This window comes from Paraburkholderia unamae (assembly GCF_003268775.1).
Classification (GTDB): Bacteria; Pseudomonadota; Gammaproteobacteria; order Burkholderiales; family Burkholderiaceae; genus Paraburkholderia; species Paraburkholderia unamae.
This window is the reverse complement of record NZ_QLSU01000033.1, coordinates 56,557-107,890: the sequence shown is the minus strand read 5'-3', so window position 1 is coordinate 107,890 and position 51,334 is coordinate 56,557. Positions and strand designations below refer to the sequence as shown.

Genomic DNA, 51,334 nt, shown 5'->3' with positions numbered 1-51,334 from the left:
CTCAAGTCGCATTTCGGACGGCTCGAAGCCGTCATGAACACCGGCAACTACCAGCACCAGAGCACGCCGGACATTCTCGCAGCCATCCTGCGCCGCCACGGGCTGAGAGACCATCAGTTCCGCTTCCGGTTGCGCCGCCAGTACCCCAAGCATCTGTTCCGCATGCAGCACCACATGACGGATATGGCCTACGTCCAGATGCTGATGCAGAAGGCGGGCATCTACAGCTATATCGTGGAGACGGAGTACGGCGATCAGGTGGTTTTCGGTGATGACATCGACCATTACCTTTACGACGAACCGCAACGCATTGTGCCGTACCGTGAAGTCGCAGGACTCGAAGCGGGCGGCGTGGAAGCCGTCACGGCGATCAGGACGCATACCGTCACGGTGCCGCAGTCGTTCATGGTGGCCGAGTACAACCCGGACGCAGCGTGGGAACGTTATCGCGCCTCGGCGACCGTCGCGCCCGAGGACCCGACCACCTACGGCCAGCCGTATATCTACGGCACGAACCACCTCGACGCGGACGGGGCGCAGTGGGAAGCGCAACTGAGGCACGAAGCGGCCATCGCCGGCCAGGTTGTATACGAAGGCGCGGGCAACGTGCTTGCCTTGCAGTGCGCCACCGTGCTCGAAACCGATATCGTGCTGCCCGATGCGCCCAAAGGCATGGTCATCATCGAGGCCACGCACAGCGGCGCGCGTGACGCGGCGTATTCGAACACGTTCCGGGCCATTCCTGCTGACCGCCGTTTCCGTCTGGAACTGAAGCCGGAAACCTGGGCAAAGATCGGCGGCACACTGAGCGCCCGGATTTGCAGTCCGGACAAGTACACCTATGCCTACCTGAATGCCTCCGGCTATTACGTTGTCCGCTTCGATGTGGATTTCGCAACGTGGCCCAAAGGTGGTGAGAGCGTACCGCTGCGACTCGCCAAACCCTTCGCGGGCATCCTGTGCTGGCTCGACAAACTGCATCTTGCGCAGATCGGCGAGCCATCGATGCCGCTGTACGATGCCACCAGACCACTGTCGCAAAATGAGGACCACGACCAGCGGGCCTACGACTGGAGTTGGTATCACCGTGCGCGCATGGCAGCCAGCGGCCCTGCGGAACGGGCCCGTAGGGCTTCCGTGCAACAGATTGGTGCCCAGCTCGGAGTCAATGGCGCGAGCAGTCCGCGTCCGTCGCTTGTCGCGGAGCCGCTTCGGGATATTGGCATCGAACTTGTCACCCGCGACTTTTCCCTGGATGACCGGGAAGAGATCCGGTATCGCGAAAACCTGCTGAGGAAGAGCGGCAATGGACCAAGCTGGTCCGCAGCCAACATTGCCTACACGACCGAACCATCCCACCACCAGAAAACGGTGCTCATCGACTACGAAAAACCTGAGGACGCCATTGGTTTCGTGATGGGGCATAACACGTTGGACGCCTACTGGGATGACGATGCGCACAGTTACGTAAAAAAAGCGCCGAACCTGGGGCGCAACGGGGCGACACCTCGCCAGGACATGTCGGCCATGGTTGCGGGTCCGATTCTCGAATCTCTGAACGACAACTTCTGCCGTGCATGGGAGCGTGACGCAAAGGAAGATCTGCTTACCCATCGCGACGCGCTGAAGGAGAGGCTGCAACCACGAGATGAAATTGGCATGCGTGTGATGGCGCAGATCAACCGCACGCAGTCTCAGGAGGGGGTGCGTAACATCGAGCGAATGTACATCCAGGTTGTCAATAATGCGACGCAATTCATTTATATCGAGAACCAGTACTTCCGCTGGCCAGCGCTAGCTGCGCAGATCAAGCAGGCTGTTGCCGCCCAGGTCTGCGGCGGGCGCGATCCGGCGAAGCACGGGCCAGTCTATCTGTTTGTGGTCACGAATTCCGACAATGACGCGCTCGACAAGGGGCAGGGCACGACCTACGACATGATGAACAGCCTCGGGCAGGCGCGCACCATGCCAAACGTCTACAAGCTTGAACAGGGGGATGAGTTGAACGCGCAGGTGAATGCCGCGCGGGGGAAGCTCTTCCTGGCCGCTCATTCCGGGACACAGGTGAATGATGCTGCACTCGCTGACATTGCCTCAGTGAACCAGCAACGCGCAAAGTTGCATGACATGAAGGATGACGATATTCCGATGCCGGAGATTCCCGGCCTGAAAACGCTTGTCTGCACGCTCGTTGCGCCGGATTCTCCCCCCGGTGCCTGGATGCCGGTCTACGTCCACAGCAAGATCATGGTTATTGACGACGTGTTTCTTACGCACGGTTCGGCCAACGTCAACCGGCGCAGTATGGAGGTAGACAGCGAACTGAACATCTGTCATGAACGAATGGACGTGACGCAGCCGCTTCGCAGGCAGTTGTGGAATATCCACACTAACGGGCAGGGGGCGCAGGATGATCCAGCAATCGCGTTTGCTTCATGGTCGTATATCTTGAGAACGAATGAAAGTCGGCAAGGAGCCAAGACGACATCGCCCTACGCATCGCTTATAGGCTTCAAGAGTATGACGAAGAAGCGGATGCGCATGGACTAACACATGAAAAGTCTAACTTATACGCTCGTGCTGGCAGCGTTGCTCGGCGCTTGCTCTAACAAGGAGAATCCGATGCCATCCCAGGCCGATATGAATGCCGCACGATCGCGACTGGCTTTTACCTGCGTCCATGAGGCGGACCATCTGCCGCCGCTCGATGCGCAGGCCGACGCGTTGTTCAAATACGGACTGTTCCTCGAAAAGAAACCCGGCCCGAAGGATTTCGATGCGGCCGCCCGGTACTACCGGATCGCTGCTGCGCATGGTCACTACAAGGCCAATAACAACCTGCAACTGCTGGTGTCATCGGAGCTGGCTTCTTCTCCAGACGCACCAAGGGAAACGGTTGATCTGGCCGAGCAGTTGATCGCCGCAGGTGTTCCAGGCGGCTACTATGACATGGGTCATTACCTTGAGCTTGGTTATGGCGTGGTCAAGGACGAAAAGAAAGCGCTGGTCTTTATACGTAAAGCAGCAGATATGGGAAGTCCGGAAGCTCAGGCTTATGTCGCGAAAATGCTTGCGCCATCAGATAGGGCGCCGGATATCGCGTTTCAGATGCGTCAATGCGCCGTTAGTCAAGGAAATGGGGAAGCTGCGATAGATCTTGGCGTCGATTTGAAAGAGAAAAGATCGTACACCGAATCTGTTGGCGCGCTTCAGGCTGGTGTAAAGGCCGGAAATGCCGAATCCGCGTTCGGTCTATGGAATGGATTTAAGGCCTCGCCCTCGAACGAATTGTATTACCTTGGCTTATCTTCAGATTTGGAGCGCTCACGTCGATATGAAATGATCTGGAGGTTCATCACTGACCACGAAGGCCTCAATCCCAAGGTACCGGACATCGACCAGATCGCGCCGCTGCCGCCCGCGAAGCTGCCAGAGTGGGACGGCACGTTCCTGTGGCAGAAGGAGCAGGACGCCGGGAAGCCACCGCAGAAACCTGATGACGGGCTGGTCGCGCGTCTCGCAAAGGAAAAGAATCTCGACCCGGCCACCGGCCTCCCACTTGCTCACGAAAAGAAGGCTGAGCGTGTGCCACCTGGGACTGTGGTACGAACGGGCGAAGTCTGCCCCGTCGATGGCATGTGGTGCGACCGGCGCTGGGCTTCGGTCAGCCATGAGGCGACACGACATTTCCGGAAAGGCGAGACGATGCCGCAGTTCACCATGGACAATCGTCGCCCCATTGCATTGCTCGACACGATGCTCGGCATGCGTAAGTACAGCACCGATGCAACGTGGACACTGGTGTCCTACGACGAACAGGCGTAGGGCGCGTGATATCCGGAATCGGGGAAAGTGCAATGCGGGGTAAATGGGTTGTAGTAGCAGGTCTGGTTGTCGTCGCAGCTGGCTATATGCGGTTGCCGTGGGCAGTGGGTGTTGCATTGTCCCTGGTGTTTGCAGTGATGTTCTGCCTGTGGCGATTCTCGTGCGAGACGGAATCACGCCGTATGACCAAGACTGAATCCATTGTGCTGGATGGGCTGACGCGCGACTTGATGCTTCGCGAGTACGATGATCTCACGGAGGCACAGCGTAGAGCGGTCGATGCCGACATACAGGCTGGCCGCGAAATCATTAGTGCATTTTCATCGACTGGCGCGTTGGCCGAACCTCCTGTGCCGGCCAGCACACCTGTCGCGACCTCCTGTCCCATGTGCCGCATCCATCGGGAAGCTGGATGGTCTAACTGTCCTGTCTGTGATGCTGTGTTTGAGCCTGCTGCGACTCTCCTAAGTACGAAACCGGAACAGGGGTGCCCAGGTTGCCGAATTTACCGGTTGCTGGGATCGGCAGAATGCCCCGACTGTGGAACTGCACTGCGGCGCAAGACATGGCAGCAATGAAAAATCACACCCTGTGATTTCCCTATCATCGCGCCGTGGGGAAAATTCATTCCCCACGCAGGCCCACGTGCAATGCAGCATGAACAAGTGACTTGTCTGTGTTTTTCTTCGACAAGTGACTTGTAGAAAGTGCCTCAAGTCTTCACTTGATTGCAATTATTACAAGGCAGATGTTTAATATGTAAACCGTCTCCCCTGTGGGGAAACGGCGGTTTCCTCGCAGCGCAATGCGTGGGGAAACGTAGGGGAATGATGTTTGTGGTTGTGTGGGGAACGAAATATTCCCCTCACGCGGCCAGCAAAGCCTTGCCAGCCAAGGCCCTGTCCTGTGACGCGCGATTGTCTGCGCAGTTCTCCATGAAGATGCCGGTAAAAACGGGTGCCACGGCCGCAGGTTCGGTGAGCAGAACCGCCGCGAGCGCCGCGACCGGCGCGCAGAGAATCACACTGTAGCCGCGATACGCGGCGAACATCAGAAACGCCAACGCCATCATGGCGATGATCAAGGTCATATAAATTATCTCTAGTCCTAATTAATTGTTATTGATGTGCTGCCTGTAAAACCTCCACCTTGCCGACTCAATTCTCAAGGGCTATCGCACGCCTCCTTGCCGCATCCATCGGTCCATCGCCTCGCCGCCGTGCGTGTCGACATAACGCGAGATGTCGTTCAGCAGGCCGAGATCGAGATTTGCCGAAGCCGCCATGTCCTTCGCCAGATGCAGGTCCTTGCCCACGACCTTCAGCAGCGCGCCGAACGCCGCTTCGCTGCGCGCCCACGCGCCGTATTGGCGGCGTCCTTCCGTGGCATCGGCGGTGAGGAAGTTGCGCCCTGTGCTGACGTTGATGATCGGCGCGATCTGCTCGAACGTGACGCCATGACGCTCGGCCAGCTCGATCGCCTCGGCGCCCAGGAACTTGATGGCGATGCACAGCATGTTATTCACAATCTTGACGACTTCGGCCGAACCCAACGCACCGCAGCGAGAGAGGTTTTGCGCCATCGCGTTCATCACGGGCATGATGGCATCGAAGTCGGCGCAAGCGCCGCCGAGCATGATCGTGAGCGTACCGTCTTCCGCCTTGACGATGCCGCCGCCGATTGGCGCGTCCACTAGGCGCGCACCGGCGGCTTCCAATGGCGGCGCAATGAGTTGCAACGTGCCAGGCAAGGTCGTGCTCATCACGCAGACGATCGGTGCGTGGTTTTCCGCGATGCCGTGAATCAGGCCACCGGCGCCGATTGCGACGTCGCTGATCTGCGCGTCGTTTCCGACCAGCACGATCACGACGTCGGCCGTGCCGCAGTCACGCGCCGACATCGTGACGCGCGCGCCTTGTGCCTCGAATGAAGCGAGCACGGCGGGATTGCGGTCGCACACGATGAGTTCGAAATCCGCCTGCCTGACGCGCCGTGCCATCGGCGCGCCCATGCGGCAGCAATTAACGCGATACCTTGAACCGGATGTCCGGATAATCCAGCCTCGGCAGCCTACCTGCGAGGAACGCGTGAAGTTCTTGCACCTGCGCCGCCTTTTCCGAGTCATCCGGCCGGATGAGGTAATACGCGTCGCCACTGCCGACGGCGGTTTTGAACGGCAAGACGAGTTGCCGCGCGTCGATGGCGCTGGCGCAGAGTGCGAGATCCCCTATCGAAATTCCGTGCCCGGCTGCGGCCGCAGCGATACCCTGTTCGAGCATGTCGAAGACCTGGCCGCCGGTGATGTCCACATTGGCTTCGTGCCCGCTGGCCTTGAGCCAGCGGCGCCAGTCGCGGCGGTCGGGTGACGGATGGATGAGATCGCATGCCGCAAGATTGGCGCGGGCTGCGGGCGCCAGCGCGCGCGAGCAGATCGGGATCAACCACTCATCGAAAAGCTTGATGCAGTGCGTGTCTTCGCCGAACCTGCCGGCGCCGAGCAGGATCGCGCAATCGTAGGGTTCGCTGAGAAAATCGACGGTATCGACGTCCATCCAGACGCTCGTGATCTGCACCTCGAATCCGGGCTGGGTCTTGCGAAAGGCGGCGAGCGCATCGAGCAGCCAGCGCATCGTCAGCGTCGAGGGCGCCTTGAGCCGCAGGACGTCGTGTCGAGCATGAAAGAGTCTGCATGATTCCTCGATTTGCCGGAAGCCGCGTCTGAGCCCCGACGCGAACACGAGGCCTTGCGTCGTGACGCTCAATCTTGGCCCGTGCCGGACAAACAGCTTTCGGCCGAAATATTCCTCCAGTGTCTTGACGTGTTTGCTGACGGCGCTCTGCGTGAGGCTCAGTTCCTCGGCTGCCAGCGTAAACGAGCCGGTGCGCGCGGCACTCTCGAACGCGCGCAATGCATATACAGGGGGAAGCGATTTCGCCTTCATCGTGGGCATTCACATGAGTAAAAGTCATGATTGCGCGCAGTATTTTCCGTTTTTCGTCTGCCGCGCAGTGAGGCAATACTATACCCATGATCCATTCTTTATCGATACTGGGCCGCAATCTGTTCTGACTGGCAGTGAGTGGGGCCCGTATCGATTTCAACTTTTACTCATGTCTGTTCACTACACGCTCTTGCTTGCCTATCTGGTCGCGATCGTTCTGCTCGTCGCGACACCGGGCCCGGTTGTCATGCTCGTGGTCGGGACGACAGCGCGACGCGGCGCCCGTCAAGGCGTTTTGACCGCGGTGGGGGCGAATGCCGCAAGCCTTTTGTTGATCGCGCTGGCGACGCTCATGGTGTTCGGCGTGGTGCTCGTCAGCGATCGTCTGCTCGTTTGGCTGCAAATACCGGGTTGCCTGTTCGTTGCCGTTCTGGCGATCAGGACGCTGTATGGCGAATGGCGTGGCGCCAGCCCTGCCGATCGTCAGCACGTGCAGGAGGCCGCGTCCATGCCACAGCGTTTGCCCTCGGCCTTGCGCGGCTTTTTCGTCGGCGTGGCCAATCCCAAGGACATTTTGTTCTTCGTCGCTTTCTTTCCCCAGTTCACCGGGATCACATCGGACGTCCGCGCGAGCCTGGTGATCCTGGCCGCACTCTGGATCGTTGTCGATTTCGCGATCCTGAGCTGCTACATTACTGCGCTCAGGCATCCACTGATTCACCGGCAGCAGCGGTGGATTTCCACATCGTCGGCAGGCTTGCTGCTGTTGATCGCCATTGCCGGGCTTGCAGGCGCGGTGCAGGGTAGCCGCTAGCGCCCGGACGCCCGGTTGGCTTGGCGCCCGCCCGCGACTGCCATCTCCGTCACTTTCACACGCTCCGCGACACGCCTCATGCTCACCGTTGACTCCACATCCTTCGAGTACCTGTTTTCCTATGGCACGCTTCAACTGGAACAGGTGCAACTGGCAACCTTCGGTCGCAAGCTCGATGGCCAGGCCGACGAAATGCCGGGCTACTCGCTCACGATGCTAAAGATCGACGACCCGGCGGTCGTTGCGACGAGCGGCAAGACGCACCACCCCGTTGTCGCCTATACCGGGAACGCATCGCAACGGGTGGCGGGGACGGTGTTCGCGATCACCGCGGAAGAACTCGCACACGCCGACGAATACGAGGTCGACGATTATCGGCGCGATCGTGTCACGCTCGCTTCCGGTATTTCGGCGTGGGTGTACGTGGACGCGACATCGCCGCGCCAGGCGTAGCGGGCCCGGTGCGATCCCGATCGTTTCCGGCGCTTTGAAGTTGTGTTGCGCCGGCCGGCGTAGTCGGCAGCGCTCAGAGCGCCAGCACGCGGGCTTCGATGCGCGCGAGGCGTTTGACGTGTCGCGGAGCGGGGACGCGATCCGCGCCGCAAAACAGAACTGGGCCGCCGTCGTGCGCGTCGAGCGCCGCGCCGCCGCACTCGTACGCGACGATCGCCTGCTCGCCAACCGGCGTGTTGAACAACTCGTGCCACGAGAACGTCACGAAGTAACCGTCGTGACCGATGGCGAGAAAGACCATGCGTTTGAAGTCGCCGTGCACGTCGTTGCGCAGACCCGCCTGCTCGAGCAATGCGGTCAGGCGCACGCCGCGATAGGGCGCGACCGTCCGGATGAACCGCCCGGTGGTGTAGCAGCGCAGATCGAACGCCTCGCATACCGCGGCCGGGTATTGCCTGAGCGCGTCGAGCGAAAGTGACATCGGGCGCATGAGGCTGCCCGAGAGGTGCAACCAGCCGGGCTGCATGGCGGCATTGTCGACGACAGGCGAAGCCGAAGGGGCTGGGGCGGTTGCGATGTCCATGGATGGGGCTCCGGGCCGAAACGGGTGAGCAAGGCGGTCGATGTCGTGCCGCGCGATGTAGTGACCCGTATACTACGCTTGCCGTCGCCGGAGTCAGTCCGGTTTGGAGCATGCCCTTTATCCCGTTGCCGTTATGTTCCGCGCGACGTGGCCCGCATGCCGCGCCGAAGCCGGGCGCTCAGGCGCCTTTGAGTTGATCCAGCAAAGACCGAAGCCGCCGAGCCTGGGCGGGCATGATCTGCGGCGTGGACGCCATTCGCTGCACGCGATCGAGCCAATAGCGTCGGCCGAACACGGCGACGTTGTCGTCGACGGCAACGGCGATCTCAAGATGCGTGATGGCGCCATCGAGATTTTTCGCCGTATAGGGACTTTCTCCCTGCGGCCCGGTTTTCGCCTCCTGGCGTGCTGTCACCCGCTTCGTATCTGGATTGCCGTGCTTTGGATGCTGAAGTGTTGCTTCTTCAATTGCGATTATCATTATTTTTGCCTTACGGTCGAATCGATACGCCATGCACGCGAATTGCGTATTGCAGGGCGTCCCCCGTTGTGAGTTCGGTGCGGGCGGGTCGGCCTTTTCCCGGTGCCGAATATCACAGGGTAAGCAACGATTGCGCCAGCGTTCCACGGCCCCGTGGTGGCGGGAGGTGGCGACGCGTGAGGGGGGGGAGCAGGACGATTCCGTCCGCGTAAACGGCGGGGAGTGGACGATTTCGACCACTCCGGCCGATCTGGCGGGGTAACTGAGTTGGGGGTGGCTTAGCTACCCGCGGCGGGTCCCTGGGCGCCCGGTTCGAGCGAAGCGTCGTGGCGCAGTTCGGCCAGCAACGCGATGGCGTCTGCAATGCGGCGGGTGGAATCGGCCGACTGTTCCCGCAACCCGCGAGCAAGCGTGTCGATCGCTTCGGCGCGTCGATCTGTGGCGCGCAGGAACTCGGCGAGATAGCGCGCGGCATCCACGCGCGCGGGTACCGCACCGAACGCGAGCGCCGTTGAAAGAGCGGTGCGGAGTCCCTGTTCGGCGGACGTCAAGTCTCCGAGCGCCCACTGCGCCCGCGCGCGGGTGACCAGCAGTTCGCCGAGATGGGCGCGCTCCTGGCGCGCGAGGGTCTCGTCGACCGCCGCGGCCAGCATCGTTTCGCATTGCTGCGCGCGGCCGGATCGCAGCAGCAGTTCGCCGTGCTGCCACATCTTGAAGGAATGGAACAGCGCGCCGCCGTTGCAGATCATGTGATTGTCGTAACCGTCGAGCATGACGGCTTCGGCTTGCGCGTTCAACCCTTGCGCGCTGAGATGGGCGCCGCGAAATATCTGGCCCATGCCGCGATAGAAAGCGAAGCCGTTGGCGATCGACACCGATTCGAGCTCGCTCGCGAGCGGCCCGCGCCGCGTCCGATCGTCGAACAGGCAAGCCAGCCACGCGGCGCCTTGCAGATTGACGGCGTGCGCCAGCGCGTGCGTACCCGGCTCGCTGGCGCGCAGGATCAGCATTTCCATCGCGCGCCGGGCCTGTCCGAACTCGCCGATCTGGTAGGCGGCCAGGCCCTCGAATGTCAACGCGAGGCTCGCCAGATCGATGCCCTGCGAACCCGTGCGCACATCGTCTCGCGTCACGCCGAGCAGATTGCCGCGCGCGAGGCAGGCGAGCGCTTCTTCGCTGTCGCCGAGCCAGTAGAGCGTATTGGCCATGGCGACGTGCGCTTCGTCGAGCGACACGCGCTCCCCGCTGTTCTGGGCGCGCTGCAACATCTCCTGCGCGCTTGCGCGCGCCTGCTTGAGCTGGAGCGTGGTCAACTGGGTGGTCCAGATCCCGAACTGGATCGCCGCGATTTCGCCGGGCTCGCAAACCCCGGCGCCGATTTCGAGCGCCGCCGCGTAGCAGGCCGTCGCTTCCGCGTACAGCCAGCCGTGCACGCTGCGCAGGCTCATGCCGAGCAGCCGGTAGGCGTCGAACTGGGTGCGGCGCGCGCCGGCCTCGTCGCGGTTTGTCTGGACCGCTTCGAGGCAACGCCGCAAATGAGGAATGGCCTCGGCGAAGCGCGCGGCATCGACAAGCGCGCTCGCCAGTTCAAGGCTCTTGTGGGCTTCGCGATGGTGCGCCTCGCGCGACTTCAGGCGGCGTTCGACGGTCTTGCGCCCGACGCCGAGCAGGCTGGCGGCGGCGCTCTTGTTGCCTGCGCTGCGCTCCAGCGCGCGATCGATGAGGAGGTCTTCGGCGGCGGCGAGTTTGTCCCGTCCTTCGAGTTGCAGCAGCATGTCCGCGAGCGCGGCGCGCGAAACCGACCCGGCCGTTTCGCTGCGCAGAAACGGCTCGAGCGTGTCTTCATCGATCAGCGGGTGTTCGGCGAGCACGCTCAACTGGCTGATCAGATTGCGCAATTGCCGGATATGACCGGGCCAGGCATGCCGGCCGAGCCGCCTGATGGCGGCCGGCGAAAACTCGATGCGGCGCGCCTGCTGCGAGGCGAAATGGGCGGCGAGCGCCGCGATGTCTTCGACGCGCTGGTCGAGCCCGGGCACGGCCAGCACGAACACCGCGAGCCGGTAAAACAGGTCCTCGCGAAACAGCCCCTGGTGGGCCAGTTCGCGCAGATCCCGGTGAGTCGAGGCGACCACGCGCCCCTCGAAGCGCAGGCTCGACGACGCGCCGACCGGGCGGAACGTCCGCGTTTCGAGTGCGCGCAGCAGTTTGGGTTGGAGCGCGAGGGGCAACTCGCCGATCTCGTCGAGCAGCAGCGTGCCTTTGCCGACCTGCTGCAAGAGCCCCGGACGACTCTCGCCCGCGCCGGTGAACGCGCCCTTGACGTGCCCGAACAATTCCGCTTCGACCAGATGCTCGGGAATCGCACCGCAATTCACGTCGACGAACGGTTGATCGTGGCGCAGGCTGCGCGTGTGCACGCGGCGCGCGACGAGTTCCTTGCCCGACCCGGTGGGTCCGATGATGAGCAACGCGTGATCGGTGGGCGCGACGCGATCGATCATCCTGACCAGTTGGCGAAACGCCGGCGCTTCGCCAATGAACGCGTCGTCGTCCGCGCTGGCTCCGGCAGGCGCCGCGAAGGGGAGGGTATTCATTGCCTTGTGGGCTCCAGATGAACGCGTGGCATTGTCATGGCAAATGTCCCGCGGACTGCGATCGATGACGGCGCATCGATCCCGTGCGTCGCGGCGTATCCGGAATGTCGATTCGACGGCGGCAAGCGAGGCCCGGGCATGTCGAGCGTCGCCATCCACTTGCGGTCGGGCCCAGCTAACCGCGGGTTCCGGGTGACTTTAGCATCCTTGTTTCAAACCTCAAATGGCCTGCTGTGGCCAAATACCGGATCGCCGTGAATCGATATCCGGGGGGCATGAGTCTGCGTGATGAAACCGTCAATGACCGGTAAGCCGATCGCAGAATGGCGCCGCCAGATGCGGGGCGAACTATACTGACTCGTTTTCGCTTCCCGCCCGATCATGTCGCCTGATGCCGCGCCACGATGCTCGTCCGCACTGCCCGCGACCCGCAGTACGAATCCCGCCGACTATGACCGCGCGGCCGGTCCCGCCTCCGTGATGGCCAAGGAATATGCGGACGGCTTGACGGTGGGCGAGCACCGGCATGTCCGCGCTCAACTGATCTACGCGACGCACGGCGCCATCGAAGTGACGGTCGGGCAGTCGCTGTGGCTGCTTGCGCCACAGCGTGCGCTCTGGATGCCCGCCGGTATGCCTCACGCGATGCGCGCGCGCGGCGCCGTGTCGCTGCGCAGCCCGTACATTCGCGCCGAAAGCTGCCCGCACGGTTTCCCCGAGACACCGCATGCCGTCAACGTGACGCCGCTGCTGCGCGAGTTGATTCTTCGCGCCGTTTCGATACCGCTCGACAATGAGCCTGCCGGGCGCGACGCGCTCGTGATTGCGCATCTGCTCGCCGAAATCGAATGGGTGCCGGGGTACCCGCTGCGTATGCCGGGTGGCGGCGACCGGCGCCTCAAACGCGTTTGCGATGCGATGCTTCGTGCCCCGGCCGATGCGCGCACGCTCGACGCATGGGCCGACGAAGCCGGCGCATCGACGCGCACGCTCGCGCGCCTCTTTCTCGCCGAAACCGGCGTCTCGTTCGTGCACTGGCGTCAACTCATGCGTGTCCAGCATGCGCTGCCGTTGCTGGCCGGCGGGACGCCCGTCGCCGAAGTGAGCCTCGCGCTTGGCTACGAAACGCCGGGGGCCTTTGCGGCGATGTTCCGTCGCGTGACGGGCACAACGCCAAGCGCGTATTTCAGGTTGTCCGAAACGGCGTAGCGCATGTCCTGACTTGCGGCGCGCCACGCGCGGTATTTGCGTATCGTGAGACACGTGCGCCGCCACTTGCGCGCACATGACTGAAGAGGGATACGCAATGGAACGCAAAAACGTGGAGTTTCTGTCCGAGGGCGCGCGGCTGCGCGGCTGGCTCTATCTGCCGGTGCCGTCGCCGCGTGCGGGGGGACACCCGGCCATCGTGATGGCGCACGGCTTTTCGGCGGTCAAGGAACAGTATCTCGATCGTTACGCCGAGGTGTTCGCCGGGGCGGGTTTCGTCGTGCTCGTCTACGATCACCGCAATTTCGGCGAGAGCGAAGGGATGCCGCGCCAGGAAGTCGATCCGGCTTTGCAGAAGCGCGGCTATCGCGATGCGATCAGCTTCGTGGCGGCCCGGACCGAGGTGGACGCGACGCGCATCGGGATCTGGGGTTCGAGTTTCAGCGGCGGCCACGTGCTTGAAATTGCCGCGATCGATCGGCGCGTAAGGTGTGTGGTGTCGCAGGTGCCCCAGATCAGCGGCTATCAATCGGCATTGCGCCGCACGCGCGCCGACCATGTTCCGGCGCTGCTGGGTCGCTTCGAGGCGGACCGGGCACGCCGCTTTGCAGGCGGCGTACCGGCCATGCTGCTCGCGACGAGCGCCGATCCGGCCGAGCCCTGCGCGATGGCGGGAGCCGACAGTCACGCGTTTTTCGCGGCCACGGCCACGTTCGCGCCGAACTGGCGCAACGAAGTGACCTTGCGTAGCGCCGAGCTTTCTCGTGAAAACGAACCCGGCATCTACATCGCGCGCATTAGCCCGACGCCGCTGCTGATGATTGTCGCGGAAGCGGACACGTTGACGGCGACAGATTTGTGCCTGCGTGCGTATGAGGAAGCGCTGCAACCGAAGGAGCTCGTGATGATTTCAGGCGGACACTTTACGCCCTATGTGGAGCACTTCGAGAGGACCAGCCAGTGCGCCGCGCAGTGGTTCAAGCGCCATTTGATTGCCGATTGTTGAGGCGCGTGCGCTGGCTGGCGGATAGCTTTAGGTATGCGAAGTTTCCTGATCTCGAAAATCCGATCATCGGACATGTCGATTCAATCGAGCTTTCGGGCAAGCTAGGAGCCTTTTGCGGCTTTTGCAAACGCTTCTGCGAGTTTGTCGAAATGCTTGAGCGCGGCGGGCGTCAGCTCGATCTGCTTGCGACGTGCGTCTTCCGTGTCGGTCAGCGTGAGCCAGCCTTTTTCCCGCATCGATGTGACGCGCGCATGGAGCGTTGCCGGCGAACCCAGCTCGCTGTGCGCCATCATGTCGCGAACGGAAAGTCGATCGTTTTTTTGCGTCGCGCGAGCCACGAACTCCAGAATTTTTTCTTCGAGCGGATCGAGCACCGGCAGCGCTGGCAGGCCACGCAGCGCTTCGGCCAATTGCAGAAATCGAAGATAAATGTCAGCGGGACGTTTCATCGTTTGCGCAACGTTCAAGGTGGCGGAGCGCGAGACGATGCTCCAGTGAGCTATGATGCGGCCAATCAAAACGAATGACGAGATTATACCGCCGTGGGTAGCTTACGTTTGCATGTCTGGTCGATCACTGGCACGGCCGTCGCGTTTCTGCTGTCTCTGTGGATCAATCAGGAGGTGTTCACGCACACGTCGTTTGTACGGGGCGTAAACTGGATCTATCTCCCATCGGGAGTGCGTCTGCTGGGCACGCTGCTGGTGGGTGTCGATGGCTTCTTTGGCTTGCTGATTGCGGGCCTGCTGGTGGACTTCCTCTACTGGTTTCCTCACGATCCGGTTCGAGCAATCGCGGGAGCGGTCCTTGGCTCACTCGCCCCGTATGTGGTTTACCGGCTCGCGCTTGAATACTACGACCTGCGTGCGTCGCTGACAAACCTTACGCCGAAGCGGCTCCTTATCATGGCGATTGCGTATTCGGTTGCGAATCCGCTGTTCCATCACGTGTGGTTTGCGCTGACCGGCACGACGAAAGACTGGTTCGAGAGCTTCTTCAGCATGTTCGTCGGCGACCTGGCGGGCGCGCTGATCATGCTGTACGCGATGAAGGGCATCCTGGCCTTGCTGCCGAAACAGGCGAGCGGCTCGCGGACGACCGGCGGCATGTTCCTGGTGCGGGCGGCGCTGGACAGCGCTTATAACAATCAGGTACGGTAGCGCGCAAGTGCTGTCGCCAAATAAAAAATGGTGGCCGCCTCAGGGCGTCATCCTCACCATGCATCCATACAGGATGGGCCAATCGACCGCTAGCAGCGGGATTGTCCTGTCGTGACGGGACCAGTACGCGAAGAAGCGTTGCCAGCTATCGAGGAAGATGCCGTCGCCGGGGCTGAGCAAGCACGGCGGTCTCGCGACGAATGGAACCATTTCCGCAGGAAATGTGAGCGAGAGCGTTTCGAGTGCATCCGACGGTTCGCAGGCAGTCGCGAGATGGGTCGACAACTGGCCGCGTACGGCGTCCACGACACAGGTCGTGCTGACTTCGATGTATGACGCGCGCACTCTGCTGAGATCCGTCCATCGAGCCGATTGCGGATCTCCATCCTGCGCGATTCTCCTCAGTGCCGGAAGCTTGACGTAAGCCGCCAGCGCTTCGAAACTCGTCTCTTCCCTTCGTAACGCGTCTTGAAACATGGGATAGGCCAGGAGCCAGGAGATCTCATGGGAAGCGTCCACCCGGCGCGCTACGGAAGTCAGGGCGGCCAGGCGTGGTTCGACGAGAGGCATGTCTCCTCCATTTGTTATAAAAATAATAACGAATGGTTGTGGTACGCGCAAGTTTCGTTCAAGCAGCGCTGCCGGTTATATTCGTCGATGACAGCGGTCAGCCCAGCGACAGCTTGCGAAATTCCGCGCAAACCCGTGAAGGCTTGCGCAGAACCGGGCGCCATGCCTTAGTCAGTCATGCTACCCATTTGCTTGGGCGTATCCGAGGCAGAGGTCGGCAGCTTGCTGATCTTGCCGGACTGGGCCAGTTTGACCAGGCCATCGGCGATCTTCGCCGAATTGTTCGCCTGCGAGGAGACCGACGAGACAACGTCCTTGAGCGAAGAAAGGCGGGGGAGCAGCGTCGGATTCGCGGTCACGCCGGATACCAGCGAGGAGCTTTCGCCTGCCAGTTGCTTGTCCTTCAGCACGCCGACCATGAAGGAAAACGCCGCATTGCTGAACTGGCTGAGCTGGTGCTTGTTCATGGCCGAGATTTTCGCCTGCACCTTGTCGCTGTCGAGGGCCTTCTGCACGATGGTCGCGTCGTCAGCATTGAGCTTCGCCAGCGCGGCGTCGCGTTCCTTCGGATCGGCAATGTTGTTCGCTGCGTCGCGCTTTGCCTTCTGGTCTTCGATCACGTCCTGGTCCGCGACGCCGTTGAGCATGTATTGCGTCGACGTCGTGATCAACTGATCGGCATCGTGCGCGGTCTTGATGAACGTGTCGATATTGCCGCCGTTGACGGCGCTTCCAGAGGTGCTCTGGCCACCCATGCCCGGCACGGCGGCCGTCAGGTTGCTCAGGCCAAATGCCGAAGCCTGCGAGGTGAGGCCTGCGCAGGCCGCGCCGATTGCGAGGGTGCAGATAACGTTGCGCGTGGTTTTCATGAGGATTCCTTTTTTTATGGGTTCTTGCTCAAAAGCTGTTTAAGTACGACATCGAGATTGGTTCGCGTATCGCCCGCAAGATCGACGGCCTGAAGCGACGTGCTGTCCGTGGCGGTGGTCGACGCCGGATAGCCGCTCGACGTGAAGCCGTGCTGCATGATCATCTGGCTCGTGACCTGCGCGTCGGTTTTCAATTGATAGCCGAGACGAATCTTGTAGGTGCTGGTGCATGCGCCGGCGTTGCATTGCGGGTCGGCGGGGTCGATGCGATACAGACCGACGAGGCAGCGGTCATGCGCGGCGGGTTGCAGGCTCAGGTCCGAGGCGAAGCCTGACTGGCCGCCGATCTTGCCCTGCGCGAGCGCGGCGATACCGGGGTCCACCAGGAAGAGGTGTGAGCGCGCGGCGGCGGCATAGGCGAGCGCATCGAAATGATCGAGTGCGGTCGCGCCCATCTGACTCTTCTCCGCAGGGCAATAAGCGGTCCGCTGGCCGCCGGCGGCGGTATTGGCGATGCCGTCCATGAGAACGACGTCGCCGCGTTCTGGCCTGGGCGGCTTGCCCGCAATGGGGAGGACCGTTGCCGCGACGAGGGTGCCGCCGTCGCCGTGGCCCGTCACGCTCGCCTCCCACGTCGGTACGTACACGTCGTCCGCCACGCCTGCGACATGGCCGATGTCGTGATAGACGCGAAAGCTTGCGCCGGCCGGCAGGCTCACGCCGGGATCGTCGACCTTGAATGTGTCGCCGTCCGCGTCGCTGAGTTTCAGCGAGATGGGGCGGAACTGGATGTCCTTCGCGAAGCGTGCGGCCAGGTCGGTCAGGGCGTTCTTGAGCACGATTTCGCGGCGGTCCGCGAGATCGAAGCCGGAGCCATTGGTCACCGTATCGTCGATGCGGTCGTTGACGTCGGTTGCATACAGCACACGCCCGTCGCGCGCGACAAGCTCGGCGAAGGCCCATGCCTGCGACACCTGCTGCGTCTTGTACGCGAGATTGGTCGGTAGCGTGTATTGCTTCGCCGGCGGCAGCACCATGCGAATGAAATAGTCGGGCAGCGTGCGCTGCCCGCTCACCTGGTGGCCGATCTGGGTATGACGGTCGATCGACGCCTGCACCTGGCTGTAGTTGGTGTTCAGCGGGAGCGTAGCGAACGACGCGCTCGTGCCGAGCTGGTCCGCAAACAGCTGCGTGCTGACCGCCGCCGAGAGATCGGGGTTGTGCTCGCTCACGAGCGTGATCACGCGAGGCTTGCGCACGTCGGACAGCGCCATGGTCGTCGGGCGGCTGAAGAGCGTGCCGCTTTGGGGCGTGCCCAGCACCGGCACCGCCACGGCGTAGTGTGCGCCGGAATACTCGACGCGGACTTCCGCGTTGTCGCTATCCATGACGTCGCCCTTGCCGATGCCGGCCTCGTAACCCTTGTCGAGAATCAGGTAGCCGTGCCACGTGTCGGCGGCCTTGGCTTCGACAACATAGGGTTTGAAGTTTTTCGCGGCGTCGCTCAGGACGCTGTCGAGCAGGGCGGCGAAACCGCTGCGATAGGCCGCGCGCACCTTCTCCGCGTTGTCCTGGGAGGCCGGGTCGCCCGAGACGGTCTGCACGCTGTAGCGCGTCTGCGCAAACGACTGGAGGACTTCGCCGGTCATCGGGTTGCTCACGTAGGCGCTGAGCGTGATGGGCTGATAGATGTCCGTCGTGCCGTCCGTCTTCGCAATGTTGTAACGGGACGCACGCGTCACCTGGACGGACAGCGCGAGCGTACGCTGGCGGTTGCCGCTGTCGATCGTGCTCGTGATGGCAGGAAAACGAGCATGCGCCGTTTGATCGACCAGCGCGCTCGCTGCCGCCATGTCGAGCGCGTTGCGAAACGCCGGATCGATCTTGCTGTCCGGTGCGTTGTCGGCGCCCGGCTTGCCGGTGGCGACATCGCTGAAAAAGACGCCAGGCACAACGTAGAGCCCCGCTCCGGCGGCGGCGAAAGCCGGCGCGCACGCGCAGGACATCGCGGCCAGTGCGGCTGCCATGGAAGGTTTGATGCGCATGTCAGTGAACCGCCTTGCCCTTGTTGCAGCCGTCCATGCACAGCGTCACCACATTGCCGTCCACGACCGAATCCAGATTCGCGAACTGCGGCTGGCTGGACAATGCCGTCGCAATCGACTGGTCGAGCGGGTCGCTGCCCTTGTAGGTGGCGACGAACTCCAGCTGGCCGTTGGCGGCCTGGCGTTGCGTGGTGTCCTCGAGGCCGGGGACGGCCTTGATGGCGCGCGTGAAGGCGGTGCGGTTCATCAGCGAGAGATTGTTGCCGGTGAGCCGCACGACGTACTGCGCGCCATACATCGAGCGCTTCTTCACGAAGTTCTGGATGCGCTCGCCAACCTGTGCGCCCAGGCTGCTCGCGAGTTTGCCTGCGAGGCGCGCACGGCAGTCATCGGACGAAGCGCCGAATGAAGATTCCGATTCCGTGGCCGAGCCGATATCCGCACCGGTTCGGGTTGAGAACGTCTTCGTGCTGGCGACGCCGGTACAGGCCTGCTGGCCGGTATTCTTGTCGACGCCGAGATCGTAGATCACCGACGAGCCGATCATGACGTAATCGGCGCTCGCATCCTGGCGCGCGAAATCCACGTATTTGGCGAGTTCGCTGCTGTTTTCGAGCTGGTCGAGCGTGACGGCCCGATTGCCGAAATACTTGCTGCGAAAGAGCGAGTTGTCGATCACGTTGAGGTCGAGATCGCCCAGTTGGCCCTTGAGAGCGTTGTAGGTCAAGTTCTGGCGGTCCGGGCCCTTGTTTTGCGGCTGATACTTGACCAGCTTCTTGTAGTAGGTGTTGTCGTGATCCTCGGACGATACGCTATGCGCGTAAGCCGACTTCGAGGAGGAGGCAGCCGCCACATTGCTGCTCGCTGCCGCGGCGACCTGGGTGTCGCGCATGCCTGCCGCCTGATGGCTGCTGGAGCCGGATGCGTCGAACCGTCCCGAGTCGCGGGCGGCGACGGCGGCCTGATCGCCATAGCCGTTTTGTGCCGCGCCCGCGAAACGCGAGTCATAGGCGCCGCTCACGCTACCCGCGGCGGCGTCCTTCGTCGCGTACGCGGAACGGTCGCGTGCCGCATAGGCGGCCTTGCTGCTGGCCGCGAAGGCAGCGCTTTTCGAACTCGCTGCCGCGTCCTTTTCGTTGTAGTGATTGCCGGCCTCGTGACGGAATTCCGTGAGTTCTTCGAGCGGCGCATGCAGATCGGTGGGCGTCGTATAGAACTCATCCATCATCACGAGGATGGGCTGGTTGCGCGTGGTGTTCGTGTTCAGCGCGAGACCCAGGTCACTGATTTCGCTGCGCAACGCCTTGTCGTCCATGCGCAAGGTCACGCTGACCTGGTACTGACCGTCTGCGCTGCTCGGGGTCACGTCATAGAACACGTTTTCGCCGATCTGCTCGACGAGATCGTCGAGCTTGTCCTGCACGGCTGCATTCTTGCTGGTCCCGGCGCCGACGACCTTGTCGAGTGCGGCGAGCACTGCGCGGCGCTTGGCTTGCCTGAGCGCCGTGGTGCGAACGGAATTGATGTCGCCGGTAATCGCGGACGTGCCCACGCCGCGCGCTTCGATATCGAGCGCATTGGCAGTGAGCGGCGCAGCGGTGATCACTGCCGCCGAGGAAATCAGCAGTGCCGTGGTGAACGATTTCATGGGGATGTTCATTTGGAATCGGGAAGTGAAACAGAGACGTCGCCCGCGCGCACGACGGCGCCGTTCGACGTCTCGCTGATGCTGGTGTCACCCGCCTGCGCAACGGGGCGCGTAAGGCCGTATTGCGCCAGCAGGCGGTTGTATTCGTCAGAAGTCCGCAACGGGGCGAGATAGCCGTCCGCGTCGAGACGCGTCGTATCGCGCAGGCCGTTGCTGAACGCGTGCGAGAGTGCGGTGAGCGCTTCGAGCCGGTTGCCTGCCGCGGCGTTGGCGTCGGCGTCTGCCATCCATGCGTCGACGTCGTGCGCATTTGCATCGGTCAATTGCCTGGCCAGTGTCGCGGCCTGGCCGTAGTTCTTCTGGTCGAGCGCGTCGCGTACGTCCTTGACGGTGATCGGTACGCTACCCGCGGTGGCTGGCGCGGAATCGCTCGCGGAATGGCATCCCGACAGCAGCAAGCCCCAGCCAAAGACGCATGACAGCAGGACTTGCGGGATACCAGCTTTGGCGGCCACGCGGGGTGGCTGTCCCGACTTATTGACGCTGGCGGATGCAGCTCGCCGGGAGGTGCGCCGGCTTGCGAAGGACTGCGTGTCAGGGAACATCGAAAGGTAATCGATATAAAAATTATAACAATATGGGCATGGGCAGAAATGATCGCCTGTATGGGTATCGGCGGAAATCAGGGCAACTTTAGTGGGCGCTGAAGAATTTTTTCGGCGGTCGAGGCGGCATGCAAGTCGTACTTGTCACGTCGGACACATTGTCTGACTCGAACGGGGATACCCACACGCGCGTGCGTCAGGATGACGCCTGATGTGGGCGAGCTTGCCCCGAAGACGCACGCTTCTTCACACCTCAAGAAGCGTCGCGGACAGGGCCGGGACTCAATCGGACGGGAGATCGCGTCCCGAGAAGAACTGATTGTCGGGTACGACGTTGAGGGCGATCGTCAGCCGGTTCGCGTAATTGAAGAACGCTGAAATTTCGAGGATCTCGACGACGGCTTCGCGCGTAAAGCCGACGTCGTGGAGACGCTGCAAAGCGCTTTCGTCGACGAGGCCTGGTTCGCGCGTGAGTTGTTCCGCAACCTCGGCGAGCGCGGCTTCTTTCGGGGCGAGCGGCACATGGTGCCAGCCCTGCGCGATGCGCTGCGCGCGCACGGTGTCGCCGAGTGCCGCCGCGAGCGCCTGAGTGTGGTTGAAGACGCAATAGCTGCACGTGTTCGCCGCGGAAGTCACGACCGCGATCAGTTCACGCTCGGTGGCCGTCAGGCGGCTGCGATGCGGGTCGAACAGATGCTCGTAGAACGCCACGAGCCGCCACGCCGTGTCGGGGTTGACGGCAAGCGCGGCAAGCCAGTTCGGCACGAATCCATACTGGCGGCGAAAGCGTTCGAAGAGTTGGGCGGCATGCGGCGGCAGCGCCGACTCGTCAGGCAGGCCAAGCCGGGAGACGGGCTCGTGCGCGTTGTCGTGATGGGTAACGGCGTTCGGACGGCGCAAAGCAATTTCGACAGTGGAGGCGGCAGTGGACATGAAGGAACGCCCTCGGTGCGGGTGCTGAGTGGAAAATCTTCGAAGACTGATCGCGCAGCCACGCTCTGGCGCCGCTGCGCAAGGACGGATGCAATATCAGGTCTGCCCGAGCACGCCCAGCCAGATCTGACCGATCAGTTCGTGCGTGGCATCGCCGTTGGGTGGATGGAACGCACCGGCGCGCACGTCACGAAATAGTCTTTCAAGTTCTTGCCTGCGCGAAAGCGAGCCCGCGCCGCCCACCTGCAAGGCGAGATTGACCACGCGCAGCGCGCCGTCCACGGCATGCTGCTTGGCGGCAAGCAGTTGCGCGAGCCACGGTTCGCCCGGCGCGTATCCGTCCCACCATCGTTGCGCCGTGCGCTCCAGCAGCGCGTCGATGCTTTCCAGTTCGATGGCGGCTTGCGCAACGTGAGCCTGCGTGAGTGGCTTGAATGCATAGGTGCGCCCGCCCAGCGCGAGAGAGCGCCGCGTTCGCGCCGCCTCCAGCGCGAGATCGAAGGCGCGCTTTGCGAGGCCGTAATAGACGGCGCCCAGCCCAGGCAGCACCGCGCCTAGAATGCCGTCGACGAAGGGGTCGTCGGGCGGTCCCGCGGGCAAAACGCGCGTGACATGTTCGGGCTGCGCAACGGCGCCTTCGAGCCAGGTGTCGTGGCTGCTCGTTGCGCGCAAGCCGAGTGCGTCCCATGTGGGCGCGGTGCGATGGCCTGCGGCGTCACGGCGAATGAACGCATGCACGATGCGCGGATTGGCCGGATCGCTGTCGTCGCGTCCATGCACGCCGAGCCAGTCCCACGCAGGGGCGAGTGACGTGAAGATCTTGTGGCCCTCGAAGCGCCAGGCGCCGTTTGGCAGCGGCGTCGCTCGCACGGTCGAGTCCGCGAGGCCCGCGTCGTTGCCGGGCTCGCCGTGGCCCGCGGCGAACACTTTGCCTGCGCCGATTTCGCGCAAGATCCAGTCGGCCGAATGATCGCCACGCCGCCACAAATGCAACGCCGCGCCAGCCCAGTAGAGGTGCATGTTGAGGGCGAGCGCCGTGGCGGGCGCACGATAGGCGAGCTTGATCTGTTCGCGCAGCAACGCGGGCAACGTCAAGCCGAGTCCGCCGAATTCGCGCGGCACGCTCGCACGCAAGAAGCCGGCAGCGTTCAGATCCGCGAGATCGTCGGTGAAGAAAGCATTATCGCGATCGTATTGCGCTGCGCGCGCGCCAATGCGTTCGAGCAGAGGTTCTGTAAGGAGCGGCGCTCTCGCCTGTTCTGTGAGGAAAGACTGCTGCGCTTCGGGTTCCAGTGTGGTACTCAAAACATGACCTCCTGTATGCGAGGGCGAACCTCTGGCACGCCGTCGTGTTGTCATTGGCCGCTGCATGGTGCTCCGTGTCCATTATGGTTGTGGCATTGAGGTACGGCTAATATCGATTCGATATTTGCATTTCGGTGCCGGAAAATATGGACATCGAATCATTTCTGCAATCGTGTTGATTCGGTCGATGTGTCGGAAGGGCGGCCACGCGGTGCAAGCAGCGGCGCCGCAAGCGAAGCGATGCCCGCGAAGTTGTCTCGCGGCGCCCGTTCGCATTGGAACGGGGCACCCCGGCGCGCCGTGATGCTCCATTGCCAATTCGGCAACGCTTCCGGCCAAACACGGCAATTGTCACCGGAGAATTGGCTTCCTAAAATCGGGCAAACTCCTGCACTGCCTCGATTCTGGAGACATGGCGTGCGCGCTGGGAGTCAAACGACAACAGGATTCCCATGCAAACAGTGACGATGCGTCGCGAGGCCGCGAGCAGCAAACACGAAGCATCCCGAGGCGCCGTGGTCGCGGCCGTGATCGGCAATGCGCTCGAGTTCTATGACTTCACGGTCTATGCGTTCTTTGCCGCGATCATCGGTCGAGAATTCTTTCCCTCGGATAGCCCGTTGGGCGCCTTGTTGCTGTCGGTCGCGGCATTCGGCGTCGGCTTTCTGGCCCGCCCGCTTGGGGGGATTGTCATTGGGCGCTATGCCGATCGCGCGGGCCGCAAGCCGGCCATGCTCCTCACGCTGGCGCTGATGGCGGTCGGCATGGCAATCATTGCGATTGCGCCCCCTTACGCATCGATCGGTCTGGCCGCGCCGTGCCTGATCGTGCTGGCCCGGCTCATCCAGGGGTTCGCGTGGGGCGGAGAGGCCGGGCCCACCACGTCCTTCCTCGTCGAAACCGCGCCCGAAGGCAAGCGCGCCCGTTACGCGAGCTGGCAAGTGGTCAGTCAAGGACTGGCCGTGCTCGTCGCAGGCACGATCGGGGTGCTGGCTTCCGCATCGCTGTCCGCCGAACGCATGCAGGCCTGGGGCTGGCGCATTCCCTTCGCGCTCGGGCTCGCTGTGATTCCGGTCGGGCTGATCCTGCGCCGCAATATGCACGAGACAGCGCCCCATGCCGACACCGCGCCCACCTTCGCCGCGGCGACGGCATCGATGCAAGGGCGCTATGTGAAGTGCGTGACGCTTGCCACGTTGATCATTATTCCGAGCACCGTGACGGTCTACGTCAACAACTACATGACCAGCTACGCGCTGACGCTCCTGCACTTTCCGATGACGATGTCCATTGCCGTCACCATGATGGTGGGCGCATGCATGGTCGTTGCCGCGCTGGCGGGCGGTGTTCTGGCGGACAAGTTCGGGCGCAAGGTGGTCATGATCGTGCCGTGCACGCTGCTGATGCTGGTGGCGTATCCTGCATTCGTCGTACTGAATAGCTGGCATTCGTTGATCACGCTGTTCGCCGTGCCTGCGGTGCTTGCGTTGCTGACCGGATCGCACGCCGCGGCCGTCATCACCATCATTCCGGAAACATTCCCGAAGGCGCTGCGCAGCACCGGCCTTTCGATCAGTTATGCAATTGCCGCGACGATATTTGGCGGCAGTACGCAATTCGTCGTGACCTGGTTGTTGCGCATGACGGGCAACCCGCTTTCGCCGGCGTTTTACATCATGGGCGCCTGCGCGCTGGGTCTCGTCGGCATGGCGCTGTTGAGTGAAACGCGCGACACGACGCTCGGCTAGCCGAATCCCGCTTGAGTATTGAGGACGATTGATGCTGATTGACGCGCACCACCATCTGTGGCGTATCGCCCGGAACGACTACGGCTGGCTGACCCCGGAAACGGGCTTTCTCTACCGCGATTACGAACCGTCGGATTTCAAGCCGCTACTCGACGCGCACGGCATCGAGCGTGCGGTCGTGATACAGGCCGCGCCAACGCTGGCGGAGACGGACTTTCTCTTGTCGCTCTCGCAGGCGCATCCGTATCTTGGCGCCGTAGTCGGGTGGGTGGATTTTTCGGCTCGGGATACGCCGGAACAACTCGACCGCTTGTCGAAGCACCCACGCTTTCGTGGCGTGCGGCCGATGATCCAGGATATTCCGGAAGACGACTGGATGTTGCGCCCGGAGTTGAATGATACGTTCATCGCGCTCACACAGCGGGACTTGAGCTTCGACGCACTGATTCAGCCGCGCCATCTGCGCGCGTTGATCGAACTGGTGGGGCGGCATCCGTCACTGCGCATGGTGATCAATCATTGCGGGAAACCGGAGATTCGCGACTGGCAGGTGGGGGATGCCCGTTTCAATGCCTGGCAGGCCGGCATTGCCGAGCTGGCGCGTCATCCGAATGTCTTCTGCAAACTCTCCGCGTTGCCGACGCGGTCGGCGCCCAACTGGAGCGCCACGACGTTCGCTGACTATGTAGAAGTCCTGATGACGGCGTTCGGTGAAACCCGGCTGATGTGGGCGAGCGACTGGCCGATTCTCGAACGCAACGGTCGCTACGCGGACTGGTTGCGTGTCGCCCGTCAGCTCGTGCCCGAATCGGCTCACGCGAATGTTTTCGGTGCCACGGCGCAAGCGTTCTATCGAATCGAATGACAACGCGGCGGCGGACCGCCGCGTGGGTTTCGCGTTCAGCGATGTTTGTCGAGATAACGGGTCAGCCGTTCCACGCCCGCTTCGATACGTTCCGGCGTGCTCGCATAGCACCAGCGGAGAAAGCCTTCGCCTTCCGGTCCGAACGCCGCGCCCGGCGCCAGTCCGAGCCCGCCTTCGGCGACCAGTTGCTTGCAGAACGCGAGACTGTCCGTGACGCCGCCGACGCGAAAGAACGTGTACATCGCACCCGGCGAGGGCGCGGCAAGCTGGACGCGCGGGACTTCGGCCAGACGCGCCGCGAGCAGGTCGCGCGATTGTTTGAGGCGGGCCACGGTGCGCGCAATGACCGGCTCGCCGTGTTCGAGCGCATGCAGCGCGGCGTGCTGAAGGAAGCCCGGCGTGCAGGTGGTGCTGAATTCGATGAGCTTGCCGATCTCCGGCAGGAGCGGCGAGGGCACGACGATCCAGCCGATGCGCCAGCCGGTCATCAGCCACGCCTTGGAGAACGAGTTGCAACTGATCACGCGATCGCTCGCGTCGGCCAGATCGAGGAACGAGGGGGCGCAGTGCGCGTTGTCGTAGTAGTAGCGCTCGTAGACGTCGTCGGTGACGATCCAGATGCCGTGCTTGCGGCAATGTTCGAGGACGGTGCGCTGGGCTTGAGCGCTCATGACCCAGCCGCTCGGATTGTTCGGCGAATTGACGAGCAGTGCGCGGGTTCCCGGGCGTAGTGCATCGAGCAGGGCGTCGAGGTCGAGTTGCGAGCCGCCGGCGCAAAAGTGGAGCGACACGGTTTCCACCTGGGCGCCGAGAACTTTGGGCATTTCGACCAGGTTCGGCCAGAGCGGGGTGATGGCGACCACGCGGTCACCCGGATTGATGATCGCCTGCATCGCGAGCATCAGCGCCGTCGTGCCGGAACTCGTGACGGCGACCTGGCCGGCGTCGAAGGGCGCGTGCGGCCGATGCAGGCGGCTGATGTAAGCGGCGATGGCTTCGCGCAACGCCGGCAGACCGAGGGTCTGCACGTAGAACGTGTCGCCGTCAGTGAGTCGCTGCGCGGCAATGCTGCGCACGTCGGCGGGCGTGGGTTCGTCGGGTTCGCCGAACCAGAACGGCAGCACGTCGGTGCGCCCCATGCCGGCATTCGCGACTTCGCGGATCTTCGAGGAGCGCAGGGCTTGCACGGCGCTGCGCGCGTGCTGGGAAAGGGAGGGTGTCGTCGACATGGGAAGTCTCAGGATCGGTTTGCGTTGAACGGCCGAAGGGCTTGTTTGATGGGATTGAAGTGCGGCATCGTCAATGGACTGCGGTTGATGACGGTCTTAACGATACCGCCAGCGGCGAGGCGCATTTTGCTGAAGTGAGACGGTAAAAAGGCATGCATGCGCAATGAACAATGCGCGATAAACGGAAACGTGAAATGAATGAAGCAGAGGTCAGGATCGACCGGGCGGACAGCCTGATACTCAACGCCTTGCGCAGTGACGGAAGGTTATCGAGCCAGGAACTGGCCGAGCGGGTGTCGTTGACGGCGTCGCCGTGCTGGCGGCGTGTCAAGCGTCTGGAGGAAACCGGCGTGATCCGCGGCTATCACGCGGATATCGACCCGAGGCGACTGGGCTACCACGTCATGGCATTCGCGCAGGTGGCACTGGAAAAGAAGGACGCGGTGCATGTCCGCGCGTTTGAAGATGCCGTCAGGGCGTGTCCGGAAATCCTCGCCTGTCACTGCATTAGCGGGCGTTACGATCACCAGTTGACGGTGATCGCCAAAACGCTCGACAGCTTTGGCGATTTCATCCGGCTCAAGATCGGCACCTTGCCGAACGTCCAGGAAATTCATACTTCACTCGTGCTCAAGGAAGTGAAGTCGCTGGCTCACGCGGCGATCGAGATCGCCTGATCATGGACTGGAGAAACTGCATGACCCGAAAGACCGCAATCGAGTGTGCCGAGCGCTATTTCGACGACGGGCGTTTTCTCGACGACCTCGGGCGCCGTGTCGGCTGGCGCACGCAAAGCCAGCATGCCGAAAGCGCACCGGCGCTGCGGGCCTATCTGAGCGAGGAAATGGAACCCGCGCTGGGCAAGCTCGGTTTTGTCAGCAAGCTGCACGACAATCCCGTTTCAAACGGGGCCCCGTTCCTGGTCGCGCGGCGCATTGAAGATCCGGCACTGCCCACGGTTCTGGTCTATGGGCACGGCGATGTGGTGCGAGGCCAGGAGGAGCAGTGGACGCACGGGGCGGGCCCCTGGCAGATCGCCATTGAGGACGACCGTTGGTACGGGCGCGGCACTGCGGACAACAAGGGGCAGCATACCGTCAATCTCGGCGCACTGGGCGCGGTGATCGAAGCGCGTGCGCAAGCGGGGAAACCGCTCGGTTTTAACGTGACGGTTCTGATGGAAATGGGTGAGGAAGTCGGTTCTCCCGGGCTCAACGATCTGTGTGCGGCGTTGAGGGATGAACTGCACGCCGACGTGCTGATTGCGTCCGACGGTCCGCGTATCGGCGCGGCACGGCCGACGATCTTTCTCGGCTCACGGGGCGCGGCGAACTTCGAGCTGTCCGTGACGGCGCGCGACAAGGCTTATCACTCGGGCAACTGGGGCGGTCTGTTGAGCAACCCGGCGATTCGCCTCGCCCATGCGCTGGCGAGTATCGTCGACGAAAACGGGCGCGTGCAGGTCGAGGGCCTGCGCGCGCCGGCGATCGATGCGCCGGTGGGGGCGGCCATCGCCGATCTCGAAGTCGGAAGGGACCCGGGCGACCCCGTCATCGATACCGAATGGGGAGAGCCCGGTCTCACGCCGGCCGAACGTGTGTTCGGCAGCAATACGTTCGAGGTGCTGGCGATGGCGGCGGGCAATCCGGTGCTTCCTGTCGGGGCGATTCCGGCTACGTCGCGTGCGTTTTGCCAGTTACGCTTCGTTGTGGGAACGGATATAGCGGGACTCGAAGCGCATCTTCGCAAGCATCTCGACCTGCACGGGTTTCACGATGTTGACGTCCGCGTGACGCTGGTGGCGCCTGCCACGCGTCTCGCACCCGATCATCCGTGGGTGTCCTGGGCCGTGCGCTCGATCACGCAAACAACGGGAAAGAAAGTCGCCATTCTGCCCAATCTGGGCGGCACCATTCCAAACGATGCGTTCGCCGATGTGCTCGGATTGCCGACCATCTGGGTTCCGCATTCCTATCCGGGCTGTGCGCAACATGCGCCGAATGAACATATGCTCGGGAGCGTCGCACGCGAAGCGCTGCGAATGATGGCCGGGCTATTCTGGGATCTTGGTGAGATCGGCACGGCGAGGGTGCCTGCTGCTCATGGCTGAGGCTTCGCTTGAGGCCAGCCGGTTGCCTGCGGGTATGCCTGCTATTCGCGTGCCTGTCGCGATGCGCGCGTCTCGCGCACCATGCCGGGCACGTGCTTGAGTTCGGCCACCAGAAAGTCGGCGAACTCGCGAACTGCGGCGGGCAGTGCGCGACCCATCATCGTCTGGACCTCGACGCGGCGCTGCTGCACTTTTCCCGCCAGCGGTACCGCGACGAGCGCATCGCTTTGCTGCTTGCCTCGAACCGTCAGCGCGCCGGAGAAGGTGATAGCGCCGGATAACTGGGCGTACCGGTAGAGCGCCTGGCTATTGTTGGTCACGAATACGGGCGTGAGTGCGATGCCCTCCGCGCCCGCGGCCACATCGATCAGCGTGCGAATGGTGGTGCCGGGCTCCGACAACAGGAGCGGGTGTTCCGCGATTTCCGAAAGTGTCAGCCGCCGACGCCTGGCCAGTGGATGATCGCGGCGCATGAGCGCAAACACGGGCGCCCGGCACGCGTGGATGATGTTCACGCCGGTCTGAACCGTGAGGCTGAAAGTGAGCGCGAGATCCGCGTCGCCAATACGCACCAGCCGGGTGGCGTCGTCGGGGCGAGTGACCGACAGTTCGAAGTGCACGCGGGGATTGGTCTGCCTGAACACATGAATCAGTGAGGGCAGGAAGTCGGTGGCAAAGCCTTCGGAGCAGGCGAGTTTCACGACACTGGCAAGCGAATTCTGCGCACTGTCGATATCGTGCACGATCTGCTCGGCTTCGAGCAAGCTTCTGCGTGCGTAGCCAAGGAGCGCCTCGCCTGCGCTGCTCAATATCATTCCACGCGACTGCCGGTCGAACAGTTGGGCGTGCACCTCGTATTCGAGTTTGGCAATCTGACGACTGATCGCCGACGACGCGACGTGCAGCCGTACCGAAGCTTCGGCAATCGACCCGGTGTTCGCCACTTCGACGAAGTAGCGCAACGCGGTGGAATGAAGGATATGCGTCATGGACGGAGCGGTTCGCTGAACGGGGCGGCAATGAGGTTCGCGCGATGAGGCTAGCACGAACGCTGCCTCATCGCGCTTCACGCTCCCGTTTTCACGCCCCCGTTCAGGTCGGCAATCTCCCGGCAGCTTTCATCGGGACACGACCGTCTCCCGTATTTCCCATTTGCCGCCGCGAACCTGATAGATGGTTGTTGCCGCGGCCTTCAAGGCGCCGGTGCTGTCGAACTCGATCGGCCCTGACACCCCCTGGTATCTGGCCGTGCGCAGTTTCGGCAGATAATCGGCCGGTTTCGACGAGTTGGCTTCCTGCATGGCCTTGATCACCACCCAGGTGGCGTCGTATCCCAAAGGCGCATAGACCTGCATATCGGCGTTGAAAGTCTTCTTGTACCTGCTTTCGAACTCCGGTCCGCGCGGCATCCGCGAGACGGGCAGCCCGTAGTCCAGGCCTTCGACGCCCTCGGCGCTGGCACCGGCGATCTTGATGAAATCCTCGGATACCGTGCCGCCGCCACCCATCAACCGGGTCGTCATGCCGAGCAGTTTCATCTTCTTCGCGATGCCTGCGATCTGTGGACCGAGCCCGGAGAAGAACAGGAGATCCGCATTCACGCTTTTGATGTGCGTGAGCTGCGCGCTGAAGTCCATGGCTTTATCGCTCGTGTACTGCTGGTCGACGATGGTCCCGTGGGCGGCGAGCACAGCCTTGCGAAACTCCTGGGCAGCGCCCTGGCCAAAGGCGGTCTGATCGTCCATGATCGCGATCCGCCGGGCCTTGAGGGAGTTGACGGCGTAGGTGCCGGCACTCCCGGCGGTTTGCGCGTCGGTCGGCACGACGCTAAACACCGTATTGAAACCTTGCTTCGTGATGATCGAATTCGAAGCCGCAGGCGTAATCATCGGGATGCCCGCGCTGGCGTAGATTTTCGATGCCGGGATGGTCGTGCCGGAATTCACATGTCCGATCACGGCGCTCACGCCCTCGTCGACCAGCCGTTGCGCGACCTGCACGCCGGTGCGGGGGTCGCCCTGGTCGTCCATGTATTCGGGCGTGAACTGGACGACCTTGCCGCCCAGCGTGATTTTTTGCGCGTTGGCTTCTTCGATGGCGATCCGCACGCCGTTTTCCATGTCCTTGCCGTAACTGGCGCCCGACCCGGTCAACGGGCCCACCACGCCGATCTTGACGCTGACCTGGGCATAACCCGACGCGCTCGCCGCCGCAAAGCACAGGGCCGTCATGGCAGCCAATGGATTCAGTTTCACTGTGTCTCCTGATTTAATCTTGATAGATGAGAAGCTGCCGGTGCCTCACGTCCCGGCTTATGCGCAGTTCACGCCGTTTGTTCCCAGACCGTCCACTTCGTAGTGCCAGACTTCACCTTCGACAGGAAAGCGCGTGCGCACCACGCTTCCCGTCATGACGATCTCGCCCGCACGGAGATGCAACCCTCTGGACGCAAGCTCTTGCGCCAGCCAGGCGACGGACGCAAGCACGTGCCGATAATCGACCTCGCCGGTTTCCGCCGGCGGGTGTTGCGAAAACACGCGCGCTTGCCGAACGGTAAATTCATCTGGAAGCGGTTGCCAGTCGGCCAGCACCACGCCCGCATTCCACGCGTTATCGGCGATCAGCGAGCCGGCATCGAGCGTGCTGTATTGCGCATGGCGGTCGTCCACCAGTTCGAGTGCCGGGCAGATCGCCTCGGTGCAGGCCGCGATATCCGCCGTCGACAAGGGCTTGCCGTCGGGCACGATATCGTTGCCGAGCTTGACGGCGATTTCGAATTCCAGACCCAGATGGACGTATCGATTCAGATCGATGCGAAGACCGCCTGCGTGAACCTGGTCGCTCAGGACGCGGCCGAAGACCGGTTTGTCGATGCCGCACATGGTTTGCATGGCGGTGGACGTGAGCCCGATCTTGTAGCCGACGACGTCGGCATTGCGCGCCTTGCGCAATAACGCCACCAGTTCGTCCTGCACGTCATAGGCGGCTGCGGCGTCGAGAACCTCGCCTGCCCGCCGAAGCGTGCTGAAAGGCGTGCGCGCGGCATGTTGCTCGAAGAGCGCTTGTGCGAGTTGCTGTTTCGTCGAGTTCATAGGGATGTCGAGATCGTCGATCAGGTTGAATGCGATTCGGGCCCGAGGCTAGAACGTGCCGGGGTACAGGCCGCCGTCGAGCAGGATGTTCTGGGCGGTCATGTAGCCCGCGCTCCTGCTGCAAAGAAACGCACACACGTCGCCGAATTCCGACGGCGTGCCAAAACGCTGTGCGGGAATGGCCAGGCGCTTTTGCTCGGATACGGGCACGTTTTCTCCGGCTTGACTGTCCCAGCTCTCGAACATCGAGCGGAGTCGGTCGGTCAGGAAATACCCCGGCAGGAGATTGTTGATCGTGACGCCGCGTGCGATCACCTCGCGCGCCACGGTCGCCACATAGCCGGTCAGACCCAGGCGCGCCGCCGTGGAAAGTCCGAGCAGGGCTTGCGGCTGCTTGACCGTGACGGAGGTGATGTTGACGATGCGGCCATGACGCTGTTCCAGCATGGCCGGCAAAAACGCCTTGATCAGAAAAATGCCGCTCAGCATGTTGGCTTCGAGCGCCGCGATCCAGTCCTCGCGCGACCAGTCGGCATACTGGCCCGGCGGCGGACCGCCTGCGTTATTGATCAGGATATCTACATGTTTCGTTTGTTCGACGATCGACGCACGACCGGCTTCGGTCGAAACATCGGCGGCAATCACCTCCACCTGCGCGCCGCTGCTTTCACGCAGTTGCTTGCCGGCGGCGATCAGTTCCGTCTCGTTGCGCGCAATCAGCGTGACTCGCGCACCCTCGCGCGCGAGCGCTTCGGCGCAGGCATAGCCGAGTCCTTTACTCGCGCCGCAGACGACGGCGTGCCGATTTTTCAAGCCAAGATCCATGCATTGCTCTCCTGAGTAAGCCCGACCATCGGCCCGATCGACGTGCCGGACGTTCACTGCGCGGGTCGACGCCGCGCGTCGCGCGATGGTTATTTTGCAAGCAAACTATATCCGTCATGGGTAGAAATTGTTTGGCGGAAATTGCCGCCGTGAGGCTTTTGTTTAAAATGAACGTTTCGTCAACAGGCTGAATTTGAAATGAACGATGCAGAACATGAGGTCGATCGCGTCGACCTTCAGATTCTGAAAGCGCTGCAACTCAACGCACGGCTGTCGAGCGCCGAGTTGGCCGAACGCGTGGATCTGACGACGTCGCCGTGCTGGAGGCGGGTCAAGCGTCTTGAGCAGGAGGGGATCATCTGCGGGTATCACGCCGACGTGGACATGAAGAAGCTGGGTTTTCACGTGACGGCGTATGTCTACGTGTCGCTCGACAAGAAGGACGAGAAGCACGTCAAGGCATTCGAAGATGCCGTGATTACGAGTCCGCAGATCATCGCGTGTAGCTGTATTTCGGGCCGCTATGACCACCAGCTCACTGTGGTCGCCCGCACGCTCGACGAATTCGGCGAATTCGCCCGCCATCAGATTGGCGCCTTGCCGAACGTGAAGGAGGTCTATTCCGCGTTTGTCCTGAAGGAAGTGAAATCGCGCAAGCAGGCGCTTGTCGACTTGACGTAGGGGGGGCGGGGTCGAACGGCGGGCGCGAGGCAGGCGAAGGCCGCAAGGTGTGCGGCCGAAGCGCAGCGTTGATGGGCGAGCCGGTCCGTGCGGAAGGGCGTGGTCGCGCCTGCAATCGATGGCGCGGTTTCTATCTCATCGTGCAACTAACCGTCCTCGCCGCATACGTCCCTCGAACGCCGGTTCCCGGCGCGTGACTGCGGTCAGCAGGGCGGCGAGCGGCGGCACGGGCGTTTGCCTCGCACGCGGGCATGATCATGCTCCATGAGTGCTGTTGCGCACCAGAACCGTGCCCCGCTGCGCTACCGTGCGGCGATACCCACGCCCGAGACAGGCGAAACGCACTGGCATGGCACTTGCAATGTTTGACGTGAAGGCGAGTCAAGAATGATTCGCCCTGGGCTTATCTCATTCCGTGGCTGCGGCATGCCTACTCGCGCTGGCCAGATTGAACAGGCGCGATCAAGCGGAAAGTCTGGGACGACGGAATCGCAATGTTGGATTCGACCTGTTTTTTCGCCCTAACGCTCGCGACACTTGCTATCGCTAGCCGGATGGTCGCGCTCATTCACAAGGAAAATGACCGTGGCACGGCTTTCCAGCAAATGCGGCTGGCGTTGCACGTCGCTTTGATCTTGGTGTTGGCGATGATTTTCGATGTTGGGATCGAGCCGGCCTTCGCATGGCTTCGCCATATGCTGCCGCATGACGGTACGCCGGAAAACCGTACGATTGCAGCGATGCTGACCAGCTTGGGATGTGCGGTATTCGTCCTTGTCGTTCCTTGGGGCATGGTTGCCGCCGAACGATTGCGACGCGATGTATCGTCGGCTCGCAAGCTCACCACCGATCTGATGGATCGACTCCGCGCCGTTCCTTCGCCGGATCAAACCGCGCGCGGCGGGCTGGATGAAGTCTTGGTTCCGGTGGTCGCTTGCGCATCCTCCCGGCATATACCAGGACTTGGCGATCCAGCTTGAGGCGATGAGGTGCGACGAGGATAAGACCGGCTCCGTCCGCCGATCGCTTATCGGGACACCCGTGCGGACTATCGGCGCGCGTTCCTCTTGACGCTCGCGAACATCGTTGCCGGTGTTCAGAGATCTCCGCGCACTTCACCGGTTCCCAGCGCAGTCCGCTGCCGGTTGACCTCCGCCCAAAGCTCATCGCTGTCGTCATTGCGCAGCAGGACCATGCAGTCCAGTTGATTGTCGGTCACGCCGAAGTATTCCTGGATCTCCCTGCGAATGGCATCGACGAACTGCGCGTATTCCGGGGTTGTCTGGGCCTGCGCGTGCAAGGCGTCGTATGCCGCGTCGTCCGCGCCGCCGCCGTGCTCGTCGATGTAGCGCGTGATCCACTCGTCACGTTCGCGGTCGTAGTCGGCCTCGGCGCGCATCGCCTGCACGGCCGTGTAGAAGTCCAGTTGGGCAAACGCGGCGATCGCCGCTGTGGTTGCCTCGTCGAATGTCGTTGTCATTGCCTGTCTCGTGTTGGGCGGGGCACATTATCGCCGCACGCTGTCCGGCGCGGTCACTCGCAATCGACCGTTAGCGCGCTTTCGGCAAGGCGGCGCGCTGCCGCTCAACGTCCAGGCTCGGCGCAAGCAGGTCACCGATGTTGCCGCGGGCTGCGCCCTCAAGTCGTCCCGCGCGACCCGTTTCTTGTGCTTCGGAGGGCGCACGGAGATGCATTGTCAGGCCTTTTGCTCATGCAGCCATGGCGCGAAGCTCAAACCGACCAGCACGCCTTCGGGGCTGATGAATCTCGCGACTGTTTGCCCCCAAGGTTCTGTCCTTGCTTCATGAATAAAAACTTGACCCTTGACCTTCATTTCCTGAACGGCCGACTCGACTGCCTTGGCATCCGCGAGTTCGAACTCAATCGTTGCGGTTGGCTCGGGAATAGAAGTCGGCCACGCATCCTGCCCGAAGCATGACTGAGCGGCCATATTCAGAGGCCACACACCAAAGTGATTGGCTCCGGGAAACTTGTCCATGAAACGATAATCGGGCGATGCGTCAAACCGCTCCAGCGGCAAGCCAAGTTTCTCCTGATACAGGGATGCACTGGCATCCGGCTGCTTTGTAATCACGGCGAACCCAGCAATGCATGTGATTTCCATGGCAACTCCCGCGCCTGTGGCGAAGCCTGACTGTCAATTGAGCACGACGGCTTGCGCCGTTATTTGCTGCGCAGAGGCACAAACCCCGCGCAGACCCTTCTAGCGCCCAGTATAGACGGCGATAAGCGGCAGCTCGAATGGCTGCCGGTTTTCGCCTTGCCCGACAACGGCCGCTCATGGCGTCCCGTTCCCGCCGTCCTGCTTGCCGGCATATTCCGGTCAGGCTTTCAGGCCGCACGCTTATGCGAATGGCGATTGCAGGACAATCGCATCGTCGCGTTCAGGGCCGGTGGTGACCATGGCGACGGGAACGCCGACTTCGCGCTGAATCGCTTCGATCAGCGCCACGGCCTGCTTCGGCAGATCGCCATACGCGCGCGCGCCTCGTGTCGAGCCGTCCCAGCCGTCGAAGCGCTGGAGAACCGGCTCAAGTCGCTGCTGTTCGGCGCTCGTGGCCGGCATGTAGTCGATGCGCACGCCATCGAGCAGGTAGCCCACACACAGATAGACCGACTCGAAGCCGTCGAGCACATCGAGCTTGGTCAGCGCAAGCAGATCGATGCCCGCGACCTTGCTGCTCTGGCGCAGTTGCACGGTGTCCAGCCAGCCGCAGCGACGCGGGCGGCCGGTGTTGACCCCGTACTCGCCGCCACGCTGCCTGAGCACGTCGCAGGGTGCGCCGGTCACCTCCGACGTGAAAGGGCCTTCGCCAACACGCGTCGCGTAGACCTTGCTGACGCCAAGCACACGCCCCACGCGCGACGGGGCAATGCCCGTGCCGCTGGCCGCGCCGGCGGCGATGGTGCTCGACGAGGTCACGTAAGGATAGCTGCCCCAATCGACGTCCAGCATGACCGCTTGCGAGCCTTCAAATACCACGCGCTTGCCCGACGAATGGGCGTGATCGAGTTGCTCCCAGACGCGGCCCACGAAGGGCAGGATCTTCGGCGCCATGGCAATCAGGTCGCTCAGCATCGGCTCGAGCGGAAACGGCTCCAGTCCCAATCCGCGAAACCAGGCCGCATGGTGCGCGAGCAGGGCCTCGAGTTTCTGGGCCAGCAGTGCCGGCTCGGCGAGGTCGCACACGCGCAAGCCGCGCCGCCCAACCTTGTCTTCGTACGCCGGGCCGATGCCGCGCAGGGTGGTGCCGATGGGCTTCGCGCGCATCCGTTCCTGGGCCGCGTCGATCGCGCGATGGACCGGCAGGACGAGTGTGGCCGTCTCGGCGATTTGCAGCACCTCCGGCGTCACGCGAATGCCCATCGCCGCCATGCGCCCGATCTCCGCAAGCAGCGCTTCGGGGTCGAGCGCGACGCCGTTGCCGATCAGGCCAGGCTTGCCGCGCACCACGCCACTGGGAAGCAGCGCCAGTTTGTAGGTCTGCCCGTCCACCACCAGCGTGTGCCCGGCATTGTGCCCGCCGTTGTACCGGACGACGATGTCCGCCTTTTCCGCAAGCCAGTCGACGATCCGGCCCTTTCCCTCATCGCCCCATTGCGCACCGACCACGACGACATTCGACATCCGACCATTCTCCTGGTGAGTTAATCAAACAGATCCAGAACCGGAGCTGCTGCGACGTGGCTCAATATAAGGTTCGAAAGCGCCTCCGAAAAGCGATGTATACTCACGTGGCTTGTCAGGAAAAGTCACATAGGAAATCTCGTTATGTCCCGTCGCCTGCCGCCGTTGAACGCGCTGCGCGTATTCGAAGCCGCCGCGCGGGCGGAGAGTTTTTCGGCGGCGGCCGAGGCGCTTTGCGTCACGCACGGGGCCGTCAGCCGGCAGGTGCGGCAACTGGAAGACTGGCTCGGACACGACCTGTTCGAGCGCCGCGGCCGAAGGGTCCTGCTGACGGCGTCGGGACGCACGTACCTGGCGGAGATATCGGCGGCGCTGGACCGCATTGCGCTCGCGACCAACGAGCAGCTTCGGAGCACGCGGCAACAGATCGTGAGGGTCAACGCGCCAACGACTTTCGCGTTGCGCTGGCTGTTGCCGCAGCTTTCCGGCTTCCAGCTCACCCATCCGGCGGTGGAGGTGCGGTTGACGACGTCCGATGAGCCGATCGAAAAGCTCGGCGACGAATGCGACGTGGCGATTCGCGGCAGCGAGCAGAAGTCCGCGGGATATGCGGTCAGCGAGTTTTTATCGGAAGTCCGCTTGCCGGTGTGCTCACCCAAGGTATTGGAGTCTCACCCGATACGCCACGTGTCGGACCTGGCGCACCACACCCTGCTGCACACGGCGACCTATCCCGGCCTTTGGGCGCAATGGCTGGCGGCGAGCGGCAACCCCGGGCTTGCGGCTCGCCATTCGCAGCAACTGGACCACTTCTATTTGACCTTGCAGGCCGCCATTGACGGCCTGGGTATTGCCATGGGGCCCACCGCGCTTGTCGCGCTCGATGTCGAAGAGGGCCGTCTCGTGTTTCCGTTCGACGGCCCGGCCTTGCCCGCCTGGCGCTACTGTAGCTATGTCCGCAATGCGCGGGTCAAGGACCCGGCAATCCATACTTTTCTCGCTTGGCTGCGCGAACTCGGGGATCGCTTTTCGCATCGAGCGGCGTGACGTCGCGGATTTTCACGAGGACGACGCCAGTGACCATTCGATGAGGCGAGACGGCTCACCGTCTGCGCGCGCAGGCGCGAATGCGTGCATGCTGGAGATCGCGCGACCACGGGTATCGCACCGCTTGCGTTGCGCCTGTCCGACGCCTGGAGATGCACGATGGAAAAACGCCCGACGAACCGCTCGACGCTTGCTGCGTTGGCGCTCCTGCTGGCGGGCTGCGCCGCCCCAGGCATGCCACAAGGCGGCCCCTATCTGAGTCCGACGGAGTGTCGTGACCTGGCCGCGCTGAGAAGCAACGCGCCTGTGACGATGGCGCAACACCAAAGCGAGCTTGCGGCGCTGCGCAAAGCGGGCTACGACCCATCACCCTGGAACGACGACCCATACTATCCGGACGATCTACAGGCGGCGCAGCGCCTGGTCGACTATTGGTTCAACACGGAGTGCCCGCAGTCTTCTCCCGGATGAGAAGCCCTGGAGGCGCTATGGACCTCTTCAGACTCGCAACAGGGACGATAGCGTTGGCCGATGAGGTGTCGGCGCGCAAGAGATACCGATATGCGATGTCGCCGGGGGGCGCGTGGAGCGTGCCGCAGCGTTGCCCCAGCAAACCGGACGGCCGCAGGAAACGATCGCTGTGCAAAGTGGGTTCCGCTCCGTCGATGCGCTTCAGCGGGCTTTTCGCCGTGAGCGAAACTGCACGCCCGAGGAGTACAGGGTGAGTGCGCACATCGAGCGTGAAGGCAGTTGAATCGATCGGGCCATGCCAGATGACCGCAACGGGCATCCCGGGTAGCGGTGTTGACGTCGATCGCCCAGCGTTCGCCGGACCCGACGTTCAGGCTTGCGACGACGTAGGCTCAGGCTGGCCAGCGTGCGCATGGGCGCGCCTCGTCCTGCCCATGCGGGCGAGACGCCTGAACAGCGAACGCAGTGCCGAGGCATTGCGTTGCAGGCCCGCCATGAGTATCAGCGCGCCGATGAGCGCCGTTGCGCTTCGGTCGAGGGCCGGCAGCCCCAGCAGCACGCCGGTTGCGCCAATCGCGGCGACAACGGAAGAAACCGAGTCCGCGCACGCATGCCAGGCGCCGGCATTGAGCGCGCTCGCAAGACTGTCGCCGTCGTGAGGTTTCACACGCGCCGCCGCCGCTCGTAAATAAAGGAACAGCCCCGCCTTGGCGGCGACACTCGCGACGGAAACGGCAAATGCGGCCAAAGCGGCGGCAGGGCGCGCGCCGGCGCCCTGGACTGCATTCGGGAGCATGCCCGCGCTCAGGAGTTCGGCGCCGGTTGCCGCGATGAGCAGATTGGCAAGCACGATGGCGACCGGCGTCAGCTTGTGCGGACGCCCGGCTCGCATGGCCTGGTCGAAATAGATTGCGCCCGCAACGACCCCGTCGCCGAGCGCATCGACCAGGGTATGCGCGCCATCGGCCAGCAAGGCATCCGAGCCGGAAATCCAGCCAGTGACGAATTGCATCGCCATCAACACGACATTGACGAGAACGGCGACGCAGGTGACTTGCATGGGCGCTTTTGTTGTGGGCGCGTGCGAAAGGCGGGCGCGCGGGGAGAAGCCGCTAGCGTAGCCAGCCCACATTGCAGACCGGTGACAATCGACGGCCTCGCGCGCCGGATGTTTGTCTCGCCCATGCCACGGTCGGTACAATCCGCCAAAATGCTGCCGGGGGTGAACCCATGACCGATCTCGAACGATTCCTTGCGCAAACCACTGCGAGCGGAAAAATTCCCGGTGTGTCGCTCGCGGTTCTTCGCGCAGGATTGCCGGGCGCGCAATATCACTGCGGCATTCGCGGGGCCCACGACCATACTGCGGTGGACGCCGCGACCGTCTTTGAGGCGGCCTCGCTCACAAAACCCCTTGTTGCCTTCATCGCCCTGCAACTTTTCGAAGAAAAGCGGCTGGACCCGCAACAACCGCTGTTCGACATCTGCGGCGAGTATGTGCCCGGCGATCCGGATTCACGCAGGATAACGGCTTCGCATGTGCTGACCCATACGAGCGGCCTGCCGAATATCGTGCGCGACGAGGCGCCACTTCGCACGTACTTCGCGCCTGGCGAACGGTTCAGCTACGGCAGCAGCGCGTTTGCGTGGCTTCAGCGTGCGATGGAGACCGTCAGCGCCCGTTCGCTGGAAAGCTTGGCGCGAGAGCGCGTGTTCGAGCCGTTGGACATGCGTCACTCGAGCCTAGCGTGGCAGGAACGCTTCGCGGGCAATCACGCGCAGGGGCACGAATGGGAGGGCGAGCCAGTGCCCAAGCGTCGCGTGCAAACGGCCCATGCCTCGTGGTCCCTGCTGACCACGGCGTCCGACTACATCGGTTTCGTTCGACACGTACTGGCGCGCGGAGGATTGTCGGCCGCAAGCTACGCTCAGTGGTTTTTGCCGCGCATCCATACGCGCAGGGCGACGACGCGGAAGACCTCCACGGCCGGAACCCGCCCGATCCCAACGTTGCCTGGGGATTGGGTTGGGGTCTCGAACCCTTCCAGGATGGCTTCTTTCATTGGGGAAACAATCCGGGGTTCCGGGCTTTCGTTCTCGCCAACCGTACGACGCAGGATGCGGTCGTCTGGTTCGCCAACTCTGCCCGAGGCTTGAGACTGGCGCATGAAGTCGTTCCTCAAGCGGTACCCGGCGCGCATCCCGCTCTCGAATGGCTCAGGATCGGTCGCTTGTGATGCGCGTCGGGGGCGTCATGGGCGGACCCTGCACAGAAAATGGCAACGCCTACGCCAATCGCAAATCCCACAGCACGTCCAGCACATGTTGCGTGGAACGCTCGACGTACCCTGCACGATGGGCAATACCGAGCCGTCGCCACAACGCCGGGCGCAGCGGGCGCATGACAATGCGCCCGTCGGGTAAGGGCGTCGTGGCCTCGTGGGGCAGGAGCGTTGCACCGTAACCTGCCGCTACCAGGCTCTTGATCGCATCGTTGTAGTTGAGCTGAATGCGCGGCGCGGGATGGTGCCCCGCGGTCGCGAACCACTCCGTAGTGAGGCGCGAGAGACGCGTGGTCGCGTCATTGAGGATGAGCGGCTGGGCGGCGAGCCATTCAGGCGTGACGCGGGCCGGACACCGCCAATGCGCCGGCACGAAGGCCATCACGGGGTCGCGGCGCCAGGGCTTGATCACGAGCCCGGCCACCGGGGGCTGAGGCAGTGCGACCAGCCCGACATCCAGCGTCCCGTCCACCAGCCGGGACAGGGTTTCCTGCGAAGTTAGCACTGCGATCTGAATGTCGATGGCGGGATGATGCTCGCGCAGGACCTCCAGCGCTTGCGGCAGCAAGTGCGCGATCACGCCCGTGGACGCGCCCAGACGGGCGCGCCCTTCGAGTCCTTCCACCTGGCGTTGAATATCGTCCAGGGCCTGCTCCGCGTCGGCCAGCAGTCGGCGCGCACGCTCCACCAGCACCTCGCCTATCGCCGTCGGCCCCACATGTCCGCGCTTGCGTGACACGAGCGGAGCGCCAAGGCGGTCTTCGAGTTCGGCGATGTGGAGGCTGACCGTTGGCGGCGCGAGGTGCAATGCGCGCGCCGCATCGATGAACGAACCCCGGTCGGAAACTTCGACCAGCGTGCGCAAGCGGTCCAGGCTGATCTCTCGCATGAGGGCGTCCAGATTCAGAAAACCTGAATATTAACGTTATGAAATTCAACTTTATCTATTCTAACCGTCCGCGCAACATAGGGGCTCGTTTTCCCCCTCGTTTTCCCCCTTACCACTCACAGTCAGCGGAGTCATCCACGTATGAGCTCTCCCGTAGTTTTCATCGACGGCGACCAGGGCACCACCGGCCTGCAAATCCACGACCGGCTGCGCAACCGGACCGACATCAGCGTGTTCACCCTGGCCGCTGCGGAGCGTAAAGACCCGCGGCGTCGCGCAGAAGCCATCAACGCCTGCGACATCGCCATTCTCTGTTTGCCGGATGCCGCCGCGCGCGAGGCCGTGGGCGCCATCGTCAATCCTGCTGTCCGGGTTATCGACGCAAGCTCCGCCCACCGCACGCAACCGGACTGGACTTACGGTTTCCCGGAGATGACGCCGGGGCAGGCCGAGCAGATTGCGAACGCCCGTCGGGTCACGAATCCGGGTTGTTATCCGACCGGCGCAGTCGGTCTGCTGCGCCCGTTGGCGCAGGCCGGGTTGATCCCGGACACCTGCACGATCAGCATTCATGCGGTATCCGGCTACTCCGGACGCGGGCGTGCCGGCGTGGAGGAACACGAGGGACCGGACGCTGCCAACGCGCCCTCATACCAGGTCTATGGTCTGGAACTCGCGCACAAGCACACCCCGGAGATCCAGCGGCACGCCGGGCTCGCGCAGCGTCCCATCTTCGTTCCCGCGTATGGTGCGTTCCGCCAGGGCATCGTGCTGACGGTCCCCCTGGCGTTGCGGTTGCTGGCCCCCGGCGTGAATGGCGCCACGTTACACGCATGCCTTGCACGCCACTATGCCGATGCGGCCCACGTACGTGTTTTGCCGCTGCACGAATCGGGCGGTTTGAAGCACCTCGATCCGCAGGTGCTGAACGGTACGAACGACATGCGCTTAAGCGTATTTCCCGACGAGGAACACGGGCACGTTCTGCTGTCCGCGGTTTTCGATAATCTTGGCAAAGGGGCATCCGGCGCTGCGGTTCAGAACCTGAACCTGATGCTCACGCGGCAATAGTGGCCGATGGTTGGCGCTGACCGTTGGCCTTTGATCCGGCGTTGCGGAAACCACGTGCAATTCTGGCGGACGGGATGTCCTGGCCCGCAGGCCCGCAGGCAGCGCCTGAAATTGCGCTTAGGGCCGGAAAACGCGCGAGAGTAATGTGCGCTACCGCACATTTCAGGTCTGCTTCCCGTTCGATACTAGGATCAGACGCGTCGCGTCGGGTCGTTTCATTGCCCCGATTCGCGAATTTCGGGCATCAAGGCAGTCCGCGCGCCGCTCGCCATCGAGTGAAAGCCGCATTTCCCATCGACACGCTCTTCACGTGAGCGATGTCGCGCGGCTCCGCGCGGGAGAAGCGCATGCCCATGTCCAACGTGAGCCCGGATTCGTACGACCCCATCATCCCTATGCGTGGGTTCGCAACGGATCAGGTGGATATCGGTGAAACCACCGCCGATCCGTTTTGCGGCTTCAATGACGCGCGCAAGAACGATTTCCGCCGCTGTCTATCCGCTCACTCAACAGGCGGTCTCGTCGCGAGAACGTTTTTACGGCGTTCAGGTCAGACCGCCGAACCCGGCGGGTTGCGCGAACGCGTGCTTAAATACTTCGCGTATGCGACGCTGCGCAACGGCATTCATATCGGGGCGAATAAGCAGGAATGCGAAGTGTCGTTCGCGCTCTCGCGCACTTTCGTTGAGAAGGCAAGCGACGGCTTCGTTCACGAGGTGTTGCAGACTCATTGCGAAGGCGCTTCGCGCGCCGGAGGAGAGCGTTATGCCAAAGCCGGTAGTGCCGTGGTCGAGCGCCATTGGCGCAATGAGCGACGCGCAGCGCCGCGAGTCGCGTGTCGAGCCGCCGCACGATCTCGAAGCGCATATGGACGACTTGCGGGCACTCGACAAGATCAGGAAAGCGAGCGCGGAGATGCGCAACAAGGGGCGAAAGGCGCTGTCGGTTCTGGAGCCCCCCGCAAAGCAGCGCTATGAGGTTTGGAAATGTGCGCGCGTGCGTTTGCAGTATGCACGGAATCGAAAGGAAGTCGAAGTCAGCGTTGCTAACATCGAGGACCGTGTCAAGGACGTCTCGATCGAAGAGTTGAAGGAGGAGTACGCGCCCGTGCTGGCCGCGGCGGAAGGCATGCGTATGTGCATTGCGACTGGCCACCTGGCGACCTCAGGGGCGACCATGCGCTCGTGGTATTGGGTCGTACGCGAGATTTTCACGGCGGCCGAACCGGACTGGTGCATCGGCGGGGCGCGTGGTGGCGATGACGGCTGGGTGACGGCGTATTCGACCTGTCAATGCGTGCGTGCGCTCTGCGATCTCGCGAAGGTGCTCGAACAGACGGCCGATCTGCTGGAGTATCTGGACCGTACCAACGCTTATCTCGGCACACTGGCTTATCCGGGAATCCCGGAAGCGTGGCGGGAACTCGACAAGGCAAGGCTTCTGCGGGAACTGGAAACGGAACTGTCGTTAGCCGAGCACAACGTGGTGTTTAACATCACGCCCTTGATCGGTCGCCGTTTCAATCTGGACACACTGACTCAAGAGTTCCACGGCATCGTCAAGAGCAGCCTCGAAGCGTTGGCGGAGAATCTGAAGATCGTTGCCGAGGAACTCCCCACCCACGCGCCCAACGAGGGAGACTGGCCGTCGCAGACCGGGCATGCGTTCGCGCTCAATGCGATCGGACGTGGACGGGCATTGACCCAGGATGCGCACAAAAAATTCGTCGGCCCGGACTGGATGAAGGAAGTCGCGAAGCTGTTTCGCGACGCGGCAGAGGGGGTGCGCCACAGCATGGGCGCGAGCAAACGGTATTTGTCGTCGGTGATCGACACGCAGCTTGCCGCAGCCAATCATACCGACACACGAACGTGGGAGCCGGGTGAAGTCGCATACGCGGCGCCTGCCTATGCGCTCACGCTCGGCAAGAAACCGGAGTCGAGTGAGCTCGAACGCCTGAAGCTCGCAGCGGGCCTGATCTGCTCCGATTTGTCGGCGGACGGCACGCTCACCGGCCTCATCCCCTTCCACGAGCACAAAGAGTGCATGTACACCGTCCATACTGAGGAACAGTTGGGCGCAGTGGCGGAACTCATTCGTGTTGCCCATGTGCCTATCGACCGGCAGCGCGTGAGCCATATGTTTCACTATTTCAAACGCCAGTGCGCCTACGGCGAGGAAGAGTCGATCAGAGGCTGGTACAAGGAGTTCGATCACCGGCGCGCGAAAGAAGACGTGAACGCCACGGTCGACGCGGTGGAAAGTCTCGCATCGTTGAATCGAATGCTGGACGAAGGCATCAACGACATGATTCTCGATCATTTCACCGTACGCCATCCGACCTCGAAAGGCCTGAAACTTGGCCAGCTCTTTTACCCGGACTATGGATTCGCCCAGCAAGGGGTGTGCGAGCTGGAGCGCGATGAGCATGATATTGGCCGTGAGTCGCTGGCAATGACGATGCAAAAGATGCGTGCGCATGTGACGCGAGCCGGTAGTGACGTGAGGAGTTCGCTGGTGCTGCACGGTCCTGGTGGAACAGGAAAAACGATGTTGATCGAAGCGCTTGCGCGCACCTGCGATTTGCCGCTGGTGGAGGTGACGCCGAGCGATCTGGCAAAGAGCGGCGAGGCCAACGTCGAAGGGCGTGCCCGCGCCGTATTCGACGCCTTGGCGATGCTCTCGCGGGTGGTCATTCTATTCGACGAATTCGATCCGATTCTCAAGCGTCGCGATGAATCCGGCGAGAAGGAGACCAACTTCTATACGTTCGTGACGCCGGGCATGCTTCCCAAGCTCAAAGGCTTGCAGGAGAGCGCGGTGGAGCGCAGATTCGTGTACGCGCTCATCACCAATCTGGTTGGTACGCTCGACCTGCCCGCTATCCGCAAGGGGCGCTTCGATGAAGTCGTTGGCGTCTATCCGCCTGACCCGCTTTCGCGCGCTGGATACTTCGCGCGCATCGCTGGCATGTTTGCCGATTCGCACCAGTGGGACAAGGCGAAATTCACGCCGGAGTGCCTGATGGAGGTGGTTGCCCGTACCAGTTCGATCGGCATGACCGCGGCTACGGCGGCAGGCATGTTTCGCGCGAACGATCCTGGCGATTTGAAGGAGCGTCCCATTGGCTATATTTACGGCCTTGCGAAGGCTCCCTGGAAGCCCGATTTCCTGCCCGAAGATGAATTCAGGGGCATTCGAGGTGTCGGCCGCTTTGCGGAGCTCGAGTGCTTACAGTGGGGCATGTTGACGGAGTGGGACGAGCAGATAGCCAATTTTCCCACGTCCGAAGCGTGGGGCAAGGCCGCGGACCGTAACACGTTGTGGGGGCAATTGCTGCATTGGCCCGCCGAAGCGCAAGGGGGCGATGCGATCGACAGGATCTACAACAGGATGGAAGCCGAACTCAAAAAGGCGAAAGGGGCAGGTGAAGTGCGTGGCGGTGACGTCGCTCCACCGAAACAGCCTGAAGGCGGGGAGAATGCGGCCAACGCGCCCGGAGGGCTGGAGGGAAAATCGGGCAAATGAACGCTTGCCAGGTGAACCCGGACCTGGTAAGCCAACAGCATACGAGTCGCATGTCCATATCAAATCGATCGACACCGAATTCAACGTTCGGCGTCGCTCGACACTCACGGCGCTGTGGCTCGGCAAGTTGCGATAGCGAACTGCGCCGGCCTCGCAGGGCGCCAATGATCGAAAACATGAGCAAACCGGCCATTATTGGACACTTGACTCGGGCGCCTGACCTGGCCACCTGACGCAAACCGGCCGACCCAAAACGGCCTCTCGGCCTGGATCGCCTCATTGGCAGTCTGGGAAGAATCGTGTCGAATTCCGGGTTGCTGTTTCATTCATTTTCCTGACGATCGGGTCGGCGCGTGCGTCGGAAGGACGAACCGGGCCATCGTGCCAGGGGCACGTCTCGTTAAGGTCGAAATCTTCTGATGGAAGTGTTGATTTGTCCACTACCCGTTCAGACGTCTGCGCGCAAAGCGAGACGAGCGGCAAGTGCTTGGGGTGTCGTCATTTTTCTGCTATCAAGATAGAGACCGAATACAAGATTCGATGTCGGTGTTTGCCGTTTTCAGCCGGGGGAAAGCTGGAGTTGATAACGGAGGCACCCGTGCATGAATTCAGCGCATTGCTTGTTTTGTTGCATCGCGCAGCCCGCGAGCTACCCTTCGAGTCCTTCCAGGAGCATGCGCTTACGCTGCTCAAGCGCGTGGTGCCGTTTGACGCGGCGCGCTGGGGAACCACGCGCCATGACGAGCGCGGTGCGAAGTATCACGCACCATTTTTGTATAACGATTCGCCCGAGAGCCTGAGAGACTACGAGGCCGTGAGGGAACATGACCCGGTGGCCGCGTGGTGCCTCACGCACCTCGACAAGGTGTCGAATTTTGAGCTACACGAAGTCTGCGCGCGCAACCATGACCCAGGGATGCTGGATTATGTACGCCGATACCGTCACATGCAGGGACTGATTGTCGCGAGCAGGACGGGCGAGAACGGCCTGTTGCAGGTCATTTCGCTTTACGGTGCGTATCCGGACAAACGGTTCGACGAAACGCAGCGAAGACGGCTGGAACTCGTCTTTCCCCATCTCAGGGAGGCATTGAACACGAGCCTCACATTCCAGATGGAGCGTATCCGCCCGCACGCGGGTGGTGTCGCGTGGCATCTTGCGATCAGCGATGCGGTGGGTGACTTCCATTTTGTCGAACCGGGGTTCCGCGACCTGCTGCGTCACGAGTGGCCAACCCTCATGCACCGCGCCTTGCCGGCGGCGTTGGTGGGCCTGATCAATTCGCGCGTGCCGTCACGGTTTCAGGGTCGCGCGGTGATTGCCTTGATTGATGTGCTGCACGACATGGTCTTTGTGCGGGCGCGCGCACGCATGCCGGTTGACTACCTTTCGCCCAGGGAGCTCGAAGTGGCGAAGCTCGTGGTCTCCGGCCTGACCCATAAGGACATCGCCAAAACGCTAACACTCTCGCCTGCGACGGTTCGCAATCATCTGCAAGCGATACACGATCGCGTGGGTGTGCGCAACAACGTGGAATTGACCGACGAGTTTCGACGCGCCGGCTTCTAGTCCGTCGTCCACCCGCGCGGCAGGTCGCTCCGGTTGGACGAAATGTCCGGCATCGACCACAGATTCAACCCATGTCGCTGTGCGTCAGAGGCCGGCACACACAATGGTGCAAATGCATCATGCGCAGACCGTGCGGCGCCCACTATCCTCAACGTTCGCCGCATGTCGAATGCAGGCGGAAAACGCTGAGGAGACCAAAATGCACAAAGCCGGAATGCGGCAATCAACGCACCGTCTCACATGCCCGCTCATGAACCTCGCCCAGGCCGCTGTCGTTGTCATGCTGCTGGCCGCGTGCGGAGGCGGTGGAGGCAGCGACCCGCCCGGCGCCACGTCCCAGAGTGCGTCGACTTCGACAAACGACCCACCGGATCCGTGGGCGAGCGCGCAGGCGCAGGTCTCGAATTTTGGTGGCGCGGCGACGGTGGTCGATCCCGGTGTCGTCGGGAGCAACACGTCCTGCGGCATCGAAGTCCCCTGCGGGGCCGGGGGGATTATCCTCAACGAGAACTGTAGTCCTCAGGCGGTCATCTGTGGGCCGACGGGGATCGCACTGGACGCGAGCGGGAACGTGTATGTCGCGGGTGGGAATGCGATTTACCGGTTCACGCCGGCGGGGGTGATGTCGGTATTCGCAGGCGGGGTGAGCGCGGGGTATGCCGACGGTCAGGGCGTATCGGCTCTGTTCAATGCGCCCCAGGGCATGACGTTCGATGCCAATGGCAATCTCCTCGTTGCGGACAGTGGTAACAACGCGATCCGGATGGTCACGCCCGCCGGCACTGTCTCGACGGTGGCCGGCTCGCCCACGCGAGGCAGCGCGGATGGTTCCGGCAGTGCGGCAACCTTTAGCGCACCGGTTGACGTTGCGGTCGACGCGAACGGCAACATTATCGTCGCCGACGGGGGAAACAGCGCGATCCGCAAGATCTCGGCAGCAGGTGCCGTCACCACGCTCGCGGGTGGTCCGAAGACGTCGACGTTCAACTGGCCCACCGGCGTCGCGGTGGATCCGTCTGGAAACGTCGTCGTCATGGACGTCGGGGCCAACAAGGTGCTGAAGGTTACGCAGGCCGGGGCGGTCACAACGGTGGCAGGAACCGGTAGTGCTGGTTCGACCAACGGTGCCGCCAGCGCGGCGACGTTCGGGTCCACGGGCCCGTACGATCCGCTACACGCGCCGATTCAATATGGCCCGGCGGGCATCGTAGTGGACAAGTTCGGCTACATGTTTGTTGTTGACCGCGGTAACAACGAGGTTCGCATGATTACGCCCTCGGGCGTGGTGTCCACGCTCGCCGGCCAGCCGGATCAAACGTGGGGCACTTCCAATGGCGTCGGCCCGGCCGCGCTACTCGATACCCCGGCGCATATTGCCATGGATTCAAACGCCAACCTCTATGTCACCGAGGACGGGAACAGCGATGTACGGCGCCTCTCGCCGGTGCCGTGATATCAGCATTCGAGCTTACGGACATCGGCATGTTCGACAACCGGGAAACCATCAGACGCGTGCTCTATTCGCGGTGTCACGACAGGTAGCTGCACGAGATCTTCGCGAGTCCGTTCTGCTGCGTCGGTATTGGCCGGCGTTGTCAGGTGGCCCGTACAGGCAGGTTGTTGCAGTGCAACTTCCACAGCGAATGGCAGCCGGGAAAACGTCAAATCCGCTCCGGCAGATCGGGCCATCCGGGCGTAGCCATCGCCCGATGGATATCTGTGCGTAAGGACGGTTTAACGACCGGATACGGGACACGGAGCCGCAAAGACTTGCGCTGCTGATCTCTTTGAGCGCCACCTGGGGTCAGACTGCGCAGCGAAAACACAGGTCCTGAAGCCGGGTGGTCCGGGGCCGCGCCGGAACGGTGCCTACTCCCATTAGCCAGTTACGCGGTTAGATGTGACGGGGTCTTCATTTTCCAAACGAGGTGAGCCATAAAATTCCGCCTGGCTACGCGAATGCGGCGCCTCAAACGGGCTGCACGGCAACCTGCACTGACCGCTTTAACCCGCGAATGTGCAGATCAATTCGCTGCACAGCGGCAATCGTCGATGGCTACGAAGAAAACCGGTGCTTACAACTGGTTGATTGTGTGACTTTGCGCCTAAGATGCATTTCTATGCGCACAAGCTGGTGCAGGCCCGCAGATGGCAGGAGCCAGAAGGCAGCGCGCGGAGCGACGCCAACAGGTGTTTTCATCATGAATGCGAGCGTGCGCGCGGCGGGTGCCTGTCGCGCGTCTGCAATGACGCCAGGGTGCGCGACGGAGATCGCCGCGCTGGGAGTGTCCGGGCGGCCAGGCCGGTCGGCCTCGCTTCGCCGTGTCTTGCTTGCAGTGGCTTGCGCGCTGGGCGCGGCACCGGCCGTGCCCGCCGAGACACCCGCCAATACAATCGATCCAGCCAGCACGGCGCACGCCGTTACCGGCACGAGCCGTACCGATCCCGCCATTGCGCCACGCGACGCCGCCGTGCGCCAGGTCGTGCTGGGCATCATCAGCTTTACGCGCTGGCCGACGCCGCCCGCGCACCTGCGTCTGTGCGTGACGGGCCGTCCCGACTACGCGCAGGGCCTCGTCGACACGCTGCACGCCGGCTCGACGCCGCTCGAGGTGCAGCACGTCCAGTTTGATGACTCCACCCTCGGCGCAACCTGCCAGGTCGTGTATCTAGGCGATCTGAGCGACACTGAGCGACAGCAGGTCGGCGTTGCCGTGGCTGGCCATCCTGTCCTGACGATTGCGGAACACGATCCGTCCTGCACCGCAGGCAGCATGTTCTGTCTCAATGTCGACGGCGAACGCGTCACGTTCGATATCAATCTCGATGCCGTGGCGCGTAGCGGCGTACGAGTCCACCCGAATGTGCTCAACCTCGCGCGGCGGCCGGTGACGCCATGACACAGCCCGCGTCCCCCGTTTCCCCGCCGCCCACGCCGCGCCCGACGCTGCAAGCCGTGTTGCGCCGCGCGCACCTGCGTGTGGCGTTCGTCGCCGTCACAATGGCCACGGTATCGTTGATCATGGTCGCTGTGATCGCATTGCGGGCCTATTCCGGCAACAACCTGAACTTGCTGGCACGCTCGCTCGGCTATACGGTCGAGGCGGCGTTGGTATTCGGCGACCGTGTCGCAGCGGCCCAGGCGATCGAGCTGATCGCAAAGGAAGAGGACGTGGCTGAGATCGTCGTCACGGATAGCAGGGGCCGCCCGTTCGCGGCCTGGCGCGCGCCA

Annotated in this window: 47 protein-coding genes and 3 pseudogenes (1 of these 50 cut by a window edge); 25 read left to right on the top strand and 25 right to left on the bottom strand. The window is 62.7% G+C overall.

Annotated features, from left to right (window positions below; all coding sequences use genetic code 11):
- The 3 genes and pseudogenes from C7401_RS36525 to C7401_RS36515 all read left to right on the top strand — a co-directional run.
- Positions 1-960, top strand: a pseudogene (locus C7401_RS36525) (contractile injection system protein, VgrG/Pvc8 family); the annotation flags it as partial.
- 45 nt (positions 961-1,005) lie between these two features.
- Complete coding sequence (locus tag C7401_RS46200; protein WP_112176914.1) at positions 1,006-2,550, top strand: phospholipase D-like domain-containing protein; 1,545 nt, start codon at positions 1,006-1,008, stop codon at positions 2,548-2,550.
- A gap of 3 nt (positions 2,551-2,553) precedes the next feature.
- The gene (locus C7401_RS36515; RefSeq protein WP_258397366.1) at positions 2,554-3,825 is read left to right on the top strand and encodes an SEL1-like repeat protein; all 1,272 of its coding nucleotides are present in this window, start codon (positions 2,554-2,556) and stop codon (positions 3,823-3,825) included.
- A gap of 931 nt (positions 3,826-4,756) precedes the next feature.
- On the opposite strand, the pseudogene C7401_RS36510 reads toward C7401_RS36515, so the two are convergent.
- The 3 genes and pseudogenes from C7401_RS36510 to C7401_RS36500 all read right to left on the bottom strand — a co-directional run.
- Positions 4,757-4,915: pseudogene (locus C7401_RS36510) on the bottom strand (GntP family permease); the annotation flags it as partial.
- Between the two features lie 81 nt (positions 4,916-4,996).
- Positions 4,997-5,836 carry an NAD(P)-dependent oxidoreductase gene (locus C7401_RS36505; RefSeq protein ID WP_112176907.1) on the bottom strand — a complete coding sequence of 280 codons (840 nt, stop codon included), beginning with the start codon at positions 5,834-5,836 and terminating at the stop codon, positions 4,997-4,999.
- 10 nt (positions 5,837-5,846) lie between these two features.
- Positions 5,847-6,767: a LysR substrate-binding domain-containing protein gene (locus C7401_RS36500; RefSeq protein WP_112176913.1), complete on the bottom strand. Its 921-nt coding sequence runs from the start codon at positions 6,765-6,767 to the stop codon at positions 5,847-5,849.
- 13 nt (positions 6,768-6,780) lie between these two features.
- Here C7401_RS36500 and C7401_RS36495 point away from each other — a divergent pair, with 13 nt between their 5' ends.
- Entirely contained in the window at positions 6,781-7,581 is an 801-nt protein-coding gene (locus C7401_RS36495) for a LysE family translocator (protein ID WP_258397365.1), read from the top strand.
- Positions 7,582-7,659: 78 nt separating this feature from the next.
- Positions 7,660-8,034: a gamma-glutamylcyclotransferase family protein gene (locus tag C7401_RS36490; protein ID WP_112176905.1), complete on the top strand. Its 375-nt coding sequence runs from the start codon at positions 7,660-7,662 to the stop codon at positions 8,032-8,034.
- A gap of 73 nt (positions 8,035-8,107) precedes the next feature.
- Here the strand turns inward: C7401_RS36490 and C7401_RS36485 are convergent, their stop codons facing one another.
- The 3 genes from C7401_RS36485 to C7401_RS36475 form a co-directional block, all read right to left on the bottom strand.
- Complete coding sequence (locus C7401_RS36485; RefSeq protein ID WP_112176904.1) at positions 8,108-8,617, bottom strand: molybdopterin-dependent oxidoreductase; 510 nt, start codon at positions 8,615-8,617, stop codon at positions 8,108-8,110.
- 178 nt (positions 8,618-8,795) lie between these two features.
- Entirely contained in the window at positions 8,796-9,098 is a 303-nt protein-coding gene (locus C7401_RS36480; protein ID WP_112176903.1) for a hypothetical protein, read from the bottom strand.
- A 278-nt stretch (positions 9,099-9,376) separates the two neighbouring features.
- Complete coding sequence (locus C7401_RS36475) at positions 9,377-11,695, bottom strand: sigma-54-dependent transcriptional regulator (RefSeq protein ID WP_112176902.1); 2,319 nt, start codon at positions 11,693-11,695, stop codon at positions 9,377-9,379.
- A 381-nt stretch (positions 11,696-12,076) separates the two neighbouring features.
- Between C7401_RS36475 and C7401_RS36470 the strand changes: the two genes are divergently transcribed.
- Together C7401_RS36470 and C7401_RS36465 are read left to right on the top strand one after the other, a co-directional pair.
- A complete protein-coding gene (locus C7401_RS36470) occupies positions 12,077-12,904 on the top strand; it encodes an AraC family transcriptional regulator (protein WP_220092892.1) in 828 nt (275 codons plus the stop codon).
- Between the two features lie 97 nt (positions 12,905-13,001).
- Positions 13,002-13,910: an alpha/beta hydrolase gene (locus tag C7401_RS36465; protein ID WP_112176900.1), complete on the top strand. Its 909-nt coding sequence runs from the start codon at positions 13,002-13,004 to the stop codon at positions 13,908-13,910.
- Between the two features lie 101 nt (positions 13,911-14,011).
- Here the strand turns inward: C7401_RS36465 and C7401_RS36460 are convergent, their stop codons facing one another.
- Positions 14,012-14,359, bottom strand: a complete 348-nt coding sequence (locus tag C7401_RS36460; protein ID WP_112176912.1) for a winged helix DNA-binding protein — start codon at positions 14,357-14,359, stop codon at positions 14,012-14,014.
- 93 nt (positions 14,360-14,452) lie between these two features.
- Here C7401_RS36460 and C7401_RS36455 point away from each other — a divergent pair, with 93 nt between their 5' ends.
- On the top strand, positions 14,453-15,070 hold the full coding sequence (locus C7401_RS36455; protein ID WP_112176899.1) for a hypothetical protein: 618 nt from the start codon (positions 14,453-14,455) through the stop codon (positions 15,068-15,070).
- A gap of 39 nt (positions 15,071-15,109) precedes the next feature.
- Here C7401_RS36455 and C7401_RS36450 read toward each other — a convergent pair whose 3' ends face one another.
- The 7 genes from C7401_RS36450 to C7401_RS36420 form a co-directional block, all read right to left on the bottom strand.
- Entirely contained in the window at positions 15,110-15,640 is a 531-nt protein-coding gene (locus C7401_RS36450; protein ID WP_112176898.1) for a hypothetical protein, read from the bottom strand.
- Positions 15,641-15,807: 167 nt separating this feature from the next.
- Positions 15,808-16,509: a hypothetical protein gene (locus tag C7401_RS36445; RefSeq protein WP_112176897.1), complete on the bottom strand. Its 702-nt coding sequence runs from the start codon at positions 16,507-16,509 to the stop codon at positions 15,808-15,810.
- A 14-nt stretch (positions 16,510-16,523) separates the two neighbouring features.
- On the bottom strand, positions 16,524-18,536 hold the full coding sequence (locus C7401_RS36440; protein ID WP_146758058.1) for a hypothetical protein: 2,013 nt from the start codon (positions 18,534-18,536) through the stop codon (positions 16,524-16,526).
- A gap of 19 nt (positions 18,537-18,555) precedes the next feature.
- Positions 18,556-20,202, bottom strand: coding sequence for a hypothetical protein (locus tag C7401_RS36435; RefSeq protein ID WP_112176895.1), 1,647 nt, complete (start codon positions 20,200-20,202; stop codon positions 18,556-18,558).
- Positions 20,203-20,210: 8 nt separating this feature from the next.
- Positions 20,211-20,807, bottom strand: a complete 597-nt coding sequence (locus C7401_RS36430; RefSeq protein WP_146758057.1) for a hypothetical protein — start codon at positions 20,805-20,807, stop codon at positions 20,211-20,213.
- Between the two features lie 282 nt (positions 20,808-21,089).
- On the bottom strand, positions 21,090-21,740 hold the full coding sequence (locus C7401_RS36425; RefSeq protein WP_112176893.1) for a peroxidase-related enzyme: 651 nt from the start codon (positions 21,738-21,740) through the stop codon (positions 21,090-21,092).
- Positions 21,741-21,836: 96 nt separating this feature from the next.
- The gene (locus C7401_RS36420; RefSeq protein ID WP_258397364.1) at positions 21,837-23,045 is read right to left on the bottom strand and encodes an acyl-CoA dehydrogenase family protein; all 1,209 of its coding nucleotides are present in this window, start codon (positions 23,043-23,045) and stop codon (positions 21,837-21,839) included.
- Positions 23,046-23,497: 452 nt separating this feature from the next.
- Here C7401_RS36420 and C7401_RS36415 point away from each other — a divergent pair, with 452 nt between their 5' ends.
- Positions 23,498-24,793, top strand: coding sequence for an MFS transporter (locus C7401_RS36415; protein ID WP_112176891.1), 1,296 nt, complete (start codon positions 23,498-23,500; stop codon positions 24,791-24,793).
- 31 nt (positions 24,794-24,824) lie between these two features.
- The gene (locus C7401_RS36410) at positions 24,825-25,658 is read left to right on the top strand and encodes an amidohydrolase family protein (RefSeq protein ID WP_112176890.1); all 834 of its coding nucleotides are present in this window, start codon (positions 24,825-24,827) and stop codon (positions 25,656-25,658) included.
- Between the two features lie 35 nt (positions 25,659-25,693).
- Here C7401_RS36410 and C7401_RS36405 read toward each other — a convergent pair whose 3' ends face one another.
- A complete protein-coding gene (locus C7401_RS36405) occupies positions 25,694-26,887 on the bottom strand; it encodes a pyridoxal phosphate-dependent aminotransferase (RefSeq protein WP_112176889.1) in 1,194 nt (397 codons plus the stop codon).
- A gap of 194 nt (positions 26,888-27,081) precedes the next feature.
- Here C7401_RS36405 and C7401_RS36400 point away from each other — a divergent pair, with 194 nt between their 5' ends.
- Positions 27,082-27,564 (top strand): Lrp/AsnC family transcriptional regulator, encoded by a 483-nt coding sequence (locus C7401_RS36400; RefSeq protein ID WP_112176888.1) that lies wholly within the window; start codon positions 27,082-27,084, stop codon positions 27,562-27,564.
- A 20-nt stretch (positions 27,565-27,584) separates the two neighbouring features.
- Positions 27,585-28,997, top strand: a complete 1,413-nt coding sequence (locus C7401_RS36395) for a M20 family metallopeptidase (protein ID WP_112176887.1) — start codon at positions 27,585-27,587, stop codon at positions 28,995-28,997.
- Between the two features lie 41 nt (positions 28,998-29,038).
- Here the strand turns inward: C7401_RS36395 and C7401_RS36390 are convergent, their stop codons facing one another.
- The 5 genes and pseudogenes from C7401_RS36390 to C7401_RS36375 all read right to left on the bottom strand — a co-directional run bounded on the left by C7401_RS36390 (position 29,039) and on the right by C7401_RS36375 (position 32,914).
- The gene (locus tag C7401_RS36390) at positions 29,039-29,761 is read right to left on the bottom strand and encodes a LysR substrate-binding domain-containing protein (RefSeq protein ID WP_258397368.1); all 723 of its coding nucleotides are present in this window, start codon (positions 29,759-29,761) and stop codon (positions 29,039-29,041) included.
- A gap of 39 nt (positions 29,762-29,800) precedes the next feature.
- Positions 29,801-29,986: pseudogene (locus C7401_RS45805) on the bottom strand (helix-turn-helix domain-containing protein); the annotation flags it as partial.
- 129 nt (positions 29,987-30,115) lie between these two features.
- Positions 30,116-31,252: a branched-chain amino acid ABC transporter substrate-binding protein gene (locus C7401_RS36385; protein WP_309252017.1), complete on the bottom strand. Its 1,137-nt coding sequence runs from the start codon at positions 31,250-31,252 to the stop codon at positions 30,116-30,118.
- A 57-nt stretch (positions 31,253-31,309) separates the two neighbouring features.
- Positions 31,310-32,089, bottom strand: coding sequence for a 2-keto-4-pentenoate hydratase (locus tag C7401_RS36380; RefSeq protein WP_112176884.1), 780 nt, complete (start codon positions 32,087-32,089; stop codon positions 31,310-31,312).
- 48 nt (positions 32,090-32,137) lie between these two features.
- On the bottom strand, positions 32,138-32,914 hold the full coding sequence (locus tag C7401_RS36375) for an SDR family oxidoreductase (RefSeq protein ID WP_112176883.1): 777 nt from the start codon (positions 32,912-32,914) through the stop codon (positions 32,138-32,140).
- A 198-nt stretch (positions 32,915-33,112) separates the two neighbouring features.
- Here C7401_RS36375 and C7401_RS36370 point away from each other — a divergent pair, with 198 nt between their 5' ends.
- Together C7401_RS36370 and C7401_RS36365 are read left to right on the top strand one after the other, a co-directional pair.
- A complete protein-coding gene (locus C7401_RS36370; protein ID WP_112176882.1) occupies positions 33,113-33,595 on the top strand; it encodes an Lrp/AsnC family transcriptional regulator in 483 nt (160 codons plus the stop codon).
- 494 nt (positions 33,596-34,089) lie between these two features.
- Positions 34,090-34,575 (top strand): hypothetical protein, encoded by a 486-nt coding sequence (locus tag C7401_RS36365; protein ID WP_112176881.1) that lies wholly within the window; start codon positions 34,090-34,092, stop codon positions 34,573-34,575.
- Positions 34,576-34,691: 116 nt separating this feature from the next.
- On the opposite strand, the gene C7401_RS36360 is transcribed toward C7401_RS36365, so the two are convergent.
- The 3 genes from C7401_RS36360 to C7401_RS36350 all read right to left on the bottom strand — a co-directional run bounded on the left by C7401_RS36360 (position 34,692) and on the right by C7401_RS36350 (position 37,244).
- On the bottom strand, positions 34,692-35,075 hold the full coding sequence (locus tag C7401_RS36360; protein ID WP_112176880.1) for an ATP-dependent protease: 384 nt from the start codon (positions 35,073-35,075) through the stop codon (positions 34,692-34,694).
- Between the two features lie 216 nt (positions 35,076-35,291).
- Positions 35,292-35,720 carry a VOC family protein gene (locus C7401_RS36355; RefSeq protein WP_112176879.1) on the bottom strand — a complete coding sequence of 143 codons (429 nt, stop codon included), beginning with the start codon at positions 35,718-35,720 and terminating at the stop codon, positions 35,292-35,294.
- Positions 35,721-35,960: 240 nt separating this feature from the next.
- Positions 35,961-37,244 carry an adenylosuccinate synthase gene (locus C7401_RS36350; protein WP_112176878.1) on the bottom strand — a complete coding sequence of 428 codons (1,284 nt, stop codon included), beginning with the start codon at positions 37,242-37,244 and terminating at the stop codon, positions 35,961-35,963.
- A gap of 144 nt (positions 37,245-37,388) precedes the next feature.
- Here C7401_RS36350 and gcvA point away from each other — a divergent pair, with 144 nt between their 5' ends.
- From gcvA to C7401_RS46195, 3 genes are all read left to right on the top strand, one after another.
- Positions 37,389-38,291: a transcriptional regulator GcvA gene (gcvA, locus tag C7401_RS36345; RefSeq protein ID WP_112176877.1), complete on the top strand. Its 903-nt coding sequence runs from the start codon at positions 37,389-37,391 to the stop codon at positions 38,289-38,291.
- A 159-nt stretch (positions 38,292-38,450) separates the two neighbouring features.
- Positions 38,451-38,762, top strand: coding sequence for a DUF4148 domain-containing protein (locus C7401_RS36340; protein ID WP_112176876.1), 312 nt, complete (start codon positions 38,451-38,453; stop codon positions 38,760-38,762).
- 112 nt (positions 38,763-38,874) lie between these two features.
- Entirely contained in the window at positions 38,875-39,045 is a 171-nt protein-coding gene (locus C7401_RS46195; protein ID WP_373864480.1) for a helix-turn-helix domain-containing protein, read from the top strand.
- Positions 39,046-39,132: 87 nt separating this feature from the next.
- Here C7401_RS46195 and C7401_RS36330 read toward each other — a convergent pair whose 3' ends face one another.
- A complete protein-coding gene (locus tag C7401_RS36330) occupies positions 39,133-39,822 on the bottom strand; it encodes a cation efflux transmembrane domain-containing protein (RefSeq protein WP_181565783.1) in 690 nt (229 codons plus the stop codon).
- Positions 39,823-39,992: 170 nt separating this feature from the next.
- Here C7401_RS36330 and C7401_RS36325 point away from each other — a divergent pair, with 170 nt between their 5' ends.
- Positions 39,993-40,919, top strand: a complete 927-nt coding sequence (locus C7401_RS36325) for a serine hydrolase domain-containing protein (protein WP_112176873.1) — start codon at positions 39,993-39,995, stop codon at positions 40,917-40,919.
- Positions 40,920-41,048: 129 nt separating this feature from the next.
- Here the strand turns inward: C7401_RS36325 and C7401_RS36320 are convergent, their stop codons facing one another.
- On the bottom strand, positions 41,049-41,933 hold the full coding sequence (locus C7401_RS36320; protein ID WP_112176872.1) for a LysR family transcriptional regulator: 885 nt from the start codon (positions 41,931-41,933) through the stop codon (positions 41,049-41,051).
- Between the two features lie 141 nt (positions 41,934-42,074).
- Here C7401_RS36320 and argC point away from each other — a divergent pair, with 141 nt between their 5' ends.
- The 7 genes from argC to dgcN form a co-directional block, all read left to right on the top strand.
- On the top strand, positions 42,075-43,004 hold the full coding sequence (argC, locus tag C7401_RS36315) for an N-acetyl-gamma-glutamyl-phosphate reductase (RefSeq protein WP_112176871.1): 930 nt from the start codon (positions 42,075-42,077) through the stop codon (positions 43,002-43,004).
- Positions 43,005-43,351: 347 nt separating this feature from the next.
- On the top strand, positions 43,352-43,981 hold the full coding sequence (locus C7401_RS45800) for a hypothetical protein (protein WP_258397363.1): 630 nt from the start codon (positions 43,352-43,354) through the stop codon (positions 43,979-43,981).
- On the top strand, positions 43,872-46,532 hold the full coding sequence (locus C7401_RS46010; RefSeq protein ID WP_309252018.1) for an AAA family ATPase: 2,661 nt from the start codon (positions 43,872-43,874) through the stop codon (positions 46,530-46,532). Before C7401_RS45800 ends, C7401_RS46010 begins: the two co-directional genes overlap by 110 nt.
- 598 nt (positions 46,533-47,130) lie before the next feature.
- Positions 47,131-48,102 (top strand): helix-turn-helix transcriptional regulator, encoded by a 972-nt coding sequence (locus C7401_RS36300; protein ID WP_112176869.1) that lies wholly within the window; start codon positions 47,131-47,133, stop codon positions 48,100-48,102.
- Between the two features lie 250 nt (positions 48,103-48,352).
- The gene (locus tag C7401_RS36295; protein WP_181565781.1) at positions 48,353-49,555 is read left to right on the top strand and encodes an NHL repeat-containing protein; all 1,203 of its coding nucleotides are present in this window, start codon (positions 48,353-48,355) and stop codon (positions 49,553-49,555) included.
- A 748-nt stretch (positions 49,556-50,303) separates the two neighbouring features.
- Positions 50,304-51,002 (top strand): regulatory sequestration protein YfiR, encoded by a 699-nt coding sequence (gene yfiR / locus C7401_RS36290; protein WP_112176867.1) that lies wholly within the window; start codon positions 50,304-50,306, stop codon positions 51,000-51,002.
- Positions 50,999-51,334, top strand: partial view of a diguanylate cyclase DgcN/YfiN gene (gene dgcN / locus C7401_RS36285; RefSeq protein WP_112176866.1) — the 5' portion only. The gene runs 933 nt beyond the window's last position; only the first 336 of its 1,269 coding nucleotides appear in the window; it begins with the start codon at positions 50,999-51,001; its stop codon lies beyond the right edge, outside the window. The genes yfiR and dgcN overlap by 4 nt, the downstream gene beginning before the upstream one ends.

Coding starts and splice junctions, on each gene's coding strand:
- C7401_RS36400 (WP_112176888.1), top strand. CDS start 27,082: ATGAATGAAGCAGAGGTCAGGATCGACCGGGCGGACAGCCTGATACTC.
- C7401_RS36380 (WP_112176884.1), bottom strand. CDS start 32,089: ATGAACTCGACGAAACAGCAACTCGCACAAGCGCTCTTCGAGCAACAT.
- C7401_RS36450 (WP_112176898.1), bottom strand. CDS start 15,640: ATGCCTCTCGTCGAACCACGCCTGGCCGCCCTGACTTCCGTAGCGCGC.
- C7401_RS36495 (WP_258397365.1), top strand. CDS start 6,781: ATGAGTAAAAGTCATGATTGCGCGCAGTATTTTCCGTTTTTCGTCTGC.
- C7401_RS36405 (WP_112176889.1), bottom strand. CDS start 26,887: ATGTCGACGACACCCTCCCTTTCCCAGCACGCGCGCAGCGCCGTGCAA.
- C7401_RS36480 (WP_112176903.1), bottom strand. CDS start 9,098: ATGATAATCGCAATTGAAGAAGCAACACTTCAGCATCCAAAGCACGGC.
- C7401_RS36445 (WP_112176897.1), bottom strand. CDS start 16,509: ATGAAAACCACGCGCAACGTTATCTGCACCCTCGCAATCGGCGCGGCC.
- C7401_RS36425 (WP_112176893.1), bottom strand. CDS start 21,740: ATGTCCACTGCCGCCTCCACTGTCGAAATTGCTTTGCGCCGTCCGAAC.
- C7401_RS36375 (WP_112176883.1), bottom strand. CDS start 32,914: ATGGATCTTGGCTTGAAAAATCGGCACGCCGTCGTCTGCGGCGCGAGT.
- C7401_RS36440 (WP_146758058.1), bottom strand. CDS start 18,536: ATGGCAGCCGCACTGGCCGCGATGTCCTGCGCGTGCGCGCCGGCTTTC.
- C7401_RS36365 (WP_112176881.1), top strand. CDS start 34,090: ATGTTGGATTCGACCTGTTTTTTCGCCCTAACGCTCGCGACACTTGCT.
- C7401_RS36360 (WP_112176880.1), bottom strand. CDS start 35,075: ATGACAACGACATTCGACGAGGCAACCACAGCGGCGATCGCCGCGTTT.
- C7401_RS36415 (WP_112176891.1), top strand. CDS start 23,498: ATGCAAACAGTGACGATGCGTCGCGAGGCCGCGAGCAGCAAACACGAA.
- C7401_RS36470 (WP_220092892.1), top strand. CDS start 12,077: ATGTCGCCTGATGCCGCGCCACGATGCTCGTCCGCACTGCCCGCGACC.
- C7401_RS36465 (WP_112176900.1), top strand. CDS start 13,002: ATGGAACGCAAAAACGTGGAGTTTCTGTCCGAGGGCGCGCGGCTGCGC.
- C7401_RS36340 (WP_112176876.1), top strand. CDS start 38,451: ATGGAAAAACGCCCGACGAACCGCTCGACGCTTGCTGCGTTGGCGCTC.
- C7401_RS46200 (WP_112176914.1), top strand. CDS start 1,006: ATGCCGCTGTACGATGCCACCAGACCACTGTCGCAAAATGAGGACCAC.
- C7401_RS36435 (WP_112176895.1), bottom strand. CDS start 20,202: ATGAAATCGTTCACCACGGCACTGCTGATTTCCTCGGCGGCAGTGATC.
- C7401_RS36330 (WP_181565783.1), bottom strand. CDS start 39,822: ATGCAAGTCACCTGCGTCGCCGTTCTCGTCAATGTCGTGTTGATGGCG.
- C7401_RS36350 (WP_112176878.1), bottom strand. CDS start 37,244: ATGTCGAATGTCGTCGTGGTCGGTGCGCAATGGGGCGATGAGGGAAAG.
- C7401_RS36515 (WP_258397366.1), top strand. CDS start 2,554: ATGAAAAGTCTAACTTATACGCTCGTGCTGGCAGCGTTGCTCGGCGCT.
- C7401_RS36500 (WP_112176913.1), bottom strand. CDS start 6,767: ATGAAGGCGAAATCGCTTCCCCCTGTATATGCATTGCGCGCGTTCGAG.
- C7401_RS36370 (WP_112176882.1), top strand. CDS start 33,113: ATGAACGATGCAGAACATGAGGTCGATCGCGTCGACCTTCAGATTCTG.
- C7401_RS36430 (WP_146758057.1), bottom strand. CDS start 20,807: ATGTTCCCTGACACGCAGTCCTTCGCAAGCCGGCGCACCTCCCGGCGA.
- C7401_RS36320 (WP_112176872.1), bottom strand. CDS start 41,933: ATGCGAGAGATCAGCCTGGACCGCTTGCGCACGCTGGTCGAAGTTTCC.
- C7401_RS36410 (WP_112176890.1), top strand. CDS start 24,825: ATGCTGATTGACGCGCACCACCATCTGTGGCGTATCGCCCGGAACGAC.
- C7401_RS36475 (WP_112176902.1), bottom strand. CDS start 11,695: ATGAATACCCTCCCCTTCGCGGCGCCTGCCGGAGCCAGCGCGGACGAC.
- C7401_RS36460 (WP_112176912.1), bottom strand. CDS start 14,359: ATGAAACGTCCCGCTGACATTTATCTTCGATTTCTGCAATTGGCCGAA.
- yfiR (WP_112176867.1), top strand. CDS start 50,304: ATGAATGCGAGCGTGCGCGCGGCGGGTGCCTGTCGCGCGTCTGCAATG.
- C7401_RS36355 (WP_112176879.1), bottom strand. CDS start 35,720: ATGGAAATCACATGCATTGCTGGGTTCGCCGTGATTACAAAGCAGCCG.
- C7401_RS36395 (WP_112176887.1), top strand. CDS start 27,585: ATGACCCGAAAGACCGCAATCGAGTGTGCCGAGCGCTATTTCGACGAC.
- gcvA (WP_112176877.1), top strand. CDS start 37,389: ATGTCCCGTCGCCTGCCGCCGTTGAACGCGCTGCGCGTATTCGAAGCC.
- C7401_RS36490 (WP_112176905.1), top strand. CDS start 7,660: ATGCTCACCGTTGACTCCACATCCTTCGAGTACCTGTTTTCCTATGGC.
- argC (WP_112176871.1), top strand. CDS start 42,075: ATGAGCTCTCCCGTAGTTTTCATCGACGGCGACCAGGGCACCACCGGC.
- C7401_RS36485 (WP_112176904.1), bottom strand. CDS start 8,617: ATGGACATCGCAACCGCCCCAGCCCCTTCGGCTTCGCCTGTCGTCGAC.
- C7401_RS36505 (WP_112176907.1), bottom strand. CDS start 5,836: ATGGGCGCGCCGATGGCACGGCGCGTCAGGCAGGCGGATTTCGAACTC.
- C7401_RS46010 (WP_309252018.1), top strand. CDS start 43,872: ATGGACGACTTGCGGGCACTCGACAAGATCAGGAAAGCGAGCGCGGAG.
- C7401_RS45800 (WP_258397363.1), top strand. CDS start 43,352: ATGCCCATGTCCAACGTGAGCCCGGATTCGTACGACCCCATCATCCCT.
- C7401_RS36325 (WP_112176873.1), top strand. CDS start 39,993: ATGACCGATCTCGAACGATTCCTTGCGCAAACCACTGCGAGCGGAAAA.
- C7401_RS36295 (WP_181565781.1), top strand. CDS start 48,353: ATGAACCTCGCCCAGGCCGCTGTCGTTGTCATGCTGCTGGCCGCGTGC.